The sequence below is a fragment of the Bacillus sp. Leaf49 genome, assembly GCF_001426125.1.
Taxonomy (GTDB): Bacteria; Bacillota; Bacilli; order Bacillales; family Bacillaceae; genus Bacillus; species Bacillus altitudinis.
This window is the reverse complement of the sequence record NZ_LMRK01000007.1, coordinates 1-57,671: the sequence shown is the minus strand read 5'-3', so window position 1 is coordinate 57,671 and position 57,671 is coordinate 1. Positions and strand designations below refer to the sequence as shown.

41 protein-coding genes and 4 pseudogenes (1 of these 45 running past the window's edge) are annotated in these 57,671 nt (G+C 42.0%); 22 read left to right on the top strand and 23 right to left on the bottom strand.

The window, feature by feature from the left end:
* The 3 genes in view from ASG46_RS05680 to ASG46_RS05670 are tightly spaced (at most 13 nt apart) and all read left to right on the top strand, a layout consistent with a single transcriptional unit that may run on beyond the window.
* Nucleotides 1–6,403: the 3' portion of a non-ribosomal peptide synthetase gene (locus ASG46_RS05680; RefSeq protein WP_056703593.1), read on the top strand. It extends 3,740 nt beyond the left edge of the window; the window shows 6,403 of its 10,143 coding nt (coding positions 3,741–10,143); the start codon falls outside the window, past its left edge; it ends in the stop codon at nt 6,401–6,403.
* 13 nt (nt 6,404–6,416) lie between these two features.
* A complete protein-coding gene (locus tag ASG46_RS05675; RefSeq protein ID WP_056703590.1) occupies nt 6,417–14,615 on the top strand; it encodes a non-ribosomal peptide synthetase in 8,199 nt (2,732 codons plus the stop codon).
* 6 nt (nt 14,616–14,621) lie between these two features.
* On the top strand, nt 14,622–15,362 hold the full coding sequence (locus ASG46_RS05670; RefSeq protein WP_035704387.1) for a thioesterase II family protein: 741 nt from the start codon (nt 14,622–14,624) through the stop codon (nt 15,360–15,362).
* A 38-nt stretch (nt 15,363–15,400) separates the two neighbouring features.
* Here ASG46_RS05670 and ASG46_RS05665 read toward each other — a convergent pair whose 3' ends face one another.
* Nucleotides 15,401–16,315 (bottom strand): DMT family transporter, encoded by a 915-nt coding sequence (locus tag ASG46_RS05665; protein ID WP_056703588.1) that lies wholly within the window; start codon nt 16,313–16,315, stop codon nt 15,401–15,403.
* Between the two features lie 131 nt (nt 16,316–16,446).
* Between ASG46_RS05665 and ASG46_RS05660 the strand changes: the two genes are divergently transcribed.
* Complete coding sequence (locus ASG46_RS05660) at nt 16,447–17,784, top strand: aminotransferase-like domain-containing protein (RefSeq protein WP_035704392.1); 1,338 nt, start codon at nt 16,447–16,449, stop codon at nt 17,782–17,784.
* Here ASG46_RS05660 and ASG46_RS05655 read toward each other — a convergent pair.
* Entirely contained in the window at nt 17,771–18,472 is a 702-nt protein-coding gene (locus ASG46_RS05655) for a 4'-phosphopantetheinyl transferase family protein (protein ID WP_035704395.1), read from the bottom strand. The two genes, ASG46_RS05660 and ASG46_RS05655, sit on opposite strands and share 14 nt — an antisense overlap.
* 143 nt (nt 18,473–18,615) lie before the next feature.
* On the opposite strand from ASG46_RS05655, the gene ASG46_RS05650 reads away from it, so the two are divergent.
* A complete protein-coding gene (locus tag ASG46_RS05650; RefSeq protein WP_035704399.1) occupies nt 18,616–19,476 on the top strand; it encodes an effector binding domain-containing protein in 861 nt (286 codons plus the stop codon).
* 25 nt (nt 19,477–19,501) lie between these two features.
* Here the strand turns inward: ASG46_RS05650 and ASG46_RS05645 are convergent, their stop codons facing one another.
* Together ASG46_RS05645 and ASG46_RS05640 are read right to left on the bottom strand one after the other, a co-directional pair.
* The gene (locus ASG46_RS05645; protein WP_024720182.1) at nt 19,502–20,092 is read right to left on the bottom strand and encodes a hypothetical protein; all 591 of its coding nucleotides are present in this window, start codon (nt 20,090–20,092) and stop codon (nt 19,502–19,504) included.
* An 85-nt stretch (nt 20,093–20,177) separates the two neighbouring features.
* Nucleotides 20,178–20,822, bottom strand: a complete 645-nt coding sequence (locus ASG46_RS05640) for a YczE/YyaS/YitT family protein (RefSeq protein ID WP_007498187.1) — start codon at nt 20,820–20,822, stop codon at nt 20,178–20,180.
* 546 nt (nt 20,823–21,368) lie between these two features.
* Here ASG46_RS05640 and ASG46_RS05635 point away from each other — a divergent pair.
* The 5 genes and pseudogenes from ASG46_RS05635 to ASG46_RS05620 form a co-directional block, all read left to right on the top strand.
* Nucleotides 21,369–24,670: pseudogene (locus tag ASG46_RS05635) on the top strand (isopeptide-forming domain-containing fimbrial protein); the annotation flags it as partial.
* Nucleotide 24,671: 1 nt separating this feature from the next.
* Nucleotides 24,672–25,196, top strand: a pseudogene (locus ASG46_RS21265) (isopeptide-forming domain-containing fimbrial protein); the annotation flags it as partial.
* An 83-nt stretch (nt 25,197–25,279) separates the two neighbouring features.
* Nucleotides 25,280–25,618, top strand: a pseudogene (locus tag ASG46_RS21260) (LPXTG cell wall anchor domain-containing protein); the annotation flags it as partial.
* A 6-nt stretch (nt 25,619–25,624) separates the two neighbouring features.
* Nucleotides 25,625–26,185, top strand: a complete 561-nt coding sequence (locus ASG46_RS05625; protein WP_039166256.1) for a class D sortase — start codon at nt 25,625–25,627, stop codon at nt 26,183–26,185.
* A 110-nt stretch (nt 26,186–26,295) separates the two neighbouring features.
* Nucleotides 26,296–26,580, top strand: a complete 285-nt coding sequence (locus ASG46_RS05620) for an AbrB/MazE/SpoVT family DNA-binding domain-containing protein (protein WP_041508244.1) — start codon at nt 26,296–26,298, stop codon at nt 26,578–26,580.
* A 259-nt stretch (nt 26,581–26,839) separates the two neighbouring features.
* Here ASG46_RS05620 and queC read toward each other — a convergent pair whose 3' ends face one another.
* The 18 genes and pseudogenes from queC to tcyA form a co-directional block, all read right to left on the bottom strand.
* A complete protein-coding gene (queC, locus tag ASG46_RS05615; RefSeq protein ID WP_082515459.1) occupies nt 26,840–27,535 on the bottom strand; it encodes a 7-cyano-7-deazaguanine synthase QueC in 696 nt (231 codons plus the stop codon).
* Nucleotide 27,536: 1 nt separating this feature from the next.
* Nucleotides 27,537–28,238 carry a 7-carboxy-7-deazaguanine synthase QueE gene (locus ASG46_RS05610; protein ID WP_056703583.1) on the bottom strand — a complete coding sequence of 234 codons (702 nt, stop codon included), beginning with the start codon at nt 28,236–28,238 and terminating at the stop codon, nt 27,537–27,539.
* A gap of 10 nt (nt 28,239–28,248) precedes the next feature.
* The gene (locus ASG46_RS05605; RefSeq protein WP_056703580.1) at nt 28,249–29,034 is read right to left on the bottom strand and encodes an ABC transporter permease; all 786 of its coding nucleotides are present in this window, start codon (nt 29,032–29,034) and stop codon (nt 28,249–28,251) included.
* 1 nt (nt 29,035) lies between these two features.
* Nucleotides 29,036–29,827, bottom strand: a complete 792-nt coding sequence (locus ASG46_RS05600; protein WP_056703577.1) for an ABC transporter permease — start codon at nt 29,825–29,827, stop codon at nt 29,036–29,038.
* Nucleotides 29,824–30,774: an ABC transporter ATP-binding protein gene (locus ASG46_RS05595; protein ID WP_162242778.1), complete on the bottom strand. Its 951-nt coding sequence runs from the start codon at nt 30,772–30,774 to the stop codon at nt 29,824–29,826. The genes ASG46_RS05600 and ASG46_RS05595 overlap by 4 nt, the downstream gene beginning before the upstream one ends.
* 73 nt (nt 30,775–30,847) lie before the next feature.
* The gene (locus tag ASG46_RS05590; RefSeq protein WP_056703571.1) at nt 30,848–31,492 is read right to left on the bottom strand and encodes a PIG-L deacetylase family protein; all 645 of its coding nucleotides are present in this window, start codon (nt 31,490–31,492) and stop codon (nt 30,848–30,850) included.
* A 16-nt stretch (nt 31,493–31,508) separates the two neighbouring features.
* Nucleotides 31,509–32,282, bottom strand: a complete 774-nt coding sequence (locus ASG46_RS05585) for a class I SAM-dependent methyltransferase (protein ID WP_056703568.1) — start codon at nt 32,280–32,282, stop codon at nt 31,509–31,511.
* On the bottom strand, nt 32,257–33,084 hold the full coding sequence (locus ASG46_RS05580; protein ID WP_056703565.1) for a glycosyltransferase family 2 protein: 828 nt from the start codon (nt 33,082–33,084) through the stop codon (nt 32,257–32,259). The genes ASG46_RS05585 and ASG46_RS05580 overlap by 26 nt, the downstream gene beginning before the upstream one ends.
* Nucleotides 33,050–33,757 carry a DUF5591 domain-containing protein gene (locus ASG46_RS05575; protein WP_056703563.1) on the bottom strand — a complete coding sequence of 236 codons (708 nt, stop codon included), beginning with the start codon at nt 33,755–33,757 and terminating at the stop codon, nt 33,050–33,052. The genes ASG46_RS05580 and ASG46_RS05575 overlap by 35 nt, the downstream gene beginning before the upstream one ends.
* A 16-nt stretch (nt 33,758–33,773) precedes the next feature.
* Nucleotides 33,774–35,423, bottom strand: coding sequence for a carbamoyltransferase family protein (locus tag ASG46_RS05570; RefSeq protein WP_056703558.1), 1,650 nt, complete (start codon nt 35,421–35,423; stop codon nt 33,774–33,776).
* Between the two features lie 12 nt (nt 35,424–35,435).
* Nucleotides 35,436–36,437, bottom strand: coding sequence for a bis-aminopropyl spermidine synthase family protein (locus tag ASG46_RS05565; RefSeq protein ID WP_162242777.1), 1,002 nt, complete (start codon nt 36,435–36,437; stop codon nt 35,436–35,438).
* A 229-nt stretch (nt 36,438–36,666) separates the two neighbouring features.
* Nucleotides 36,667–37,068, bottom strand: coding sequence for a 6-pyruvoyl trahydropterin synthase family protein (locus tag ASG46_RS05560; protein ID WP_056703552.1), 402 nt, complete (start codon nt 37,066–37,068; stop codon nt 36,667–36,669).
* 1,074 nt (nt 37,069–38,142) lie between these two features.
* Entirely contained in the window at nt 38,143–38,535 is a 393-nt protein-coding gene (locus ASG46_RS21600; RefSeq protein WP_412055244.1) for a transposase, read from the bottom strand.
* A gap of 15 nt (nt 38,536–38,550) precedes the next feature.
* Nucleotides 38,551–38,811 carry a transposase gene (locus ASG46_RS21595; protein WP_412055246.1) on the bottom strand — a complete coding sequence of 87 codons (261 nt, stop codon included), beginning with the start codon at nt 38,809–38,811 and terminating at the stop codon, nt 38,551–38,553.
* Nucleotides 38,812–38,911: 100 nt separating this feature from the next.
* A pseudogene (locus ASG46_RS21590) lies at nt 38,912–39,420 on the bottom strand (transposase); the annotation flags it as partial.
* A gap of 98 nt (nt 39,421–39,518) precedes the next feature.
* On the bottom strand, nt 39,519–40,262 hold the full coding sequence (locus ASG46_RS05550; protein ID WP_007498183.1) for an amino acid ABC transporter ATP-binding protein: 744 nt from the start codon (nt 40,260–40,262) through the stop codon (nt 39,519–39,521).
* 12 nt (nt 40,263–40,274) lie between these two features.
* The gene (locus ASG46_RS05545) at nt 40,275–40,967 is read right to left on the bottom strand and encodes an amino acid ABC transporter permease (protein WP_017366604.1); all 693 of its coding nucleotides are present in this window, start codon (nt 40,965–40,967) and stop codon (nt 40,275–40,277) included.
* Nucleotides 40,954–41,769: a cystine ABC transporter substrate-binding lipoprotein TcyA gene (gene tcyA, locus ASG46_RS05540; protein ID WP_007498178.1), complete on the bottom strand. Its 816-nt coding sequence runs from the start codon at nt 41,767–41,769 to the stop codon at nt 40,954–40,956. The genes ASG46_RS05545 and tcyA overlap by 14 nt, the downstream gene beginning before the upstream one ends.
* Before the next feature lie 361 nt (nt 41,770–42,130).
* On the opposite strand from tcyA, the gene ASG46_RS05535 reads away from it, so the two are divergent.
* Both ASG46_RS05535 and ASG46_RS05530 read left to right on the top strand, forming a co-directional pair.
* The gene (locus tag ASG46_RS05535) at nt 42,131–42,751 is read left to right on the top strand and encodes a dienelactone hydrolase family protein (RefSeq protein WP_056703549.1); all 621 of its coding nucleotides are present in this window, start codon (nt 42,131–42,133) and stop codon (nt 42,749–42,751) included.
* A gap of 288 nt (nt 42,752–43,039) precedes the next feature.
* Nucleotides 43,040–44,473, top strand: a complete 1,434-nt coding sequence (locus tag ASG46_RS05530; protein WP_039166248.1) for an amino acid permease — start codon at nt 43,040–43,042, stop codon at nt 44,471–44,473.
* A gap of 44 nt (nt 44,474–44,517) precedes the next feature.
* On the opposite strand, the gene ASG46_RS05525 is transcribed toward ASG46_RS05530, so the two are convergent.
* Nucleotides 44,518–46,011 (bottom strand): peptide MFS transporter, encoded by a 1,494-nt coding sequence (locus ASG46_RS05525; RefSeq protein WP_056703546.1) that lies wholly within the window; start codon nt 46,009–46,011, stop codon nt 44,518–44,520.
* A gap of 264 nt (nt 46,012–46,275) precedes the next feature.
* Between ASG46_RS05525 and ASG46_RS05520 the strand changes: the two genes are divergently transcribed.
* The 10 genes from ASG46_RS05520 to ASG46_RS05475 all read left to right on the top strand — a co-directional run bounded on the left by ASG46_RS05520 (nt 46,276) and on the right by ASG46_RS05475 (nt 57,364).
* Nucleotides 46,276–48,060 carry a right-handed parallel beta-helix repeat-containing protein gene (locus ASG46_RS05520; RefSeq protein WP_056703542.1) on the top strand — a complete coding sequence of 595 codons (1,785 nt, stop codon included), beginning with the start codon at nt 46,276–46,278 and terminating at the stop codon, nt 48,058–48,060.
* A 198-nt stretch (nt 48,061–48,258) separates the two neighbouring features.
* Entirely contained in the window at nt 48,259–49,584 is a 1,326-nt protein-coding gene (locus ASG46_RS05515) for an LLM class flavin-dependent oxidoreductase (RefSeq protein ID WP_056703538.1), read from the top strand.
* 17 nt (nt 49,585–49,601) lie between these two features.
* Nucleotides 49,602–50,105 carry a GNAT family N-acetyltransferase gene (locus ASG46_RS05510; RefSeq protein WP_007498165.1) on the top strand — a complete coding sequence of 168 codons (504 nt, stop codon included), beginning with the start codon at nt 49,602–49,604 and terminating at the stop codon, nt 50,103–50,105.
* A 22-nt stretch (nt 50,106–50,127) separates the two neighbouring features.
* Nucleotides 50,128–50,922: an amino acid ABC transporter substrate-binding protein gene (locus ASG46_RS05505; protein ID WP_008347268.1), complete on the top strand. Its 795-nt coding sequence runs from the start codon at nt 50,128–50,130 to the stop codon at nt 50,920–50,922.
* 24 nt (nt 50,923–50,946) lie between these two features.
* A complete protein-coding gene (locus tag ASG46_RS05500) occupies nt 50,947–51,621 on the top strand; it encodes an amino acid ABC transporter permease (protein ID WP_007498163.1) in 675 nt (224 codons plus the stop codon).
* A 12-nt stretch (nt 51,622–51,633) separates the two neighbouring features.
* Nucleotides 51,634–52,380 carry an amino acid ABC transporter ATP-binding protein gene (locus ASG46_RS05495; protein ID WP_007498162.1) on the top strand — a complete coding sequence of 249 codons (747 nt, stop codon included), beginning with the start codon at nt 51,634–51,636 and terminating at the stop codon, nt 52,378–52,380.
* Between the two features lie 33 nt (nt 52,381–52,413).
* Complete coding sequence (locus tag ASG46_RS05490) at nt 52,414–53,571, top strand: amidohydrolase (protein WP_056703535.1); 1,158 nt, start codon at nt 52,414–52,416, stop codon at nt 53,569–53,571.
* Nucleotides 53,562–54,896 carry an MmgE/PrpD family protein gene (locus tag ASG46_RS05485; protein ID WP_056703532.1) on the top strand — a complete coding sequence of 445 codons (1,335 nt, stop codon included), beginning with the start codon at nt 53,562–53,564 and terminating at the stop codon, nt 54,894–54,896. Before ASG46_RS05490 ends, ASG46_RS05485 begins: the two co-directional genes overlap by 10 nt.
* A 355-nt stretch (nt 54,897–55,251) precedes the next feature.
* The gene (locus ASG46_RS05480; protein ID WP_017358523.1) at nt 55,252–55,947 is read left to right on the top strand and encodes a response regulator transcription factor; all 696 of its coding nucleotides are present in this window, start codon (nt 55,252–55,254) and stop codon (nt 55,945–55,947) included.
* Nucleotides 55,937–57,364 (top strand): sensor histidine kinase, encoded by a 1,428-nt coding sequence (locus ASG46_RS05475; RefSeq protein ID WP_007498154.1) that lies wholly within the window; start codon nt 55,937–55,939, stop codon nt 57,362–57,364. Before ASG46_RS05480 ends, ASG46_RS05475 begins: the two co-directional genes overlap by 11 nt.
* The last annotated feature ends 307 nt before the right edge of the window (nt 57,365–57,671 follow it).

Here is a 57,671-nt window from a genome sequence, read left to right as displayed (position 1 = left end):
GTCAGAGCTGCTCGGTGTCTCAGATGTCAACTGCGGCGATCATTTCTTTTTACTAGGAGGCCATTCGCTGAAAGCGACGCAAATGCTGTCTGCGGTTAGACAAAAAACAGGGTTTGACGTGCCGCTTGCTGTGTTGTTTGAACATACGAGACTCGGAGAATTAGCGGATTGGATCGATTCAAATGCCAAAGCAGATGAAGTGATTCCGATGAGAAAAATGGAAAAGGGTCAGGAAATTCCGATGTCTTATGCCCAGCAAAGACAGTGGTTCCTCTATCAATTAGAGCCGGATTTGCCATTATACAATAATACGATTTCGTTTCGGATGAATGGGCCTTTAGATATCAAGGTGCTTCAGGAAAGTCTGCATCATATGGTGGAAAGACATGAATCGCTCAGAACGTCCTTTACGATGAGCGGGGATGAACCGGTACAGGTCATTCATGAACAGATGGCCCTTCCAGAGCTTGAGGTGATGGACCTTTCAGGCATAGCGTCACAGGAAGAGAAAGAACAAAAAGCGGCTGAATGGGCGAAAGAAGAGGCATCCACACCTTTTCAATTAGAACACGAAGCGCTCTTTCGAGTGAAGCTGATTCGACTTTCACCCGCAGAGCATATCTTGCTGATGTCCATTCACCACATCGTGTCAGATGGCTGGTCGATCGGCATTGTTGCAAGAGAATTATCCGAGTGGTATACAGCGGCGATCGAAGGGCGGGAGCCTCACTTGCCGGCACTGCCTATTCAATATGCGGATTACGCACTGTGGCAGAAGGAGTATTTGACAGGAGAGCCACTAGATAAGCAGCTTGCCTATTGGAAGGAGCAATTTGCGGCACCTGTTGAAGATTTGGTATTGCCATATGATCATCCGCGGCCGGCCGTTCAATCCTACGAAGGGAAGACGAAAACATATCAACTGTCGAAGTCACTGTCTAAAAAGATTGAGGCGCTATCTAAGAAAACAGACAGCACACTGTATATGATCTTGCTGTCGGCTTTCTCTACGCTATTACATCGATTGTCTTCACAGGACGAGTTTGTCATTGGCTCGGTCATTGCTGGGAGAAATCGAACGGAAATGGAGCATTTAATCGGATTTTTCGTGAATACATTGGCGCTTCGGATCGACCATAGCGGGAATCCAGCCTTTACGGAATTATTAGAGCGAGTGAAGGAGACAACCGTCGGTGCTTATGCACATCAGGATGTGCCGTTTGAGATGGTGGTCGATGAATTGAATATTGTCCGTGATGCCAGTAAGCAGCCGCTGTTTCAGGTCATGTTTGTTCTGCAAAACTTACCGCTTGAAGCATCTCCAATGGGGGAGGCGACGTCGGTTTTAGCCATTGAAGATAATGATACAGCGAAATTTGATCTCTCCCTGTTTGTGTTTGAAGGAGCTGAAGGGCTTCAGTTAAAACTTGAGTATCATGCGGATTTATTTTCTGATGACACGATGGAGCGATTCCTTGCATACTACGAGCACCTGCTTGAAGGAATTTGTGAAAATCCAGCGCAGCCGATCAGACAAGTGAATTTCCTGCCAGAGAAAGAAAAGCATCAATTGCTCTATGAATGGAGCGGAAAGACTGATCAACCAAAAGGTCCGCTACTCATGACGGAACGATTTGAAGCGCAAGTGAAAAAGACACCTCATGCAGTGGCGCTTGAGTTTCAAGGAGATGAGTGGACGTACCAAGAGTTACATGAGAAAGTCGATCGTCTAGCAGCCTATTTGCAGCAGCGAGGCGTGACGCCGCATGAACCAGTTGGACTGCTCATCGACAGATCGCCTGAAATGATTCTTGGGGTGCTGGCCATTGTGAAAGCAGGCGGGGCTTATGTGCCAATTGATCCTGAATATCCAGATGCCCGCATTGACTATATGCTGAGAGATACAGGGATTCAGCTTTTACTGACAAAAAATGAATGGCTGAAAAAAGTATCCATCCATCAAACGGAACTTATTTGTCTTGATCAAGGGTATGAAGAATTTTTACCAGAAGCAGAGGTCATGCCCGCTGCACTAAGACCTGATGGACTTGCTTATATCAATTACACATCGGGGTCAACTGGACAGCCAAAAGGAGTACTGATCCCGCATCAAGCGGTCGTCCGGCTTGTGTGTGAAACAGACTATGTCACCCTTGATGAACAAACGCGCATTTTACAAATCGCTAGCTTCTCTTTTGATGCATTTACGTATGAAATATGGGGAGCCCTTTTAAACGGGGGAAGGCTCATACTGACGGATCGAAATACCATTTTATCAATGGATACATTAGCGGAAGCACTAAAAACTCATCAGATTACAACAGGGTTCTTGACTGTGCCGCTGTTCAACCGTTTAACAGAAGAGCATCCAGAAGCTTTATCTGGACTTCATGCATTATTGGTCGGCGGAGATGCCTTATCAGCCGCTCATATCCGAAAAGCACTACCGTATTTGCCTGAAGGGCTTTTAAATGGATATGGACCAACAGAGAATACGACGTTCTCCTGTGTGCATCACATTCGAGCACTAGAAGAAGATCAGGCGACGGTCCCGATTGGACAGCCTATTGCTTATTCACAAGCTTATGTATTAGATGACCAAATGCAGCCAGTTCCGCAAGGCGTCATCGGCGAAATTTATGTTGGCGGCACAGGGCTAGCACTTGGTTACCTTGGAGATGAAGAAAAAACAGCATCATCATTTATCCCGCATCCTTTCCAAGAAGGAGCGCGTTTATATAAAACAGGCGATATGGGCCGCTGGCTGTCAAATGGCATCATTGACTGTCTTGGAAGAATCGATCATCAAGTGAAAATTCGTGGACACCGCGTGGAATGCGGAGAAATTGAAGCCGCTATGCTGACATTTGATGACATCACAGAATGTGCCGTTATCCCGCATCAGCACGAGAGTGGTCATAAGCGATTGATCGGTTATTTTGTCCAAAAAGGCGGCATGACCACGCAAGACATTCGCCATAACTTAAAAGACATTCTGCCAGATTATATGGTGCCAAGCCTATTAATAGAGCTGGATGAATTACCGCTCACGCCAAATGGCAAGGTAGACCAAAAGCGTCTTCCACCGCCAGAGTGGAGACAAGAAGAAGTAGAAACAGCCATTGACAAAGCAGCTACTGAGGAAGAACGTGTGTTAGAAAAAGTGTGGTCTCAGCTGCTAGGCGTTCCTTCTATTGGCGTCCATGATAACTACTTTGAGCTTGGCGGAGATTCCATTATTGTCATACAAATGGTGGCACGCTTAGCACAGGAAGGCTACGTCATCCAGCCGAGAGATGTATTTGAAAAACAGACCATCTCACAACTCGCACAAGCGATGAGAAAGTCAGAGGTCTCTACGGTCTATGATCAATCACCTGTGACAGGAGAGGTTCGTCTTCTCCCGATTCAATCTTGGTTCTTTGAGCAATCGATGACCAATCAAGATTATTGGAATCTCTCGGCGCATATTGAAATGAAGCGATCTGTTCCACATGAACAGTTAACACAGGTTCTTTCAAAACTGGTCGATCATCACGATATGCTGAGAGCTATATATACAAAAGAGGCAGATGGCACATGGATTCAAACCATTCGTGAGCCTGGCATCACACCTTGTGTCACATTCTTTGATGTGACGGATGTATCTCAGGAGGAAGCACGGGAACAAATCCGCTTGGAGACAAGTGCCTGTCAAGGAACATTGTCATTAGAGCGAGGAGAAGTGATCAAAGCGATTCTTTTCCATACAGGTAAAGACACGTCTGAGCTCTTTATTGCTGCACACCATCTCGTCATGGATGGCATATCATGGCGCATGATACAAGAAGATGTACTAAATGGATTGAAACAGCTTGCTACGGGGCAGGACATCCTATTTGCGAAAAAAACCGCCTCCTATAAGCAGTGGGCAGATGCCTTATATGAATATGCACAAACCGATCAATTACAAGCGCAGGCCTCTTTTTGGCAAAAAATCAAGGATCAAGAGGAAGAAGGTTCTCCTTTCCAACTGCCTGCGCTTTCTAATATAGAAGAACATGCAGAGATCCTGTCGGTTCAGCTCACAAAGGAACAAACAGATAGGTTACTTAGACAGGCCTCACAAGCATACCGAACAGAGATTAACGATTTACTGTTAGCAGGACTCACGCAAGCCATTGGAAAGCCAATGCTCATTACCTTAGAAGGGCACGGACGCGAGGATTTATTTGAACAGATGGATTTGTCACGGACAGTCGGCTGGTTTACAAGCTCTTATCCTATTTTTATTCCTTTTATACAAACCGATGTTGCAAGACAAATCAAAGACGTCAAAGAAACCTTACGAGCTGTGCCGCAAAAGGGAATCGGCTACGGTTTGCTTCAATACATGACAGAATCTCGTTTACTCAAAACGGTAACGCCGCAGATGAGCTTTAATTACCTCGGTCAGTTAGATCAGGCAGATGGCGAAGCCAAGCTGTATATAGCAGACGAGCGAAATGGACATGTTCACGATCCGAAAGCAGAAAGACAGCATTTGATCGATGTGTATGGATATGTGACAGATGGTCAGTTGCAGATGAACTTTATGATCAATCGTGAACTGCTACAAGATCAAGAGGTGCGGTTGTTACCTGAACGTTTTAAAGAAAAAATGGAGATCATCTTGACGCATTGTGTTGAAACGAGCGGCGGCTTTACACCATCTGATTTTCCGATGGTTCAGCTCACGCAAAAGCAAATAGATGAACTTCCAGACAATGTAGTCGATGTGTATCCGCTGTCTCCAATGCAGCAAGGAATGCTGTTTCATGCACTGCTAGATCAAGACTCACAAGCTTATTTTGGTCAGGTGCATATGACGCTCCAAGGCTTAACAAACGGCGATGCCTATGAACAAGCTTGGAATCTTCTTGTAGAACGTCATTCGATTTTGAGAACAAAATTCGCTTGGGAAGGGCTGAAGGAGCCTGTTCAGTTCATTCAATCAGAAGGAAGCATCCATCTCACTCAGCACGATGTGCGCCACCTGAGTGATGCGAAGCAAGAAGAGACAATCGAACACTTTTTAATATCTGATCGTTCAAAGGATTTCCATTTAGACCATATAGATGAACCGCTAATTCGGATTGCTTTATTCCGTTGTGATGAGGAAAGATGCACGTTTGTCTTTAGTTTTCATCACATTTTAATCGATGGCTGGAGTTTGTTCAGTTTTATTCAGGAATCCTTTGCGCTGTATCGCTCTCTTGTGGACGACCGAGAGATCAGTCTTTCTACAGTCCGTCCATATAAAGATTTTATCGAATGGCTGCAAAAGCAGGATCAAGAGAAGGCGCAAGAATTCTGGCAGCGTTATATGTCAGGCGTAGAGGAAGCGACACCGCTTCCAGGAGACGGCGAAAAACATGCTTTAGACCAAGAAGTAAGCATGGCGCAGTCCAGCGTCAAATTGACGCCAGAGATGCAGCAGAAGCTGGAGAAGATGACTGGCAAGCAGAAGGTCACGATGAGCACACTGATTCAATCAGCGTGGGGACTGCTCTTGCACCTTCATTCGGGCGCAGAGGATGTCATATTTGGGGTGACCGTATCTGGCCGGCCAGCCGACTTACCAGAAGTGGAAAGCATGACAGGGCTCTTTATTAACACATTGCCGCTTCGTTTACCGATCCATTCGGACTGGACGATTGCACGATTGCTCGCCCATACACAGGAAACCGTTTTTCAGATGAGAGAATACGAGTATACCGTACTGCCAGATATTCAGCAGATGACGGAAATTCCAAATGGAGAGGCATTGTTTCACAGCATTGTCGTGTTTGAAAACTATCCGATTGAGTCCATTGAGCCGTATGGCGTACGCATTTTAGACATCGCCAGTCATGAAGAAACAAATTATGACTTAACCCTTGTCGCAGTGCCGGGAGATACGCTGGAGCTTCGGATCACATACAACTTAAATCAATATACAGAAAAGCAAATACAAACGCTGATGCAGCAGCTGATTCACACACTTGAAGCCATGACAGAACAAGTGGATACGGCGCTATCTTCCTTCACAATTGTGACAAATGAGGAAAAAGAGCGGATGATCAGTGATTGGGCGAAAAACGCACATGTCAGCGTGCTATACCCAGACCAAGAAGAAATATATGCAGGCGTACATGATTCTACCTATGAAACGGAAATATATGTCCTGAATGAAGAACATCAGCTCATGCCGGTTGGATTTCCTGGAGATATTTTTATCGGCGCAAAAGAGATCAAAGCACTTTTTGGAGAGCTAGCCGATTGGATGGAGGCGCATAAAATTCCGCATCCATTCAAACATCAAACAGGCGAATACCTTTATCCGACAGGGGATGTCGGCGTTTGGTCGGAAGAAAGCAAGATTCAGATTTTGGATTGGATGTAGGAGGAGAAGAAGAATGCTAGTTAGTAGACGAAAAGGAAATGCAGCAAATCATATTGTCAGGATCAATGGAAAACGAATCGATCTCAAAGCATTAGAGAAAGTCTTCATGCTTCACTTTCCACTAAAGGAATGTGCGCTCATCCCGAAGAAAAATCAAGAAGGAGGCCTATCGCTTGTGCTGTTTGCACAGGCGAAGGACCCTTCGTTGACAAGAGAGGATTTGATGAGAGGCCCGCTTCATCCTGATGAAGTGCCAGCCGCACTCGTCCTCGTCCCTTCCTTGCCGCGAAAAGAAAATGGAGCGGTCGATACCGAGGCGCTGCTTGCCATTGATGTACTAGATGAAGAGGAACGGAGAAAGATAGAAGAGCGCACGAAAGCCATAGATGGAGTAGAGGAAGCAGCCGTTTTGATAGAGAGTCAGACAGAAAAACAAACACCCTATCATTTAGATGACCTCTTCCCAGATAGACAGCGTACAAATGGAAACGAATCGTTTTCAAAAGATGAAGTCAGCCAAACCATACAATCCTCCGTACAAGAAAAACCACCAGCTCTTGTTTATGGAGGTGATGTGATCAGAAAACCAGGTACACCAGTCACATTGACAGAGGTACTGATCCGAGCCGCCTTTATGTCACCAAATCGCGGAGTCACGTATCTCAAAGAAGGCGGTCATGAGGTGATCCAGACTTACCCGGAATTACTCACAGGAGCGGAACGTGTCCTATCTGGATTAAGGGCAGCCGGACTTTCAAACGGCGATCAAGTGCTGCTTCAATTGAAGGACCATCAAGATTTTATCACGGTATTCTGGGGCTGTATTCTCGGTGGAATCATTCCAACCCCAGTCTCTGTACCGCCTGTGTATGATGAAATGAATCAAGGTGTGAACAAGCTCAAGGGCGTGTTTCAGCTGCAAAATGAGCCATTCATTATTACAAACGAAGCGAGTGCTGAGGACATTGCAGGACTGCGTGAAACATTTGAATCAAAAGCGATTCCGATTTTAACAATCGAAACATTACTTGCCTGTGATCCAGATGAACAGCATTATGAGCCAGAGCCGGATGAGCCTGTGCTTCAGCTGCTGTCCTCAGGAAGTACGGGTGTGCCAAAGTGTATCCGGCACAACCATCAAAGCATTTTATCTAGAATCATTTCCTTTGAGCAGGCAAATGGTTTCACGCATGAGGATGTATCAATGAACTGGATGCCGCTTGATCATGTAGGGGGCATTGTCATGTTTCATGTCCATGATGTCTACCTCGGCTGCCAGCAAATTAGTCCATCCATTGATCAATTTATCGAACGGCCGATGGTGTGGCTGGATTGGATAGAAAGATACGGTGTCACAAGGACGTGGGCGCCAAACTTTGCCTTTGCGATGATGAATGAATATGAAGACGACATTCGCAAAGGGAGCTGGGATCTCTCCACCTTGACCTATATCATGAACGCCGCCGAAGCAGTTGTTCCTAAAGTGACGCAGCGTTTCATGCACATCATGGGTGAGCACGGATTAAGCCGCCATGCGATGGTGCCGGCTTATGGCATGTCAGAAACATCATCAGCCATTGTCCAGTCAAAAGAATTCATGCGTCATGATGATCAGGGTGGACAACTGACTATTGATCAGACCTCATTAACAAGTGAGATTCAATATGTGACGCACGATCATCCGCACAAGATGACCTTTACAGAAGTTGGTGCACCCATCCCTTCTGTATGGATTCGGATTGTTGATGAGCATCACCAAGTGTTGCCAGAAGATCAAGTCGGCCGCTTGCAGGTGAAGAGTCCAACGATTATGATGGGCTACTATCAAAATGAGGAAGCCAATGAAGAAGTATTTGCGGAAAACGGCTGGTTTCATACAGGAGATTTAGGATTTATTCATGAAGGGCGCCTAGTCCTCACAGGGCGGGAAAAGGATATCATCGTCATCAATGGAGCGAACTATTTGAATTACGAAATTGAAGCCGTTGTGGAAGAGGTTGAGGGGGTTGAAGTCACCTTTGCCGCTGCGTACGGCATTTACAATCCCGAATCAAGTAATGACACACTCGCCGTCTTTTTTGTCACGCAGAAGGATTCGATAGAGGATCAAATCACAATGATTCAGCAGATTAGAGAGAGCATCATTCGCAAAATGGGAATCGAACCTGACCATATCATTCCGGTGAAAAAAGACCAATTTCCGAAAACAGAAAGCGGAAAAATCCAACGTGCCCAACTAGGTGCGGCACTGAAAGATGGGGTGTTTCATGACATTGAACGTGCACTTGATCTTGCTTCAGAAAATGAACAGACCCTCCCAGATTGGTTCTTTAAACGTATTTGGGTAAAAGAGAATATCGGTCCATCTCAGCCAGTATCCACTGATCATGTACTCGTATTTGAGGATGAAAAAGGGCTGTATCCATCGCTTTATGCCCAATTTGAACAAATGAACCTGCCTTATGTTTCTGTGAAAAAGGGTCATGAATTTTTACGCCTGTCAAAAGGGATGTATCAGATGAACCCTCGAATCAAGGGGGATTACGTCAGGCTTGTGGCGGCGCTTGAAGCCGATGAATTAAAAATTGACCGTATGCTCCACTTGTGGAATGTATCAGACAGGGAGATGATTGCCAGCCCTGCGCAGTTCAAAGAACTGAATGCAAGCACTAGCCAATCCATTTTGTATTTGTATCAAGCATTGAGACAAGAAAATAAAGAGCCGATGCGTCTCGTTGTTGTCACAAAAGGTGGTCAATTTGTAAAACCGCAAGATGAGCTTCATGTGGAGAAAACGTCTCTTGCCGGATTATTAAAAACCATCCCGCAAGAATGGGAAGGGGCAGAAGTGTCTCACCTTGATATTGAAGCGGAGAATGTGGAACAGGATGCCAAGCATATTGCGGACGAACTAGGTGCGATTCATTTGAAAGCAGAAGTGTCTTACCGGCATGGCCAGCGCCTCGTACCAAAGCTGGAAAAAGTGAATATGATGACGGCACCTCAGACAGAAGGGTTTTTAGAATATGAAGGCTTGTACTTGCTGACTGGCGGGCTTGGCGGTATTGGATTTGAACTGTCTAAGCAAATGCTCCAATTTGGCTTGAAGCTCGTGTTAATTGGACGGACATCCCTTGAAGAAGACAGAGAAAAAGAGGCGTCATTCTCACAGCTTAAAGGTCTGGGAGACGTCCTTTATGTACAAGCCGATGTGACGAATTTATGTGACGTCGAGCGGGCGATTTATGAAGCAGAAAAACATTTCGGACAGTCGATCCGAGGAGCGCTTCATTTAGCCGGTGCTGGCAATGTATCTGAGCACTTTCAGCATGTGGATACGTACACACTGGCTCATACAACAGAAGAAGATTTCGTCAAAGAACTTTCAGGGAAGGCAGATGGTGCTTGGGTGCTGCAGGAAGCTTTCAAGCATGATCCGTCAGTTCCACTCGTCTTTTTTGGATCAGTAAATGGCTTTTTTGGCGGCACCACATTTGGCGCATATTCTGCGGCGAACAGCTTTTTAGATGGACTCGCACATGCCCTTACCTATCATGAGGGAAGAAGAGCGATTTCGTTGAATTTCAGCATGTGGGATAATCTTGGTTTGTCTAAGGGACATACTGGGGCCGCGCTAACCGTTCGCAAGGGCTTTCAATTGATTGGAAAAAAACAAGGACTCCATTCATTATGTCTAGGTGTTCGGCTGAATGAAGCGCATCTATTTATTGGCCTAGATGGGGCGAATCAAGAAATCGCTGAACATCTTCAACCAGCACCAATCCCGCATTTTGAAAAGAAACTGTACTATACGGTGCAATCAGGCAAAGAAGTGGATGCTGACAAGATCACAGACATCATAGAGGGGAAATGGGACATCAGGCAAGTGGAAGATATACCGAAAAAACAAGATGGCTCTATTAATCATGAAGCCCTCAAACAGTTCCATCACAAACATGCACAGCCGTTTGAAAAGCAATTGCCAGAAACGAAGACAGAGCAGGTGCTTGCGGCCATATGGGAGGATATTTTAGAAGTCGATCGTGTGTACAAAGAGGATCAATTCTTTGACCTTGGTGGACATTCATTAAAGGCCACTCAAACGATTTCTCGTATTAATCATGAGTTTTCAATAAAGGCACCGCTAAAAATATTATTTGAAAGCAAGAATCTGGCACACTTGGCACAAATGGTCGATGACATCAATGGAGCACCAGCCATTCAGGAAGCCAGCATTCCAAAGCTGGAAAAACGAACAAGCTATGAGCTGTCACACGCTCAAAAGCGAATTTGGTTCTTATCTACATTAGAAAAGAGCCATCATTACAATATATTAGGTGCTTGGAAGCTGATGGGCCAATTACACATCCAAACGTTAACAAAGGCGATCGGTCTCTTAACAAAACGTCATGAAGCACTGCGCGCAACATTTCAAACCATTGGCGGCAAGCCGGTTCAAGTCATCCGTGAAGATCTTCCGCCATCAGTAACCGTTGCGAATTTCTCATTATTTAATGAAAAAACAAGAGCGAGAAGATTGGAACAGCTGATTCAGCAAGAGGCGAACCGCATCTATGACTTAGAACGGGGACCGCTTGCACAATGGACAATTGTTGATATGGGGAAAGAGGAATATTACTTGCTTTGTGCGCAGCATCATATCATTTCCGATGCATGGTCGCTCAGCCTGCTTATTCAAGAATTAGAAGTCGTGTATGGTGCGCTATTATCAGAGAAAACGCCTGAGTTACCTGCACTTGAGATTGAATGGACCGATTATGTTCATTGGGAGAATGAGCAATTAAAGAACCACCAGGAGGCTCAGAGCTATTGGCTAGAAACGTTACAAGGAGAGTTGCCGGTATTAGAGCTCCCGTTTGACCGTCCTCGTCCGCCGGTTCAAACATTTAATGGAGCTACAGAGCAAATCGTGATAGATGAACCGCTTGTTCGTCGTTTACATGCCTTGTCGAGGCAGCAGGGGACAACACTATTTATGACGATGCTGTCAGCCTATTATGTCCTGCTTCACAAGTTGTCTGGACAAACAGATGTCATTGTTGGATCGCCGATCGCTGGGCGTGATGTCGAACAATCAGAGAAGCTCGTCGGCATGTTTGTCAATACATTGGCGCTGAGACAGGACGTTTCAACAGCCGATACCTTTGCCGATTTACTGGCAAAGGTGAAAGAAATGACGTTAAAAGCTTTTGAGCATCAGCATTATCCATTCGACAAGCTTGTGGATGAACTTTCAATGGATAGAGACCTAAGTCGTTCACCGATCTTCCAAGTCGCCATGGGGTATGTCACTGATTCGCTGGATATCAACCTAAAAGGACTGACATCGGAACAAGTGATGGTCCATCATACCGTCTCTAAATTTGATCTCACCTTGCATGTATTTGAGCAGGAGGACAAGCTGTCTATCCATGTGGAATATAATACGGATTTATTTGAGCAAGAAACGATCCACCGGTTGATGAATTATTATCTCAATTTGTTAGATGGCATGACGGCTCAGCCTGAACGGACATTTGCTGACTTTTGCGTCATGGACAAAGCAGAACAGAATGCCATGATCATAGGAAAAAATCAAACTGACACGCCTTATCCAAAGCGTACGCTGCAAGAATTATTTGAAGAACAAGTGCAGCGTGATCCGCACCGGATTGCTGTATCTTATATGGAAGAGCATATGACGTATCAAGATTTAGACGAGAAGGCGACAAAACTGGCTGCCTATTTACAGTTAAAGGGCGTTGGACCAGGTTCACTTGTCCCGATGCTGTTTGATCGTTCGTTTGACATGATGGTCTCAGTTTTAGGGATCGTCAAGTCGGGTGCTGCTTATGTACCGATGTCACCTGAGTATCCAGATGCTCGCATCGGTCTGATCGTTCGCGATACACAAAGCGATATCATTTTAACCCAGTCGCATCTAATCAATCGTTTAGACGATCTGAGCGGCACAAAGATTGAAATGGACAAGCCGTTACCAGAAACAGGCGCAGTGTATCAAAGGGAAAAATCGATTGTAGGAGAAGGCCAGATTGCCTATGTGAACTACACTTCAGGCTCAACAGGCACACCAAAAGGCGTGATGCTTCCTCATGCAGGAGTGGTCCGCTTAGTGAAAGAAACAAACTATATTGAGCTTGGTTCAGAAGATAAAATGCTTCAGCTGTCTAATTATGCATTTGATGCCTTTACCTTTGAATTATGGGGAATGCTGCTAAGTGGCGGTCAGCTGGTTCTGATCCCGAAATATGCTGCTCTGAATATGGACGAATTAACTCGTTTAATCAAAACGCATCAAGTCACAGCCAACTGTTTGCCAACTGCATTATTCAACCGGCTGATTGAGCATGATCCAAAAAGTGTGGCTGGATACCGTACATTACTTGTTGGCGGAGAAGCCATGTCTAGTGAGCATGCACGAAAGGCATTGCCACATATGAAGGGTGTGCTGATCAATGCTTACGGTCCAACAGAAAACACAACATTAGCGACCACTTATCAAGTCACACACGTACCGGAGGATGCAAGATCAGTGCCAATCGGTGTGCCAGTCGCCAACTCAACGGTTGTCATACTTGATGATCATCTCAATCCAGTACCAACAGGCGTCAAAGGAGAAATCTATATCGGCGGAACAGGGCTGGCAAAAGGATATCTGCATGACCCAGAGCGCACGAAGGAGCGGTTTATTGACAATCCATTCCCGGCATTAAAAGGGGACAAACTGTATCGTTCCGGTGACCTAGGGAAATGGCGGTCTGATGGCAGTATTGAATACCTTGGCCGAAAAGACAACTTGGTCAAAATTAGAGGCTACCGAATTGAATGTGGAGAAATCGAGACAGCCCTGCTCAAACACCCACAAGTAAAAGAATGTACCGTCATTGCTAAAACGTACGGCAGCTCAAAACGGCTGGCAGCCTACCTTGTCACAGATGGGGGAGAGCCTGTTCCCGGATGGAAAGCATTTTTACAGGAAAGCCTGCCAGGCTATATGATTCCAAGTTACTTTATCGTACTTGACGCAATTCCCGTCACAACGAATGGGAAGGTCGATCAAAAAGCTTTGCCGGAGCCGACAGACGCAGTCTCTTCCTCACATGAAGACGATCAACCGGTAACAGAAACACAGCAGCTGATTGTGACAGCTTTCAGTGAAGTGCTTGGTGTCAAACGAGTAGGAATTCATGATTCATTCTTTGATTTAGGTGGAGATTCCATTATGAGTATTCAAGCCGTTGCCAAATTAAAAGAAAAAGGTGTCCGTGTTGATCCGAAATGGATTTTTATGCACCCAGCGCCAGCACAGTTAGCGGCATATTTGGACACAGTACCAGAAATAGGCGAGCCTGTCGAAAGAGCGCCGAAAGACTATGTAATCGAGTTGAAAAAAGGGGATCCGGCTGAACCGAGAATTTTCTTTGCACCGCCTGCTGGTGGAACGGTGATGGGGTATATCGATGTGGCCAAGCTCATGACACATGAAGGAGCTGTTTACGCCTTGCAGTCTCCAGGCTTATATGAGGATGAAGAACCACAATTCCTTCATTATACAGAGCTTGTCACCATTTTTATTGAAGCCATTGAGACATTCTATCGACCAGGCATTGATTATTTGGCAGGGCATTCTATGGGCGGACATCTTGCTTACGGAATGAATCAGAGACTCTGTCATGCAGGAAAAGCGCCAAAAGGATTGATCATTTTAGATACGGTTCCGGTATTAAGAGATGAGGCAGATCAAGCGCTTCATGCCGATATGAACGAAGAAGAAGTGAAAATGCTCGCCCTCGTCCTAGGTATGGGGAACCTCGTCGGCATCAAACCAGAAGCATTACAAGGGCTCAGCTTCCAAGAAGTGAAGCAGAAAATCCTCAAAGAAGCAGAAAAGGATGAAGTCGTTCATCAATTTATGAATGATCACTATTTAGATAAATACTTGCAAATGCAGACTCATAATACCATCATGTCACAAGCCATTGAATTAGAAAAAGACCCATTCTCTGTGCCGTTTTATATTATACAAAGCAGCGATCACGCCACAGATTTCCAGAAGAAATTTGCCGATTGGGAAGCTTACACGAGAGAAACGTGCTCGTATTATCAAATAAAAGGCGACCATGTGACCATGATGAAAAGACCGCAGGCAGATCAACTTGCGCAGATTCTTGAAACGATCGTAAAGGGGTAAGGACGTATGAACCAATTATTTAAAACCTTTGAAAAAAAATCAGATCTCATTCAGCTTATTTGTTTTCCTTTTGCAGGCGGATATTCCGCCTCTTACCGTCCGCTCTTTGAACAGCTGAAGGACACGGCCGAAGTGACAGCAGCAGAACCTCCGGGTCATGGAACGAACCTCATGCCGCTTGAAACAAGCATTGACCGGCTGGCTGAATTGTATAAAGAAGGGCTGACAGGCAAATTAAACCGTCCATTTATTTTGTTCGGACATTCCATGGGTGGACTTGTGGTGTACAGGCTGACTCAGCTGTTAGAAAAGGAAGGCATCGATCCGGCAGCGGTTGTCATTTCTGCCATTCAGCCGCCGCAAACAAAAAGACAAAGATTGACCCATTTATCGAATGAAGCATTTGTTCAGCATATCGCTGAAATGGGCGGGATTCCAAAAGAATTGTTAGAGAACAAGCCAATGATGGATTACTTTACACCATCCTTACGTGCCGACTATCAAGCATTAGAATCCTTCCAGCACACAGACAAAACAATCATTAAATCACCCGTTTATTTATTGAACGGAAAGCAAGATAAGAAATGCATGGAAGACGCAGACGGCTGGCTAACATGGGCAAACGCCATCGAACGTACTGATTTCGAAGGAGGGCACATGTATATCAACACACACCTCGAGCAGTTCGCAGAACATATGAGGCATGTCATTGAGCAGACAACAAAAAGGCAATTCATCAGCCAATAAAAGAAAACAACGGCCCCGTCAAACGAGGGCCGTTTTCTTTATGAATTCCCCTTCCTCACCACATTCCCGCCAATCACTCCGCCAATGACGAGCACAGCTCCGATGAGGTGAACCATATCAATCGTTTCATGTAAAATAAGCACGCCAGCGGCAATGGTAATGAAAGCAGAAAGATTGTTAAAGATACTCACCTTTGCTGCTTCAAGGTGGGAAAGAGCATAGTTTGATAAATACGCTGTGAGCAGTGATGAGAGAATGCCTAAAAACAGCATAGACCATACAAAGGATGGCTGCGTAAACGGACTGAAAAACTGCGGTAGTGTAGTATTTACCGAGTGCCGAATGAGAGCAGCGGCATTAAAGAAGACAAATCCAAAGAAGGTCATCACAAAAGTCAGTTCAATGGCATGGAACCGCCGTGTCATCACCCTGGCAAATACGCTATAGGCACTGGATGATAAGGCTGAAAGTAAGATCAGCACATAACCAATGAGATGAGAATGTTTCACATCAATTCCCTTCACCACAAAGAGGAGCATCACCCCGGACACAGAAAGAATGGTAAACAGCACCTGGATCGAGGTAGGACGTTCCTTTAAACACCATGCTGCAAGCACCATTGTCAAAATAGGGATGGTCGCCTGAATAATGCCGGCCTCTGATGAAGAGGTGAACATCAGCCCCCACACTTGAAATGCAAAAAACAACACAGGATAAAGCAAGGAAAATGGCACAATGTAAATGAGATCACGCCATTGAATGGAAAAACGGTACTTTTTTCGTAAAAATGGAAATAACAAAAGAGCGGCTGCGAAAGAAACGGTAAATCGGTGTGCCAATACATCAATCGGATTCGCTGATGCTAAGGCTACTTTGACAAACAAGAATGAAAAACCAATAATACAGGCGTATGAGATCGAAGCAGCATACGCTTTTTGTTTTGACATATCCATCAGATTTCTCCTTACACGAGCATGCATGCTTCAGTTGAATTGACCGGTTCTGTCTTTTTATCGTAAACGGATCAAGTAAAGTGTACAATAAGAGTTATTGATATCTGTACCGGTACAAGGAGGGTAGTACTGTGAGGAAATATGATCAGCTTGTGTTGAATATAAAAAACAAAATCGAGAGCAGTGAATACAATGCTGGAATGAAAATCCCATCCATTCGTCACTTAGCGGCTCAATATGCTGTGAGCAAAAGCACTGTCATAAAAGCACTAGACACGTTAGAGCGTGAACACTTGCTGTACTCTGTAGAAAGAAGTGGCTATTTTGTCGTGAAAACCAATCAGTCAGCCGTTAAGAAGGGCAGCACATGGATTGATTTTGCTTCCTCTGCGCCTGATCCCATTGTGTTTCCATATGTCGATTTTCAGCACTGCATCAATCAAGCGATTGATCTGTATCAAAATGATTTATTTATCTATGGCACCACCAATGGATTACCATCTTTACTGCCAATCATTTCAAAGCGTTTATCGGATTATCAAGTGTTTGCCTCTCCAGAACAGATCGTTATGACCTCTGGTATTCAGCTGGCTTTATCGATTTTAAGCACCATCCCGTTTCCAAATGGAAAACAGACCATATTGGTCGAACAGCCAGGCTATCACCTATTCCTCCAATACTTAGAGAAAAACCAGCTGCCTGTCCGGGGGATTCAGCGTACGGAAAAAGGACTCGATCTTCAGGAATTGGAGCGTATCTTCCGAGAGGAGGATATTCGCTTTTTCTATACGATGCCAAGGTTTCAAAACCCGCTTGGAACGAGTCTGTCGAAACAAGAAAAAATAGCGATTGCAGCCCTTGCCGAAGCATATGATGTCTACATCGTTGAAGACGATTATTTGGCTGATTTAGAATTCGATACAAAAAGAGACCCGATCTATTCATATGATCAGGCGGGGAAGGTCATTTATTTAAAAAGCTTCTCAAAAATCATTTTTCCGGGGCTTAGAACAGGTGCTGTCGTCTTACCAAACGAGCTGATTGGCCCCTTTAGTGAACATAAACGGCTGATTGATATCGACAGCTCGATGCTCTCACAGGCTGCTTTAGAAATTTATTTGAAAAGCGGGATGTTTGAGCGTCATAGAGAAAGGATGCAGGCGACCTATAGAGCTCGATCCAAACAACTTGTAGCCTGTTTGAAAAATGATCAAGGCGCTTATGCGCTGGGAGAAGAGGAGCCAGCTACTCATACCCACGTTCGTGTCGACCGGTCCATTCCGATGAATCAGCTCATTCAGCAGCTAAAAAAGGCTTCTGTGATGGTTCAGCCGATCGACCGCCATTTCATTTCTACTTATCAAAAGGAGCCTATACTTCAGCTGAACATTTGGCATGTAAAAGAAGAGGAAATCGCACGAGGCGTCGATTTGCTAAAGTCATCACTTCAACAAATCACACGTTATTAAGGCGAGATAGCATGTTCTCACAAGTGAGTATATCGACGTGCTCAGCCGCAGCAGGTTTTCTTGTACAAACCGCCATTTGGTAGGCAGGATCAAGCGAATATGTTTGGACAACGCAAGGGGCTTCGTGATCAGGTAATCTCAAAGTAGCCTGTCCATCCTCTGACAAGCGAGCGGTAAAGGATGAAAGACCATAGGATATTCCCTTCCCTGTCAGCTTGATAAAAGCCTCCTTCATGGACCATAAATGAAAGAAATAGGCTTCCTGCCGTTCTGCCGGCTGTGAGAGTAAATCTTGATATTCGTCAGCTGAAAAAAATCGTTTGGCAATGGCTAAATCAATCGGTTTAATCTCTTCAATATCAATGCCAACAGGCGCATCATCTACTGCGCCCACGACCCAATCACCAGAGTGAGAAAGATTAAAATGAAAAGAAGGAATTTGCCGGACAACAGGCTTTCCATTCCCTTCTGTTTCAAAAATGATCTGTTCCATAGGCAGTGCGTACATCTCATGAATGATGTGACGAATCAGTACCTCACCTAAAAGCGTTCTTCTTGCATCGATCAAAAAACGAAAGCGCTCAGCGGCGGCGCGTTTTTCAAGTGATACAAAAGGCTTCAGCTGTTCTATTTGTTTTCGTGCATTTCTATCATCTAAAGGTTGTAATTGAATAGCGAAAATCTTCATAACGGACCTCAATTTTTTACATTTATTGTACCATTGGATGAACCCATGCAAAAGAGAAACAGACATCCTGTTCAATGAAAGCACAAAATGACAGGAAGGTGCGGGCGGTTCTCGATATAGTGGAAGAGGAAGGAGAGGGAAAAATGATTCACTTGATCATGGATAGTATCAATTATATGGAAGAGAGGCTGGATCAGCCTTTGCAGATCGAAGAAGTGGCAGAGGAAGCCTGTATGTCTAAATTTCATTATCAGCGGCTATTCCATATGCTGACGGGAATTGCAGTAGCAGAATATATTCGCAAAAGACGATTAACCCTTGCGGCAGAAGAATTCATGACCAAGCAAGTGAAAGTTATTGATGCGGCGGTGAAGTATGGCTATGAAACCCCAGAGTCGTTTGCGAAAGCCTTCAAGCGGCATCACGGATATACACCGGCAGCAGTGAAAACAGGCGAGTATACAGTGAAAGCCTACCCCCGTCTCTCCTTCGAACTTCAAATAAAAGGAGTCGAACCGATGCATTATCGAATTGTGGAAAAGGATTCATTTTCAATCATGGGCAGAAGACTAAAGACAACAACAAAGAATAGCCAAAACAAACAGGATATTCCCGCCTTTTGGAAGCGTGTCAATCAAGAAGGATGGACGGATTCACTGGCTCATGCAGCTGGAGAACTCGGATATATCGGTGTATGTGCGCATTTTGATGAAACGCTTGAAACATTTGACTATATCATTGGGATTGAGCAAGGTGAGGAAGAACCAGATTCGACCATGACAGTCGAGCAGATTCCGGCCAGTACGTGGGCTGTATTTCAGGCAAAGGGGCCTGTCGAAACCGCTGTGCATTCAACATGGACACGTATTTTCACAGAATGGTTTCCTGCCTCAGGATATGAGCATGCTGGGGGAATGGAGATGGAAACGTACCCTTTAGATGGAGAGATACATTCTCCAGATCATGTGACATTGATTTGGATTCCAATCCGTAAACAATCATAAAAAAGGCAGCGTATCTCGCTGCTTTTTATCCTTGTTTGAAGACGTGAACACCGTTTGGATCGGTCGTATTCATCCCATGAGAATCCATCATCTTCACTTCAAGTAAAGAGAGACGTTCTCCCTTTTTCCAATGAATAGGTTGTGTCAAACCGTCCAGCAACTGATCGACCGCAGGTGTATGAGTCAAATCAGGCACTGCGATCGTCATCTCGGCAATTGCTTCTTCACCAGTTTCAATCACATCTGTCCGCCGCTGCAATTCAAGCCTTAAGCGCATTGGTGTAGAAAGAAACGTTCTTCGCTCCCCGGTCTGGATTGCCCAGTTTCTCTTTTGCGCTTGTACCAGCAACTGATCATATTCATCATCAGTCACTAGAAAGCCGATGTGATCAAAAAGGACTTTTTTACTATAACCAAATGTGATATTGATCTGTCCCTTTCTCATCTCAATGATTCGGAAAGAGGGCTTCTTCTCTCTAAAATCATCCCATGTCTGCGGAGGAGGAAAGGAACCTTCCTTTGCGAAACGACCCTTTACTTCAAAGCCTAATGAAGTGTACGCCTGCTCCGTCTCCTCAACAAATGGTGTCCAGTAATGATAATGGAAAAGCTGCATCAGAGGATCATCTCCTGTTTTAAGAATATTGCGTCTATTTAGTTTAGCACAAAACAAGCCATTCTTTTAGTAGAATGGCTTGTTCTTATCGTGTAAGGGTTTGAACAGGTTTCTCCGCTGTTTTTGTAATGAGCAGCTGCAAGAGCCGTGTCGATTGTGGCAATGAAAAGCGAAGGACGAGTCCAGTAAAGATGGCCGTCAGAATCGTTCCAATGCCAATCGGGCCGCCGAGCATCCATGCAAATAGAAGCACGGTTAACTCAATACCATTTCGAACCCACTGTACGTTCAGCCCTGTTTTTGCTGAGATGAGCAGCATTAATGAATCTCTTGGCCCGGCGCCAAGATTAGCTGAGACATAAATGCCAACGCCATACCCAGACACAATCACGCCCGTAATAAATACATATAAAGCAGGTAAATACCCATGTGGTGCAGGTAATACTGCATTAAAGAAATCAATAAACACGCCAATCAGCACCATATTGAGAAGGGCGCCGATCTTTGGAAAAGATTTCGTGAAAACAGATGTCAGTGTCACAATGAGTGCACCAATAATGATCGACCATTGTCCAATGGTTAAACCAAAATGCTGAAACAGTCCATAATGAAAAGCGTCCCACGGACCAATGCCAAGGATCTTTCCCTTCACTGTCAGCGATAGTCCAAAAGCAAGTACAATCAATCCAACAAAATAAAAAAACCAACGTAAAAGATGTTCCCGCTTCAAAAGCTTTCCCTTCTTTCTTAAACACTCGATTTCAATCGTAACATACTCGCACGCCCCTTTAAATGGCTTTGCTCAATTGTAATCGCTTACTCGATAAAAAGAATTTTTTCCATAAAAAGAGCAGAAAACATCAAATTTTGGAGCAAGACTTTTGCCTTGTTTTTTTTAACAAAGTGAACCAATAATTAACAATTTTTATGAAAATAAGAAAAAAATTCAATGTAAAATGACAAAAAAACAACATTTATCCAATTAAAGAATATTCAAGATAAATTAGAATAGATTGTATGTAAATTGCGCCGTTAGGCCTGTTTTTATTGATAGATAAAATATTTAATACACGATAAAAAAACTTGTTTTATTGGAAAAAACATAGATGGATCAGATGTCGAAAGCTGTATATGACAAAAGGGCTATTTTTGTCGAAAATAGTCTTTTAGTCATGTTGAGGGTTCTGAAATGTTACTGATATTCTTTACCAAAGTGTGGGAGGTGAACTGGTACATACCATTATGATTTAGAGCAGGGAAAAGGGGATGTCAAAAAATGAACATATTAAAAAGAACGAGTCAATTATTTCTAATATTGGTGCTGATTGCTGGGAATTTATTAACAGTTTCGCCACCTGTTACGAAAGCCGCTGGGACAGTGGTTGTCAATAACGCAGATTCCTACATGATTGGAAATGGGAAGTTAGTTCTTTATCAGCTTGATGGGCAAAATCCAACAAACGTAAAGGCTAGTGTACAGGTGAAGGGAATTAATTCGACTGTAGTGAACGGTGTTGCTGTGAATGATCAAGAAAACACTGTGTATGCAACTACGACAGCAAGTGGAGAGCCAGTTCTTTATAAAATAAATGCGACCACTGGACAAGCAGAGCGTGTAGGTGTTTTAGGCGGAAGAGCGCCTAATGCCGTTGTTTATAACGGTAAATATATTCATTCGTATGCGGTTGATGGAGAACCCTACCTTGCAACGTACGACTTAGCAACTGGTCAAAAAACGGCCAAGAAAATTGTCGGTTATGACGTTGGCCCTGGCATTGGCGGAGACATTGGCGGAGACCTTGTCGTCGATAAGGATGGCTATCTTTGGTTCGCATCTAATACCAGTGGGTCCATTGCGCAAATGAATCCTGAAACAGCTGAAGTCATTCGAGTGATTCCAATCACAAATGCAGATGGTAAACCGATTGAGGGAGGAGTACGAGGAATTAGCTTTTTGCCAAATGGACAAATGCTATTACAATCAGGAAAAGATGACTCTATTGGTCATTCTACTCTTTTTACACTTGATGCGAAAACATTAAGTACAACATATATGGGCACTGTAGGTGATTCATTATCTTACGACTTAGCTTCAAGGGTGAAGCCTGAATTCGATCCATATCCTCCTAACCTTGAATCAGAAAAATCTGTTGCTTTACAGAAAAAAGCAGAAGGCAACACAGATGAAAAGCATCCAGAAGTAGGCGACACTTTGCTTTATACAATTAGAGCAAAAAATACGGTGCAATTCGGCATTCTTAAAAATCTGATCATATCAGATAACCTTCCGAGCAGCTTAACCTATGTTTCTGGATCTCTTAAGGTAGATGGCACAAGCGTAACAGATGCAAAGGATCAAGACAAAGGTGATTTTACAAACGGTACTGTGACAGGTCAAATAGGTGATGTGAAAGATACCGATTGGCACACCGTGACATTTGAAGCGAAAGTAGCAAAAGGGCAAGCGGGTAAAGATATTCAAAATACAGCGAATGTCAAAGGGGAAAACACACCGCCAGACAATCCAACAACAAACATAGAAATTTATCCTCGTGATCCGAAGCTTGAATCAGAAAAATCAGCGGTCTTACAGAAAAAAGCAGATGGGAATACAGATGAGAAACACCCAGAAGTAGGGGACACATTGCTGTATACCATTCAAGCCCGTAACGCTATTGAAGATAGTGTAATAGAAGACCTTGTGATTTCTGACAAGTTACCTCAAGGATTATCTTATGTACCAAATTCACTTCAGGTAGATGGAAATCCGGTCACAGATGTAAAAGATGACGACAACGGTGATATGACAGATGGAACTGTCACTGGAACGTTCGGTGAAGTGAAAGATACGAAATGGCATACCGTGACGTTTGAAGTCACAGTTGAAAAAGGCCAGGCAGGCAAAGATATTCAAAATACAGCGAGTGTCACAACCGGCAACACACCGCCAGACGAGCCGACAACGAATGTAGAGATCTATCCTCGTGACCCAAAGCTGACTTCTGAAAAATCAGCGGTCTTGCAGAAAAAAGCAGATGGCAATACAGATGAGAAGCATCCAGAGGTCGGTGATACACTTCTTTATACGATTAAAACAAAGAATACGATAGAAGACAGTCTCGTTGAAAATTTAGTGATCTCAGACGAACTGCCGGAAGGATTAGCGTATGTGCCGGATTCACTTCAAGTGGATGGAGAGGCAGTCACTGACGCAAAGGATGACGATAACGGAGACTTCACAGATGGTACCATATCAGGACAATTTGGTGACATTCAAGATACAGATTGGCATACTGTGACATTTGAAGTGACGGTTGAAAAAGGACAATCTGGCAAAGACATTCAAAATACAGCGAGTGTCACAGGTGAAAACACACCACCAGACGATCCGACAACAAAAACAGAAATCTATCCTCGTGATCCAAAGCTAGAATCAGAAAAATCAGCGGTCTTGCAGAAAAAAGCTGAAGGTAACAAAGATGAGAAGCATCCAGAAGTAGGAGATACCCTGCTTTATACAATTAAAACAAAGAACACGATAGAAGACAGCCTTGTGGAAAATCTAGTGATCTCAGATCAATTACCAAAAGGGCTGACGTATGTCGCTGGGTCTCTTGAAATTGATGGAGAATCTGTCACAGATGTGAAAGACGACGATAGCGGAGACTACACAGATGGAAAGGTCACAGGTTATTTTGGTGATGTGAAGGACACGGACTGGCATACCGTGACGTTTGAAGTGACAGTTGAAAAGGGACAGGCTGGTCAAGACATTCAAAACACTGCCGAAGTAACAGGTGAAAACACACCGCCAGATGATCCAACAACGAAAACAGAAATTTATCCTCGTGAACCAAAACTAGCATCAGAAAAGACAGCGAGCATTCAGAAAAAAGCAGAAGGGAACACAGATGAAAAAACACCACAGGTAGGCGATACCCTTCTGTATACGATCAAAACAAAGAATCTTGAAGAGGACAGCATCGTCGAAAATCTCGTGATTTCAGATCAACTGCCAGAAGGTCTTGAATATGTCGAAGGATCATTAAAAGTAGATGACCAAGCCGTCACAGATGCAAAAGATGACGATAACGGAGATTACACAAAAGGCACAGTGACCGGACAATTTGGTGATATCAAAGACACGGACTGGCATACTGTGACGTTTGAGGCGAAAGTAGCCAAAGGACAAGCAGGTAAAAGCATTCAAAACACAGCGAAAGTAACAGGCGAAAACACGCCGCCAGATGAGCCGACAACCGAAACAAACATTGATCCAAGAGATCCAAAGCTTGAATCAGAAAAAACATCTGAGATTGCTCAAAAAGCAGAAGGCAATACAAATGAAAAACAAGTTCAGGTAGGCGACACCCTTCTTTACACCATCAAAACAAAAAATAGTGTAGAAGACAGTGTCATCAAAGATCTAGTCATCGCAGATCAACTGCCAGAAGGTCTTGAATATGTCGAAGGGTCATTAAAAGTAGATGACCAAGCCGTCACAGATGCAAAAGATGACGACAACGGAGACTACACAAAAGGCACAGTGACCGGTCAATTTGGCGATATCAAAGATACNAAAAGTAGATGACCAAGCCGTCACAGATGCAAAAGATGACGACAACGGAGACTACACAAAAGGCACAGTGACCGGTCAATTTGGCGATATCAAAGATACAGACTGGCATACCGTGACGTTTGAAGCGAAAGTAGCAAAAGGCCAAGCGGATAAAACCATTCAAAACACAGCGAAAGTAACAGGCGAAAACACACCGCCAGATGAGCCGACAACCGAAACGAACATTGATCCAAGAGATCCAAAGCTTGAATCAGAAAAAACATCTGAGATCTCTCAAAAAGCAGAAGGCAATACAAATGAAAAAGAAGTACAAGTAGGCGACACTCTCCTTTACACCATCAAAACAAAAAATAGTGTAGAAGACAGTATCATCAAAGATTTAGTGATCGCAGATCAACTGCCAGAAGGTCTTGAATATGTCGAAGGATCATTAAAAGTAGATGACCAAGCCGTCACAGATGCAAAAGATGACGACAACGGAGACTACACAAAAGGCACAGTGACCGGTCAATTTGGCGATATCAANATCATTAAAAGTAGATGACCAAGCCGTCACAGATGCAAAAGATGACGACAACGGAGACTACACAAAAGGCACAGTGACCGGTCAATTTGGCGATATCAAAGATACGGACTGGCATACGGTGACTTTTGAAGCGAAGGTCGCGAAAGGAACTGAAGGTAAAACCATTCAAAATATCGCAGTTGTGAAGGGTGATAATGTTGACGAACCAGACAAACCTGAAAACTCAACAACGGTAGTACCGCCGCATGTGCCAGAGGTGCCAGCAAATCCAGAGCAGCCTTCTCATTCAGAACCGGATACACCTGGTCATCATCTTCCGAACACTGCAACAGAGATGTACAACCTTTTACTAGCAGGATTTGCACTTGTACTAATAGGTGCATCCCTTATTGTATGGAAAAGAAGAAAAAGAAACGGATAATCGTCCATGTTTCAAAAAATCATCTCAGCTCTATTGATTACAGCAGGTATTTGTCTTGTGATTGTAGGATATATGAAAATCGTTGATGGACAAAGACAAGTAGATCAATCATTCCAGTCAGCGCAAGCAGCCATCCAGCAAAAGGGGAAAATGGATTCCTCTTTTGTGCCGGAGGCTGGTGAAACCATTGGGCTCTTGCACATTCCAAAGTTAAACGCTGAGTTACCAATTGTAGAAGGAACAGCGGCGGAGGATTTGGCAAAGGGAGTGGGTCATTATCACGAGAGCTATTTTCCTAACGAACAGGGACAAATTGTTTTATCTGGGCATCGTGATACTGTGTTTAGACGAACAGGAGAACTTGTGAAAGGGGATCAACTTGTCATAGAGCTTTCATACGGTCGGTTTACCTATGAAATTGAGAAAACAAAGATTGTGAAAAAAGATGATCAAAGTATTATTACACTACAACAGGAAAAGGAAGAACTTGTCCTCACCACATGTTATCCTTTTTCTTTCATTGGGCCTGCGCCAAACAGATATATTATATATGGGAAGCGTGTTTAGCCACTGGATCAGCCTGCAGCTCATTCTTTTCATTAACCGATTAGAGCGCTTAATCCCTTGATAAACAGGGAATCTTCTATATCATATCTAGAGATGCAGGGGGGGTCAATTTGTTAAATAAAGAAGATGTAAAGTATATAGATAACGTTGGAAGAATTGTCCTGCCGACAGATATAAGAAAACGGTTGAAAATTCATCCACAAGATTTTATTGAAATCTATCAAGAAGAAAGTCACATTGTGATAAAGCCTTATTGGCAGGATAAACCTTGTATCGTTACAGGGCAAGTCACCTGTTCCAATAAGGCGCTGTCAGGCGGTGTAGTTGTCAGCCCAGAGGGAGCGAGACTGCTCCTGCAAGATTTACTAGCGCTGCGGCTGCAAAAAGAGATATAAAAAAAGGCTGTCGAGAAAATCTTGACAGCCTTTTTCTTAAATTTTCCAGGTTCTCATTTATAATAGGAAAAAGTCTAGTACAGGAAGGTGATTTTCTCATGTTCCACATTAGAAATTATCCTCAGCACGAAGCAGAATTTGTATTGTTAGATCAATTGGATCAAAGAGGATCACCTGATTCGTAAAATTGATCAGTACATTGATTTATTATTTACTTAAATGATAAGGTTATCTTTGGTGTCTACCGATTTTCCGTTTTTTAAATCATTTGAATATTTTTATAAGTAATAGGATCTTTATAACCAGCCTCTTTAAAACCTTTTAACCTTAATGTGCAACTGTCACATTCACCACAGGCATACTCTTCTCCGTTGTAGCAGGAGGTAGTAAGCTCGTAAGGCACATTCAACTTAAGTCCCAGCGTTATTGTATCCGCTTTACTTAAATTGATAAGAGGAGTATAAATGTTTGTTTTTTCCCCTTCGATATTTCTTTTGGTCGCAAGACGGACCGTATTGTTTAAGCTTTCAATAAACTCTGGACGGCAATCTGGATACCCACTGTAGTCGACTCTACTTACTCCAGTGAAAATAGCTTCTGCTTTAATCACTTCCGCATAAGCTGATGCACAGGAGAGAAAAATTAAATTCCTAGCCGGTACATATGTTATCGGGATGTTATTTTGATTCACTTTTTTCGGTACATCTATATTTTCATCGGTTAATGCGCTGCCTCCTAAATTTTTTAAAAAATCAATATTTACAATTTTATGCTCTTGTACTTGATAATGCTCTGCAATTTTTTTAGCTTGTTCCACTTCTCTGGAATGTCTCTGCCCATAGTAAAACGTGAGGGCATGCAACTTGTATCCTTCATTCTCTGCAATTCCCATGCAGGTGGCACTGTCTAATCCACCGCTTAAAACAACGACTGCTTTCTTATCATTCTTTTTAATATTAAACACCCCTTTCTTTCGGATCCCAAATGATTTTGTGAATCTGAAGATTAACTTGAATATCTTTCCGCCGGCTGTTTAGAACTTTTTTGACTAGATTCGCTGGCTTCATCGTCTCCCAAACCGGACTCATTAATAGCCGGCCCTTTTTATGATGCTTGTCAATAACATCCATGGCGATTTGAAAATCGTTTTCAGATCCTATAACAAATTTGATTTCATCATTTTCATCTAATAAATCAAAGTTTTCATAGATCATTTTTTCCATTTCTCCACTTTCTGGTAGTTTAAAATCCATTATAAATCGAACTTTATTGGACATTTCAGGGGATTGACGCCTCATGTTTATAAAAGTCTTTAAATGAATAGCACCATTTGTTTCAATATGAATATCTTTAATTACATCGATTTTAGCCAGCCTCTGAATTAAAGCTAAAGATTTTTCCCCATGGATTAAGGGCTCTCCCCCGGTTAAACAAACATAATGGTTTGCCAAACGGGACACCTTCTGTGCGATCTCTTCTATTGTAGCTTCAAACTCGGGTTTGCTGGGGGCATAGCTGTATTTTGTATCGCACCACACACAACGCAGATTACAATGAAACAGCCTTATAAATGTCGTCTGTTTTCCCACAGCAGATCCTTCACCCTCTATTGTTTCGAAAATTTCGACCATTGGTAATACTGTTGTATCTGCATTCATTTTACGCTCATCACCCTCCCGCGCTCTGATAATGTTTCAGAGAGAATTTCCAAAATATCGCGCTACATACTAGAAAACCAATAACATATAAGAAATACTGATAAACGTTTGTTTCATTAGACACATCAAGAAGGCGTTCCACCGGTACATTTGCGACGATCACTATAGGAAAAATAAAAACAAAAATTATTCTGCCAATCCCTTTAAAAAAAGACGTCGGATATCTAAATAGCGTCATTGCCCCTAAAAACAATTCGTGCAGACCGTCAACTTTCGTAATCCAAATCGATAATGTCATAGTGATAAACCAGAGTGCGTAAGCCAGCACTACTCCGGTTAAAATAAGGAACAAATATTCAAATATTTGGTTTATTTGTAAGGCGACATGTAGATTGATCAATGCATATATAACAAGCAAAATTGCTGGAATTAAATTCCCGAAATTCCCCATATCTAATTTCCGCAAAGAAATAATAAACTGGCTGTTTACGGGCTTTAATAAAAGAAGATCCAAGGTTCCTTTATTAACCAATGATGGGATATAGGGAAGGTTATTGATAAACAATACAAAAATTAAGGATTTTAATATCTCGCTTGTTCCGATTAGTAAATAAATGTCATATATACTCCATCCATTGACGTTTTCCACATAACCAAAGAGTGTATTGAAAAAAATTAGTGTAATGACAAACCATATGAGACTGTCAATAATATTCATAAAGAAGTTGGTTCTGTACATCATTAAATTAATGCTATTGATTTTAACAATGTGGAGAAAAAGAGTGATGTATCTCATTTCATGCACCAACCGATTCATATTTTGACATCGCACGTTTCCACGCATACTTCGAAAAAGCAGAAAGTATGCCGATCCATATAAGTTGAATAAATAAGCCGTAAAAGATTTCTCCCATTCCCAAACGGCCAAGATATATGTTTACAGGAAAATCAATCAAATAGGCAAATGGGAGATTTTTAACGATATGAAAAAATGGGTCCGGCAAAAGCTTTAATGGAAATAGCGTACCTGATAGCAGTTCAAGCAAAATATCTACTGTAAAAAAGAACGAAGCTATCTCAACAAAATAAAAAGAAAATAGAGAAACAAGAAAATACAAATTATAATACAAAATCATCGCCAAGATGGCAGCTGCAATCAGACCTGCTAAATCATGAAAATCAGGAAATAAAAAATATTCTCTATTGCAAAAAGAAATAATTCCTATTGGAATAATAACAAGCGTTAATTGGACCAGCTTATTTCCGGTATTTTTTGAAAACCAGAATCCCCAGTATGAAATAGGTTTTGTTAAATATTTTGAAAGTTCACCGCTGCTCACCTCATCTTGAATTGACCAGTGGAAAGAAGGAAGCAATAAGATCTCGAGAATCTTTGCTATAATTAAATATGTAATCATTGATTCAATTGTGTAGCCTTCAATGATTTGTTTTTGATCGTAGACATTCTGCCATAAATAAATGACTGCAATAAGTGGAAGCAGGCTAAATGCCATATACAGCAGGGTGTTGAGTCGATACTGAAAAGCCGTCTGTATGGCCATGAGCCCCGGCTTAATATATTTTCTCAATTTTTTTCAACTCCGACATGCTCTGATTGTTTATAAATCTCCTCTAATAAAGATTGGATTTCTGTATGCTTCTCCTCAAAATGAATAATATCGTAATTATTGATAATATCCCTCAAAGCCTGACTGAATGTATTTCTACTAATTTTCAAAAGAACAGTATGATCCAGTTCTTCGATGATTTCACCATATTGCTTCAAAAGCGAAAGGTTTTCCATTTCTGATAGGGTGATCGACAACAACTTGTATTCATCATCGTTTAAACCTGGCAAACCTTTAAAGCTCCCATTATAATAAAGCGCTCCATCTCGCAAAATCATAATTTGCTCACAAAGCTCCTCGATATCCTGTAAATAATGGCTCGTTAAGATAACTGTCACTTCCCGTTCCCGGCAGTATGACTTCAAGAATCGTCTAATATTTTTTTGAGCAATAAAATCTAAGCCAATTGTTGGCTCATCCAAAAATAAAATCTCAGGAGAGTGAAGTAGCGCGGCTACCAATTCACATTTCATTCTTTCGCCAAGAGAAAGATTTCGAACGGGAGATCTCACAACATGCTTCACATGCAAAGCGGTTGTCAGTCGCTCTATATGATCCTCAAACTCAGCTTGGGCAATCTGATATATTTCTTTATGGAGCAAAAATGTTTCGTATGGTGTAAGATCCCACCACAATTGATTTTTTTGTCCTAATACAACCCCTATTTTCTTTAAAAACGCCGGTTCTTTTTTATGCGGCGTAAATGAATCGACCGTTATCCTCCCTGAAGTCGGTGTAATCAAACCCGTCATCAGCTTAATTAAAGTTGACTTGCCTGCCCCATTTGCACCGATAAGACCAATAATTTTTCCTTTTGGAATTGAAAAAGAAACATTGTTTATAGCATGAATGACTTCTTTTTCTCTATGAAATAGACTCTTAACGGAATTCCAAAATCCTTCATCCATTGAAGCTCTGCTGAATGAACGTGATACATTTTCGACCTGTATGAACATAACCAAATCCTTCCGTTGATAAGTTTTAAAATTTGAAAATTTCTGCGAACTCAGTGCCGACCTGCATACCTCTATATGCATTTAACCCTTTAACCCCATTTTCCAATTGGAGGATGGCTCCTTGAGATTTATATGCGCTTAAAGCCTCCATTTTTTGGTCTATCACACTACTGATATCACTGACTAATTGATAAGTGGTTAACGGAGTCCAAATCTCATACTGCAAACATCTTTTGATCTTGTTTTTGTTTCGCAGAAAATTAGAGCGGTTTAAAAATAATGCCTCACTGGTAATTTCATGAACAATTCGATGGTCACGGTCAGCTTCTTCCGAGTGAGGATAGTATACATAATCAGGCCGATAATCATCTATATGCATCAGCACTCTTTCAACAAGATCTCTTCTATAGGTGAGCGCCCGGTCTTTTTCTTTTAAAAAATGAATATCTTGTGTGCCGATGATTGCGCAAGCTCTTTTGCATTCGTTTTCACGTATTTGAATATTTTGTTCAATGCTGCCATCGATTCCGGAAAGTTCGCCCTTTGTGACGATAATAATTCTCGCCTGATCCCCGCGTTTAATCGCTTTGGCAATTGTTCCCCCGCATCCGATCATTTCATCGTCATGATGTGGCGCGATGACTAAATGTTTTCTGTTATTTGTGTGCATTCACTTTCTCCTTTCTTTAAGAAAGCTTTGTGATGTAGATCATAAACTCGCTGCCTCGCTTGAAAGGTTCTCTATTGTAATCCCCATAAAAGTCTAAAACAGTAAAACCTCTGGATTTTAGAAGATAAAACAGTTCTGTCGGTAGTGAATATCTAGTTAAAAACTTGAATTCGTATTTCTCCGTTGCTTTATCACCTTGATGTATTTCAAATAAACAATAAGTTGATACAATTTGTTTATAATGGTCTATTCGAAATATACTTTGGGATTTAATATATTGATGATCTTTGGAGGGATTAGCTGTGTTTCCAAAATCTTTTTGCCTCTTGTCGTAAGGACAGACTTGCGGCGGCGATATGATGTCAAAAATAAACTTGCCTTCAGGTTTTAGCAGTTGCTTAATTTTTTTTAGCGCTTCGACCTGATCTTTTGGGGTCAAAAGATACTCAAAAACACCACCGCTCATAAAAATATAATCAAATTGGCTATCACAATGGAAATTTTTTATATCGGCCTTCTCAAAATGTATACGTTCTAATGTTTTCTGGTCAGATGTAGCAAGTTTCCTTTTTGCATTTTCAACCATCCCTGCGGAAATATCGATAGCATGAACGGTTGCACCGTTTTGGGCTAATTGAAAGGCCAGTCGGCCAGATCCGCATCCGATGTCAAGAATTGTGATACCTTCCTTTACAAAGCTGCTGTAGAAATCAAATAGTCCGTCCGGTTCAGGAATTAATTTATCATAAACGCTAGAGATATTGTCATACTGTTGTATTTGCTGAACCACTCTTTTTTACACCTCTTTCAAATGATTTGCTTTCCTTTTTAAACCCCATGAAAAATGCAATCTGCCATAAAGAAAGATAAATAGCTACACCCGTACCAAACCTATTTTTCAAAGGAGTCCAACTTTTTAGCATGCTTTTCAACAGGTTGCTAGGAGGAGAATACCATTCTTTATTCGATTTAACCCCCCTTGCTTGTCCCCTTCCATAGTTGTAAGAGCTTTTCAAATCGCCTAACAGCGTCAGGGCAGGATGGATGACTTGGGCACTATCATCGTATCCGATGCTGAGATCAGCCCTCCTCACTCTTGCATCAAAATCATAATCTTCTGTCCAGTTTATTTGATCGTCAAAATAATAGTTGTCTATTTGATCTAAAATATTCTTTCTAAATGCTAAAGGGGGGGAATACGCATTTTTTTTAGTAGTATGAATATGTCTGGAAGTTGCAATTATTTTTTCTGTTTTTGACCGGTAGGCAAAAAGAACCCTTCCTTTAGCTAACGGATGTTTATACAACATGTTGTATAACTTATCTATACAGCCTTTTCTAAAAATACAATCTGAATCCATTAGCAGAACATTATTTTTGCTTGAAGACTTGATTCCTTCGTTATAAGCCTTTGCAAGATTTGGAAAGGGAAGATAGACCATTATTGCATTGTGTTTTTTGGCGATATTTTCAACTTGTTTGGTTGCGCCGTTGAGTACGACTATAATTTCTGCCTCTATGTCTATGCTTTTTAAACAATCGTCAAGTCTAGGGTCATTATAAGCTGGTATTACGATTGACAGATCTATCAATGCTACTCACCTTTTTTAAAGTATTTTCCAAATCATTCAACACAGGATCTAAAATATAAAACTCTCCCCAATCCTTTAAGTTAGTCAAGACGCCTTTTGAACTTCTGAATGTCTCCAAACCAGGTGTATGAAAATATGTGAGGTCTATTGTTTTGCAAAAATCATGAATGTCAGTCACAATTGAATCCTTTATTGGCATGCAATAGTGTACAACTGCTTTATAATGTTGCTGCTTGGAGGTTAAATAATTCTTTATTCGATTTAAAAGTGAATCTTGATATAATTTTTTCATTCTTAAAGCTTCTTCTTCGGATATATCCTCTGTTTGTATCCAATCGTATGCGCAAAATGCCGGATTCATTTGATATTCATAAGGGATAACGCCTGCATTAGACAATATGATGGGGTGTATCCTTTCAAATTTATTTGTTATCTTTCTTATTTTTTTTCCAATATAAGAAAAGTCATATGGTTTTGCCCATGTGCAGACTTGGAATAAAATGATGTCTTTTCCGGCTGGCGGAAGGTACTCATCACTACAAAAGAATTTTTGCCATTGTTCAAATTCTTCGTGAAAGATATGGTCGCTGGTCGCCCCTCTCTTAAAGAAGGTTTCCCCCTTATAGATGTTTTTCAGTTTGTATTCCGGAAAGTTTGGATAGGTAGAACTCATGAACACTCACCTCATCTTATTTTTTGATTAAAAAATGATTTAAGAATAGAAAATCTAGCTCAGAACAAAAAAATGAACGAATTGCATCCTTCGGTGAACAAACGATCGGCTCATTTCCAATATTAAAAGACGTATTTAAAACAGCTGGTATTCCGGTTTCTTCATAAAAACATTGAATAAGCTCCCAATAAGGTGAATTCACCTCTCTATCTACGATTTGAGGCCTTGTGGAACCATCGATATGAGTTACTGCCTGAAGCAACTCTAGCGAGGATTTATGTATTGTTGCGTTTAAAAGCATATAAGGAGATGCCGTTACCTCGTTTATCGCCATCGTCTGATTCTCTGCATTAATGCTAGGTGCAAGTGGGCGCCATTGTTCCCTTTCTTTTATATAATTTACCCTTTGAAGCATTGTTTTGCTTTGCGGATTGGCCAGAATGCTTCGGTTTCCTAAAGCTCTTGGTCCGAATTCCATTCTTCCGGAAAATCTAGCTCCGACACTTCCTTTTTTTAAAAGCTCGACTGCAGCTTCGTTTATGCCATTCTCAAAAAACTCATATTTAATTTTGTATTGTTCTAGCAAATCTTTAATTTCTCTATCACTAAAGGCCGGTCCTGAATAGACATGGTCTTTCGAAAGCTTTACATCAAAACCCAGTTCTTTAGACAGCATTGCTCCTGCCCCTAATGATACTCCTGCATCAGATGCAGCGGGCTGTATAAAAATATCTTTAACTTCTTCTAAGTCAAGCAGTTTCCTATTGCTTACACAGTTAAGCCCGACGCCGCCGGAGATGCATAATCGAGAGCAGCCGGTAATCTCTATCGCCCTCTTGGCAAGGTAGATCAAATTCTCTTCCAATGCTTTTTGTCCAAAAGCTGCCACATGATTATAAGATAATGCATCAAGTTGATCGTATAGTTTAGCCCCTTTGTGGTCGTAGACATAATGTGCTGAATTTCTCTTTTCACCGAATTTTTTATAAAAGTAACGTACCCAATCTGTTAAAATTTGATTATAAGTTCTTCTATATCCATCATGTTTGTTGACAATTAACGGGACGTTCCCTTCCCATACTCCATAAGATGACAAGCCCATTGTTTTTCCTTCTCTAAATCTGCCCAGACCAATATATTTTGATAACCCCTCATAAAAGATTCCCAAGGAACATTCCAAAGGGTAAACTTCAAGATAATCGATATGCCCTTTTTCTCCTTTAGCGATTGTGATGGACTCTTCCTCGCCCGAACCGTCTACTACAAGTATTGCTGCGTCATCAAATCCGGAACTATAGTATGCGCCAGCAGCGTGGGCTTGATGGTGGGGATACATTTGTAGTGTTGGGTCTTTTTTTCTCGGAAACATATTTTTAGGGAAAACACAATGCAAGATATCTTTAGTTGTCAGCCTTTGTTTGTCGCCATACTCAATTTCAAGTTTTTCCACATCCCAGCCTAATGCTATATAGTCGACTTCATCTGCTGTAATACCTGCTTCGTGCAAGCAATAAGAAATAGAATGAACGGGCACTGTGTCAAACGCTTTTTTTCTTCTTATAAATCGTTCTTCTTCAGCGGCAGCGAGCAATTTTCCTTGATAAAATAAACTTGCACTCGTATCGTGCACACCTTTATCCCAACCATTTATACCTAGCACGTACATTAAAACACCTCATCATATTTTTCTTCTAATCTCCAAAAATTCTTGCGGAAGAAAAATTGATCTAACCGCTTTTCTGATGAAAACATATAGATCTGTATGAATATATAAATCTTTTATTGCGCTGTACTCAAGGTTTAATTTTCCTATTTCATCATTTAATTTTTCCTTATTTAAAAAAGGTTCTTCTTCCACTTGATAGCTACTAAAATTTTTATGTTTTTCCTCCAAGTAAAAGCCCATCTCGTGGAGATGTTTGAATAGAAGATACTCTCTTTGTCCGAGACGATCCGCACTAATATTCAGATAAATCAAATCCCCTGGTTCGCCTTTCAATACTTCTTGTGCCCTCTGTAACCATAAATCTATGCCTTGCCCATGATCGAGGGGATCACAATGGAATACGTCGTATTTCTTTTTAAGCCTGTCAGGGGCTTCATATGTGACATCAAATTCAAATGTTTCAATTTGCAACCCTTCCCGTCTGTTGATGGATTCTATAAAAGACACGAGATCGCTGTCTATATCACCTACAGATATGTTAAATGCGTTGCCACTGATTTGGGCAAGAGCAAGGCTTGTTAAATCATCATCGCCGCAAAAAAATACATCTTTCCACGGAGGCACTTTCTCAAAAATTATATTTGCACGCTTAACCGAAGTGGTCCATGTTGCTTGAAACTGCCCATGTTCTTTTTTGTTTCTTATCCGTTCCGGAAAAACCGCAGTTGCGAGATCACCAGCAACCTCAAAGTTCATCAGATCATTTGAAAATTCGATTTCGCCAATTTTGCTTATTTTACATAGTTGGTGATTCCTTAAAACGTAGAGGAGATTTATGGCAATGTGCATCGTTCCGGTTATATTGATGACGTCTTGAATTTTTTTTGCCTTATTTATGCATTGCCACACATACTTTTCAAACTGTGTGAAGCTGATACCGCTCCATAAGTTCCATATGCCAATTATTTTTTCAGCTTGCTTATGTTTAAGAAGATGTCCGATTTCTGTTTCCATATCTATCTTTAAAAAATCTTCATAGCATTTTTTTAAAATGTCTATAAGATCACACCCTATCATTATCAGGATCTACAAAACGATTTGTTTTGTAGATCCTATTTTTTGTTATATCGTCTTAGCGTTGGTTAAAAAAAGTTCTTTTTCTTCAAGCTCCAATTCGTCAGTCAAGAGCAAATCTTCAGAAATTTGATCTTCCTCTTTTTTCACGATTTCTTTTTCCACAGGATCACCTCCTTTCAAGTTTTTCGTATCTCGCACTGGCTTCATTGGTTTCTTGAACTTCAATCCATTTAATATGCGGCTGATTCCTCTTTGCGTTGCATAATGATTCTATTATCTCGAAAAAAACCTGAGCGACCCTTTCGGTGCTCGGCTCATATCCTCCTTTTATTTTGTTAAATTCGTCAAAATCATTTAGCACATAATGATCATACTTTTTCTCTAAATGGTGCTTCACTTCACGAAAATCTATTAACATATCTTTTTCGTCTAATGCTGAACCGGTAATGCAAAAGGTAACCTTGTAGTTATGGCCATGAAGCCTTGCGCATTTTCCCGCACCTGTGACTTTATGGGCGCAAGAAATCCAGAAATGTTTAGTTAATGTATAGATATATTGATTACTCATGGATTTAACCCCTTTTTTATACTATGTTTATACAATTTAATTTTCGGATTAAGAAGCAATTTAAATTTTCCATTTATGCATATAAGTATTGCAAAATTCGGATAATTAATTATAGGTTTCACGTAAGATATTTGTTAAGGAAACAATAAGGTGTTTATCATGATGAAAAATAACTGTGCATTTCAAAGAGGATAGAATTTATTGGTTTAGTTTAAATTCTAGGCTTGAAGGATTAAGTTAAGCGCCGTTTGAATGACAAATACATGTGTTAGAATGTTCTTTTAAAAACTGGCTTTGCTACATGAATTGTAAATATAGATATATATTTGTTTGCTGGCGTTTCATTTAGTTTTAAACGAATTAACATTTGTTTAAAACGAGGTATATCAAAATTGTCATTTTTACTCTTTAATTCAACTAATTATCCATTGATGTAATAAAATGTATATAAATGCAATATAACACCGTCGTTTTGTCGAAGTAAGGTGAAAATTGTCGTTTTTCCTTAAAAATTAATGAATTTGAAATATTGCTGCTTTTAAGAGTAATTCTACTCATAAAAAATGTGTTCCTTAGATTTTGATACTGAAAGGAAAGATTCAATATTTAAGGGCTGTACCTATTAAAATTTATAAAATATAAAATATACAGTAAGAAATAAACTATCGTTTTATCAAGTTTTAAGGGAAATCAATCAGTAATTTTTTAATTTGAAAATACTTTTACAGTTTTTTTTGTTTAGTTAATAAAAATTGTATGGGAGAGAAGTCATCCAATTTTTTAGATGAAATGGTTAATAAAAAATTATCGTAAGATTGAATAATTATTTTGGCCATGATAACTTTATGGGTCCATGCAGATTTGCTAGCTTGATGCGTAAAATCAAAAAAACTGTTCTCACATGATGAGAACAGTCAGACCGTAGACAAACCCCACCTTTACTTCAAGTAAAAGTGGGGTTTTCACTTATTTCGATAAAATCTATCTGATGTCTTACGCTGGACATGGTTCTTTCCATGTCCAGTTTGCTAATTTTTTAAGATTCATGGTAGCGAAAGTAAGCATCGCTTGCATTCAAACTTTTTTTAGTCCATGAAGTTTCGTCCAACGCATACCATGCTTTTCTTTTGCATCCGCAAAGGCGTCTTCTATTGTTTCTTTCCGTTTTGCATAGATGTCCATATTCATTTGTGTGAGTCTCAGATGGTCTGCTTCATCTAGATAGTCCTGCCAAATATGCTGATGAATTTGTTTGGTATGATTTTGACTTTGTGTACAGTTCTCTAGAAATGAGCAGGATTTACATACCTCTGAATCGGACGTATATTGCTTATAGCCTTCTCTAGTTGTTGTACGATAAGAAAGAATTTGCCCGTTTGGGCAAATGTAACAATCAAAATGTGCATCATACACATATTCATTCTTTTTCAAGTAACCAGCTTTTGTTCTCGGACGAGTGTAAGGCATGACAGGTCTTATCTCTTATCCATTAAAAACTTGGCGATGTAAGGATGTTTTATATCCAGCATCTACTGCAACTACATTTGGTTTTCCGACTTTCTTTGTCACCTTTGATACGAGTGAATCTAACCTACGACTATCATGAACATTTCCACCAGTGACCAGTGATCCTAAAATAAATCCTTTTGAATCACAAGCTGTATGAAATGAATAAGCAAATAACTTTTCACGTTCATCCTTTACATAGTAGCCACTCTCTGGTTCAGTTGTACTGACCTTGATTTCTTTTTCCTTTTCTTTATTCTGTAGGGGAAGGGCTTTTTTCCATGTTCTTCACAATCAATATTGATCTCCTCATGAAGCTGATTTTGATAACTTCTGTTTCTACTCGAACGATTTTCTTTTCAAGTTTTTTCTTATTAGCGTTCGCTTTTACATGGGTTGAGCAATGAAGGCGATAGAAGGGTCAACGAGACATTTTTTCATCGCTTCTCTTAAGATTCGGTAAAAAATTTGTTCAAATAAATCTGTATCGTGGAAGCGTTTCACGTAGCTCTTAGCGAAGGTAGAAAAGTGCTGAATTTTCTCCGAAAATCCATATCCAATAAACCAACGATAAGCCACATTGGTTTCAATTTCTTTAATGGTTTGACGCATGGAGCGAATGCCGAATAGATATTGAATCAAAACCATTTTAATGAGAACAAAGGGATCCACACTTGGTTTACCGTTAACAGAACTATAATGATCTTTGACGAGATCATAAATTAAATCAAAATCGATCGCTTGATCAATTTTTCGTACAAGATGATCTTTAGGTACTAATTCATCTAAAGCCACTACTTCTAGTTGATTTCTTCTTTCTTCTTCATGTTTCCATAACATGTTCATCCCCCACAGAATTGTGTTATTACCCTTATTATATAAAAAAGCTTGTAGACTTTGTCTACAAGCTGACTGTTCTCACATGATGAGAACAGCCTTTTTGATCATACTGGATTCAAAATCCGATTTAAGAATTGTTTTGTTCGTTCTTCTTTTGGTCGTTTGAAGATTTCTTCAGGAGGACCTTGTTCGACGATGACGCCGCCATCAATAAAAATCACTTCGTCCGCCACTTCTTGGGCAAACTTGATTTCATGTGTGACAACCGCCATCGTCCAGCCTTCTTTCGCTAAATCTTTCATGACCTTTAAGACTTCTCCGACAAGCTCAGGATCAAGCGCAGAGGTTGGTTCATCAAAAAGCATAAGCTCTGGCTGAATGGCAAGTGCACGGGCAATGCCGACACGCTGCTTTTGACCGCCTGACAGCTGGAAGGGATACAAATCTTTTTTATCCTCAAGTCCTACCTTTTGCAGAAGCTGAATCGCTTCTTTTCGCACCGCTTCTTTCGGACGGCGCTGGACTTGGACTGGACCTTCCATCACATTCTCAAGAACAGTGCGATGTGGGAACAGATGATAATCTTGAAACACCATGCCTGACTTCCGGCGAAGCTTGAGCAAATCAGCTTGTTTATTTTTTTTAGAAAAATCAATCGAGAAATCATCGAAGGTAAAGGAGCCGGCATTTGGAATTTCAAGTGCATTTAAACAGCGAAGCATCGTTGTTTTTCCTGAACCTGATGGACCAAGAATCGCCACAACCTGCCCTTTGTTGATCGTAAAATCAATCGACTTTAAAATCTCATTTTCACCAAAGGATTTGTTTAAGCCTTTGACTGTTAGCATGTCGTTCCCTCCTTACCTTGCGACATATCGATCAAGTCGTTTTTCAATTTGGTGTTGAACGAGCGATAGAATGAAGCAGAATACCCAATAGATCAGGGCTGCTTCCATATAAATAAATAAAATTTGATCCAAGTTCGCCGCAGCAATTTCTTGTGATTTACGGAACATCTCTGCCACGAGGATTTGGGAGGCAAGCGATGTATCTTTCACCAAACTGATGAATGAATTAGACAGCGGCGGAATCGATACACGCACTGCCTGCGGTAAAATCACGCGGACGAGCGTTTTGCGATGGGTCATCCCAATCGAATACCCCGCTTCCCATTGTCCTTTTGGAACAGATAGGACGGATGCACGAATAATTTCCGAAGCATACGCACCTACGTTTAAAGAAAAAGCGATGATAGCACTTGGATATGGATCAAGTGTGATATTAAATGTCGGAAAGAAATAGAAAATAATAAACAATTGCACAAAAAGCGGCGTTCCGCGAACAGCCGACACATAGATAGAAAAAATCCATCTGAGCGCTTTGATTTTAGACATTCTAGCAAGAGCTGTCACAAGCGCAATAAAAAGACCAATGATAAAAGCAATGATGGCGAGGGGAATTGTATAATAAATTCCCTGCATCACCATTGGCCAAAAAGATTGCTGAAGAAGATCCCAAGGAATGACGACTCCTAGGGTATTACTTTGTAACATCTTCACCAAACCATTTCTTAGAAATCTTAGCGAGTGTACCGTCTTTCTTCATTTCTTTTAGTGCGCCATTCACTTTGTCAACGACTTCGCCGCTGCCTTTTCTGAAGGCAAAATACGTTTCTTGTGGATCTCCTGTTTCAAATGCAACTTTTAGGTTTTTGTTACCGCTTGTTTTCAAGTAATTCAAGACAGCTAATTTATCATTGAACGTCAAATCAGCACGCCCTTGCTGAATCAATTGAATGGATTGTGCAAGACCTTCAACCCCTTCAATTTTAGCGCCAGCATCTGTAGCTAATTTATTGTAGTTACTTGTTAATGATTGTGCTGCTTTTTTGCCTTTCACATCAGAAAGTTTCTTGATGTCATTGTTATCTGATTTTGTCACAACAATGGCTTGAGACGTTGTGTATTTATCAGAGAAATCATATTGATTTTCACGTCCAGTTTTACCAACTTGGTTCGCTACCACATCAAAACGTTTAGAATTCAGACCAGCAAACATGCTGTCCCATTGTGTTTCTTTGAATTCTGGTTTTAAGTCAAGACGTTTTGCGACTTCTGTGATGACCTCGACATCATAGCCAGTTAATTTATCTGTTTTTTTGTCATGGAAGGTGAAAGGAGCATATGTACCTTCTGTACCGATGGTTAATACGCCTTTATCCTGAATGGACTTCCAAAGGTCACCTGATTCCTTAGACCCAGATTGTTTATTTGCGCTGTCGTTTGCAGCTGATCCACATGCTGTGATCAATGCAACACAAGCGCCTAAAATAATGGCAAAGAACATTTTTTTCATTTTATTCCCCACTTTTCTTGTTGGTATTTACAACATATGATCTTACAGAGAAGCAACCTAAAAGTAAAGCATTTGAAACTAGCTTGAGCGAATCTCACCAACTTTATGCCCTGAACTGGTTGAACGGATAAACGATAGAACTATACCCAAAACAAAAGGTGGATAAAACCAAACGCATTCTCAAACGATGATGAAGAGAGTTCGATTGATGAGAATGTGAGATAGACTACTTAATGGTAAAATATGCTATGATTTTCACATCAAAAGAAGTTTATGTGGGTGTTGATCAGTCGACTTAAATGACTTTTTAAAGTACACGATTCTCCAGTGAACAAACGGAATAAAAGGGAAGTGTGATCATTTGCATACATCGAAACAAAAACCTGTCATGATTTTAGTACACGAAATATACGGAATAAATGATCATATGAAGAGTATGATCGATCATTTTGACAAAGCTGGTTTTGAGGTTTATTGTCCTCATTTATTAGGACAGGCTAAACACTTCCCTTATGCCAGTGAGAATGAGGCATATGAATACTTTATGAATAAAGTTGGTTTTGATGAATCGGTAAAGGTCGTATTGAATGTGGCAAAAGAGTTAAAAACGAAAAATGCAGAGAGAGACATATGTCTGATAGGTTTTAGTGTGGGGGCAACAATTGCTTGGCAATGCAGCAAATATGATCAGTTGTTTACCGGAGTCATTGGATTTTATGGTTCACGGATAAGAGATTTTCTCGATATGACGCCTGCCTGCAATACGCTGTTATTTTTCCCGGAAGTTGAAGTATCTTTTAACCCTCGGGAAGTTGCGAATGTTTTGGAAAAAAAGGAAAAGCTTTGCGTGAAAATAGTAAAGGGGCAGCATGGGTTGGCCAATCCAGATTCTACGACTTTTCACGCTGAATCTAAAAATCGCTGCTTTCAAGATATAGATGGTTTTATTAAAGAGTGTCTACAAAAGGAAAATGACTCATGACTGTTTGAAATGAGACTCGAATAGAGGGAAATGAAACCAGTGTGTCATGTAAGTTTGCATGCTGGTTTTTTCGTGCAATTCTTTTGGATATAAGGCATCCTATCAAATGATCAGAATGACCGTATAGTTGTGCGAACATTACTAAAATAAAGACTTTGTAACAGTGACGATAGAAGGAAGCATATTTATTATAAAAGATGTATAATTAGTAGGTTGTTTTGAAAATGGAATAATCACATGGAGACATGTTTTGATAACAGAACATCTTAGAAGAAGGAGGGCATCATTGTGGATGTTGGACAAAATCAGCCCGAACAATTGAAAAGGGCGATGACCTCCCGCCATTTATTTATGATTTCTCTTGGCGGTGTCATTGGGACAGGCTTTTTCCTTGGAACAGGCTATACGATTGGACAAGCAGGGCCAGTTGGAGCTGTTCTTTCCTATATAGTGGGCGGATTGATTATGTATTTAACCATGCTGTGTCTTGGAGAGCTGTCAGTCGCGCTTCCTGTGTCGGGGTCGTTTCATACGTATGCGACGAAATTTGTGAGTCCTGCAGCAGGATTTGCTGTTGGCTGGATTTATTGGCTTGGCTGGGCAGCTACTGTGGCGCTGGAATTTTTATCAGCAGGGCAGCTGATGAGACGCTGGCTTCCACAAGTGGATGTGTGGATTTGGTGTCTCATATTTGGGCTGTGTTTGTTCTTATTAAATGCCAGGTCAGCGAAAGCGTTCGGGGAGTCGGAGTTTTTCTTTTCAACCATTAAGATTGTTGCCATCTTACTATTTATTGGCGTAGGCGGAGCGGCGATGTTTGGTTTTATTCAAACGACGAGCGGGGAACCAGCTCCTTACTTTAGTCATTTTGTGAGTGACGGTCTGTTTCCGAATGGCTTGCTGGCCGTTGTCGTCACGATGATCACGGTGAATTTTTCGTTTCAAGGGACGGAGCTGATCGGGATTGCGGCAGGAGAAAGTGAAAATCCGGAGAAAACCGTACCTCGCTCTATTCATCAGACGGTTTGGCGCACCCTTGTCTTTTTCGTTTTATCTATTTTTGTCTTAGCGGGTATGGTGCCTTGGAAAGAAGCGAGTGTGCTGCAAAGCCCATTTGTCACTGTGTTTGAGAGAACGGGCATTCCTTATGCGGCAGATATCATGAACTTTGTCATTATCATTGCTTTATTATCTGTGGCGAACTCTGGCCTATATGCCTCTACGAGAATGCTGTACTCTTTGTCGAAGGAAGGAATGGCAGGGAGGGCGTTTAGACGAGTCAATCAGCGGGGCATCCCGATGAATGCCTTACTGCTCACTTTCCTGTTTACAGGTATTTCGTTATTATCAGGATTCTTTGCAGAGAAAACCGTTTTTGCTTGGATCGTGTCAATTGCGGGCATGAGTGCCCAAACAGGCTGGATTACGATTACATTATCACAGCTGCTTTTCCGCAGAAGATATTTGAAAGCAGGCGGAAAGCTGGAAAACCTAAAATTTAAAACCCCTCTTTATCCGGCACTGCCGATTATTGCGATCACGCTGAACTCGATTGTGCTAATCAGTCTTGCCTTTGATGCGGAGCAGCGGATTGGGCTGTATGTCGGCGTACCGCTCATGATCATTGGATATGTTGTCTATCACCGCTATGTGAAAAAACATCAGGTGAAAAGTGAACCGCTCCAGCTGCAAATCCACGGAGATGATGAGATTCGGTTTTAATTCAAAAAAAGAAGCCTTCCCATTTGGGAGGCTTCTTTTTCAAATTAATGCACGCCTTTCATCGCTTTCTTAATCACCGGTGTAAGCAGAAGCATAACGCCACATAAAACGATAGCGAGCATGCCGATGATCCCGAAATAGACGGTTTCTGGCACTTTATCAAACAGCTTGACCACTTGCGCATTAATCGCCTGTGCCATTGCATTTGAAAGGAACCAAAGGCTCATCGTTTGCGCTGAGAAGGCAGCAGGTGCCAGTTTTGTTGTCGCTGACAGCCCAACTGGTGATAAGCAAAGTTCTCCGATGACGACAAGGAAGAAGCTGAGAACGAGCCATAATGGACTAACAAGTGTATTCGGACCAGACATGTAGGCAGGAATGATCATGATGATAAAGGATAATCCTGCGAACAGAAGGCCAAGTGAGAATTTAATCGGGGTAGACGGCTGTTTCTTACCGAGTCTGACCCATAACCAAGCAAATACTGGTGACAAGAGCACAATAAAGATTGGGTTCAATGATTGGAACCAAGAAGAGGCTAATGTCATGCCAAGGAAATTCAAGTTTGTTCGCTGATCTGCATATGTGGCTAAGATATTTGAGCCTTGTTCTTGAATGGCCCAGAACATCACCGCAGCTAGGAACAATGGAATATAAGCGAGTACCCTCGACTGCTCCACTGCACTCGTTTTTTGACTAAAATACATCACAATAAAATAAACAATTGGAATTAGCACACCAAGGACACTGACAAACCAAGTGAATAGATTAATCGTGAGCGCTCCTGTTTGAATGCCGATGACAGCAAAAACAGCAAGTACAATCAAGATCAATGTACCGAAAATTTTGAAGTTCTTGCGTTCAGTAGCTGATAGCGGATTTGTGACATAAGTGCCAGCAAGTCCAAGATTCGGCTTTTTCGTGATGACAAACGTAATCAGTCCAACAAGCATACCAACGGCAGCGAGTGAGAAACCAAGGTGGAAATTCACTTTTTGACCGAGTGTTCCGACAATTAATGGGGCAATAAAACCACCCATATTGATCCCCATATAGAAAATACTGAATCCAGAATCCCTGCGAGGGTCTGTTTTTGTATACAGGTCACCGACTATGTTTGATACGTTCGGCTTTAGGAGACCTGTCCCAATAATAATCAGCCCCATACTAATAAAGAGCGCTGTTGCTCCGCTAGGTAGTGCCAAAATGACATGACCAAGCATAATGAATACCCCGCCATAAAAGACCGTACTGGACGAACCAAATACCCGGTCGGCGAGCCATCCGCCAATAATACCTGACATGTAGACAAGCGCACCATAGACAGACATGATCGAATTAGCGGTTGTCTGGTCGAAACCAAGACCGCCTTTTGTCACCTCTGTGTACATATAATAAATAAGCAGTGCACGCATGCCATAATAAGAAAAACGCTCCCAAAATTCAGTGAAAAACAGTGTGTAAAGTCCTTTAGGATGTCCAAAAAACCCTTTTTGAGGAACACTTTTAACAATTTTATCGTGGTCAATTGTAGACATGGCATAGATCCTTTCTTAAAAAAAGAGATATGAGAAAAATGATATTCTTGTATAGTTCTTGTGTCAATATAAAACTATTCTAAAACAGGAAAATGTTAGTTTAATAGGCGTAAAGACTCAAAAAAAATGAAAAATTCGCTCAAGTGAAAATCATCGGAAAGTTATTCCAGAAGAATTTATATAAAATTTGAAATATCGTACAAGCAAACCTTTCCCACATGCATAGGATGACAAGAGGACATGTGTAAAAAGGAGGGGTTTTCATTGGGGGATGTAAATGAATCTGATCTGAAGAAACCCGTTGTCAATGTATTAGACTTTGGCGTGATTGCTGACGGGAAAACGGACTGTACAGCGAAACTGAACGAATGCCTGGAATGGACAAAAGCACAGGGTTACTCCCATGTCTGGTTGCCGAGTGGAACGTATCTAATAGATGCGGTGTACAGGGGGGATCAATTTTTTCCTTTTCGTAATGCCGGCATACGAGTGCCAAGTCATATTTGTATTGAGATGGCATCAGATGCCGTTATCAAAGTGAAACCAAATGATTCGTGGGGATATGCAGCCTTTTATATAGGAGAGGTAGAGCATGTGACCATTCGGGGCGGGCGGATTGAAGGCGACCGTGATGAACATGTGTACAAGGTACTCCCGCCAGAAAGAAAAACACATGAATGGGGCTTCGGGGTGTGTATTGAAGGTGCTTCCCATGTGAATATCGATCGTGTTCAAATCAACAATTGTACGGGAGACGGCATCATTGTCAGTCCGCACGGTTTATTGACCCATATCGAATCGTACTCGCCAGCTTCGTCTATTCATATTTCTGTCTGCACCATCACTGACTCAAGGCGAAACAATATTTCTATTACAGGCTGTGATGGTGTCATTGTGGAAGACTGTTTGCTTGAAAGGGCAGGGGTAAACGGGGTCGAGCCAAAAATGGGCATTGATATTGAAGGATACGGAGAAAATGCGACCAACTTGGAGGAACCGCTGAATATTCAAATTCGAAACAACATAGTCAGAGGCGGCGCAGCCAGCTCTATCTATAATTTCAATGGCTATGGTGTGATCATTGAAGGCAATCAAACGGACAGCAGTATCTCCTATGGCTTCGCCACTGAAATGATCATTGCGAATAATTTGATTCGTGCAGTGGGAGGGGGCGTGACAAAAGCAGGGATTACGAGCTTAGGCGTGCCGCTTGATCAATCGGAAAACAATGTGATCATTATTGGCAATATGATTGAAGGATTTGAAAAGGGGATTGATGTGAGGGGAGACAGCGTGCACATCACAGGTAATAAAATCAGTCTTTTTGAAGATGCGGCTGTGTCTGTCTATATGGCCAATCGTATTTTAATAGAAGGAAACCATATTGAGTCAGGGACAAACACACGGCTTAGAAGTACATCGCTGCGTATTTATCAATCAGACAGCATTGTCTTTTCAAACAATACCGTCTACTCTGTCATCGATGCGGCGATGGTCAGAGGAACGAATATCTTAATTCAACATAATCAATTCAAGGAATTCAGCCGAGGGATATGGGTGCAGGAAGGAGAAGCGGGGATCAACGGCAATCACTTTATTCAAGAAGGACATTCACAGCTCGCATCTTCGTATACGATCAGCGTGACAGGAAATGCAAAGGCTTTCATATGGCAGAATCGTTTTAAGCACTATCAAAGCTACGCCGTCTACAGCAATACGACCGCTCCTTTAGAGATTAAAGACAATTCCTTTGAAGAAACGTCCTTATATGTGGTGATGTATATTAAAAATGGCTCACCTCAAATTGGAGATAACCGCTTTTATTTAAATCGTTCGATCGGACAGCCGACAGCCGTTTTTCTTGATGAGGTTGTCTCAGCACGTGTGCTGCGGAATAACATCATTAATCTCTCTCCTCAAAAAGCGATTGCCGTCCGCACCATATCTTCCACTCATTCGGTGATTGCCCATAACGTACTGGAGCGCAGTCAACTGATGACGCACTCCACGGACCGGCTCATCGGAAATATTGAAATTGATCCGCCGTAAACGCCTGTAAAACCCTTTTTTTGGAGGTTCAGAAGGCGGTTGACAATCATGTAAAAAGGGCATATAGTAATAATTATTTTTCATTTTTCACAACATTTGCCCTTTTTTTATGGATAAAACCGATTAATTCAATCAGAAAAATGTATCTTGTAAAATAATCACTTGATACAAGGAAGATATAGAAAGGATGAAGAACAAGTGTCACAGCCGAAACGGAAGCTCAAGCTAGGCGTATTCATCGCAGGAACTGGACATCATGTCGCCTCTTGGAGACATCCGAAAGCAGTACCAGACGCAGCCATGAATCTTGATTACTTTAAACAATTAGCGAAAAAGGCCGAGGAAGGGAAGCTGGATTTGCTCTTTTTAGCCGACAGCTTATCAATTAATCATACATCTCATCCAAATGTATTAACGAGATTTGAACCGCTCACCCTGCTTTCTTCGATTGCAGAGTCTACCTCAACAATTGGTTTAGCAGCAACAGCATCAACTACATACAGTGAGCCATTCCATATTGCGAGACAGTTTGCCTCACTCGATCATTTATCAGGCGGACGAGCAGCATGGAATGTGGTCACGTCTTCTATTGAAGAAACAGCGAAAAATTTTAGCGGAGAAGAGCATTTAGCGCACCACAAACGATACGAACGAGCTGAAGAATTCGTCGATGTCGTCAAAGGTCTGTGGGATTCTTGGGAAGAGGACGCACTTATCAGAAACCAAGAAACAGGAGAATTCTTTGAGTCTAGTAAGCTTCATGAGCTGCAGCACAAAGGTGAATTCTTCTCCGTACGGGGTCCGCTTAACGTATCACGCACCCCTCAAGGACAGCCGGTGATCATTCAAGCAGGGTCTTCTGAAGATGGTCAAAAGCTTGCGGCTAAAACGGCTGAGCTCATTTTCACGGCACAAAACGATCTCGACAAAGCGAAGGAATTTTACCAAAGCTTGAAGGGAAAAGTAGAGGCTGCTGGACGAGCGAGAGAAGATGTCAGCATCATGCCGGGCATCTTCCCAATCATTGCCGATACAGTAGAAGAGGCAAAAGCGAAGTATGAAGAATTACAAGAGCTGATTGTTCCAGAGGTCGGCCTTAGCATTTTACAAAACTACTTAGGGGGTATTGATCTTTCGCAGTATCCACTAGACGGACCGCTTCCAGAGATTGATCCAAGCGCGTCAAATGCCGTGAAAAGCCGCTTTGACCTTGTGATGAATATGGCGAGAAAGGACAACCTGACTATTCGCCAGCTTTACCAATCTGTTGCAGGGTCCCGTGGGCACCATATCTTCATTGGAACACCAGAGCAACTAGCAGATGTGATGGAGACATGGCTCGTTGAGGAAGCAGCCGACGGTTTTAACGTGATGCCGCCATTATTGCCAGAAGGACTTGATGCCTTCGTAGATCGCGTCGTTCCGATCCTTCAGGAAAGAGGCCTGTTCAAAACAGAATACACAGGACAAACTTTACGAGAAAATCTCGGATTAAAACAGCCAAAAAATCACTACACGACATAAAGGTGAGGTGACTAACGTTGGGATATACGTTTCGTCTGGCAACTGAGGATGATATAGAAGCGTTGCTTGAACTGACAACAAGAGCCTATGAACCGATTCGTGAGCTCGGCATTCAGTTCCAAGCAGCACATGCAGATATCGCCCTCGTTCAGAAAAATGTACAAAAGAACCTTTGCTATGTAATGGAAGAAAACGGAGAGCTTCTCTCCACCTTATCACTCCGTATGCCTTGGGGAGAACAGCCAGGACCATTCGGCGTTCCGCATATATGGTGGTTTGCTTCAGAACCAGCGGCAAAAAAAGGCACAGGCTCAGCCTTGCTTGAGTGGGTTGAAACGGAAGTGCTAAGGGACACACTAAAGGTACCATATGTCTCTCTCGGTACAGCTGATAAGCATCCGTGGCTCATGGACATGTATGAGCGTAAAGGCTATGTCAGAGCAGGTGAAAAGGATCTAGGCAAAGGCCATATCACCATTTATTTTAAAAAACAATTACGATCAGATATTACACAACCATAAGAGGAAAGAAGGGTGTACGAACATGAAAAACAAAAAGTGGCTAGTTGTTTTATTTGCGGCAATGCTTGCGGTGTTAGCGGCATGCGGCGGGGGCAATCAGAGTGAAGGCAAAGATGAGAAAGTGCTTAAAGTGGGCGCTACAGGCCAAAGCTATCCATTTGCTTATAAAGAAAACGGCAAACTAGTAGGATTTGATGTCGAGGTCACAGAAGCCATTGCGAAAAAGCTAGGCTACAAACTAGACTGGCAGCTGAGTGAATTCAGCGGACTGATGGGCCAGCTGACATCTGGGAAGCTGGATACCGTATCAAACCAAGTTGCGATTACAGATGAGCGTAAACAAACGTTCAACTTTACAGATACGTATGCATACGCAGGAACACAAATCATTGTCAAGAAGGACAACAAGGACATTAAAGGACTTGACGACTTAAAAGGAAAAACGGTGGCGGCTGTTCTTGGCTCAAACCATGCCAAAAACCTAGAGAGCAAAGACCCAGACAAGAAAATCAACATCAAAACATATGAAACACAAGACGGTGTCTTAAATGAAGTTGCAAATGGCCGTGTAGATGCTTACGTCAACGGACGCAGTGTCTTGTTAGCTCAAATTGAAAAAACAGGACTTCCACTCAAAATCGTCGGCAACCCAATCGTATATGAAGAAGTCGGCTACCCATTTGCCAAAGATGAAAAGCACGACAAGCTAAGAGAAGAATTCAATAAAGCGATCAAAGAATTAAGAGAAGACGGAACACTGAAGAAATTGTCTGAGAAATATTTCAAAGACGATGTCACAGTGCCGATTAAAAAATAACAACAGCGGCGGTGAAAAGCAGACATGAATCACATTGATTGGCAGTATATGGTGACGGTTTTTCCAACCTTGATTCAATACTTGCCGATAACGATCTTCATGGCGATTGTCTCCATGGTATTTGCCATTATCATTGGTGTGGTATTCGCGCTTATAACGAAAAACCGGATACCTGTCTTATACCAATTTGCCAAGCTGTATATTTCTTTTTTCAGAGCGGTTCCAACTTTGGTTCAGCTCTTTCTCATTTATTTTGGTCTTCCGCAGCTATTCCCTGCGATGACCTCAATGGATGCTCTAACAGCGGTCATTATCGGTTTAAGTATTAAAAACTCAGCGTACTTAGCAGAAATTTTTAGAGCGGCTCTTAATTCAGTGGATGAAGGGCAGCTTGAGGCCTGTTTATCTGTCGGCATGACAAGATGGCAGTCTTACGTCAGAATTATTTTCCCGCAGGCCGTCAGAAATGCCATTCCAGCGACGGGGAATACCTTTATTGGTCTTTTAAAAGAAACATCGCTTGCCTTTACCATTGGGGTGGCAGAAATGTTTGCGCAAGGGAAAATGATTGCATCGGCCAACTATAAGTACTTTGAAACGTATTTAGCGGTTGGCATTGTGTATTGGGTGCTCACCATCATTTATAGTTTCCTGCAAGACCTATTTGAACGAAAAATCAGCAAACCTTACCGGAATTAAGGAGGTGTGGACATGATCAAGCTCACCAATTTGAAAAAATCATTCGGCGACCTTGTCGTCTTAGACGGAATTAATCTTGACGTGCAAAAAGGGCAGGTTGTGGCCATTATCGGACCTTCTGGCTCCGGTAAATCAACATTGCTGCGCTGTCTAAATCTATTAGAAACGCCAGATGAAGGTACGATTGAAATTGGCGATGCGAAGCTGAATGCGTCTAAATATACACGTAAAGAAGCCCATCACCTGCGTCAGCAAACGGCTATGGTGTTTCAAAACTATAATTTATTCAAAAACAAAACAGCCTTGCAAAACATTACAGAGTCACTGCTTGTGACGAAAAAAATGACCAAACAGCAGGCAAATGAAATCGGTATGAAGCTATTGAAACAAGTAGGGCTAGAACAAAAAGCGGACAGCTACCCGGTCACACTATCCGGCGGTCAGCAGCAGCGGATTGGCATTGCCCGTGCGTTAGCGGTCGATCCACATGCGATTCTGCTGGATGAACCAACATCAGCACTCGATCCAGAACTTGTCTCAGGTGTGCTTCAAGTCATTAAATCCATTGCCATTCAAGAAACGACGATGATCATCGTGACACATGAAATGGCGTTTGCAAGAGAAGTAGCAGATCATGTGATTTTTATGGCAGATGGTCATATCATTGAGCAGGGAACGCCAACCGAACTATTTGACGAAACGAAGAATGAACGAACAAAACGATTTATCCAAAAAGAAGCAGCGGCTGAAGAAGCATAAGCTGCTTTTTACTCTTTAGAGGGGTGAGTATCAGTGAAATCATTAGGAAATGAAGCTTTAAACAAACGTTTAATTAACATACGCCGAGCGCTTCATGAGCATCCAGAGCTGGCATTTGAAGAATATGAAACGACAAAAAAACTACGAGGCTGGTTAGAAGAGGAAGGGATCACTGTACTCGATTTTCCAGATCTTCAAACAGGGGTCGTTTGTGAAATCAAAGGAGAACAAGAGGGACCAACGATTGCTCTGAGAGCCGATATTGACGCACTTCCAATTGAAGAAGCATCTGGCGAACCATTTTCTTCAAAGATACAGGGGAAAATGCATGCATGTGGTCATGATTTCCATACCGCTTCGATTTTTGGTGCGGCCGTCCTATTAAACGAACGGAAACATGAGCTCAAGGGAACAGTCCGCATTTTGTTCCAGCCGGCTGAGGAAGTGGCGCAAGGAGCGAAACACGTCATAGAGGCAGGCGTCTTAAATGGAGTGGATGCGATATTTGGTATGCACAATAAACCTAACCTGCCAGTTGGCACCATCGGGATAAGAGAAAAAGCATTAATGGCGAGCGTCGATCGCTTTGAAATTGACATTCAAGGAACGGGTGGTCATGCTGGAATTCCAAATCACACAATTGATCCGATTGCCATCAGCGGTCAGATCACAAGCGCCCTACAGCAAATTGTCAGCCGCCGCATTAGTTCTTTGCATCATGCGGTTGTCAGCATCACACGTATTCAAGGTGGCACATCATGGAATGTGATACCTGATCGCGTCGAGATGGAAGGGACCGTTCGGACGTTTGAACCTGAAGTGAGAGCGATGATTCCAGATCTCATGAAACAAATCGTGAGCGGTATCGCAGAAGGGTTTGGCGCAAAGGCAGATGTGAAATGGCATCCGTATTTGCCCTCTGTGATGAATGACGAGCGTTTGACAAAGGTTGTGGAAGAAACAGCAGGAGCACTTGATCTCGCAGTAGTGGAGGCAGAGCAGTCACCAGGCGGAGAAGACTTTGCCCTTTACCAAGAACGCATTCCAGGCTTTTTCGTCTGGATGGGGACGAGCGGTACCGAGGAATGGCATCACCCTGCCTTTACGTTAAATGAAGAGGCAATCCCAGTCGCTGCTGCTTTCTTCTCCGAGCTTGCGGTTCGGGCGTTGGAGTCAAGAACATGGAACTAACGAAACAGCTCGCAGAGGAAGTGCTCTCTGCTGATCCGTTGCAAGATCAACAGGCCATTCAAATGGCTCGAAACGGTTTGTTAGACGCTGCGGCAGCAGCGCTTGCTGCAAAAGAGGATGAAGGGATTCAGAAGCTCATGGCGCTCGTGGAACAAGAAGGCGGCGCGGCTCAAATTCCCGTCATTGGACAAGGGAAGAAGGTCAGCCGCCAAGCAGCAGCCATGCTAAATGGCTACTTGATTCACGCCCTTGATTATGATGATGTGCATTCAGATGTGAGAGGACATCCAAGTGCGGTGATCATTCCGGCCTTGCTTTCCCAGCTGACAGACGGTGAGGCATATGGTGATCGATTTTTAGCAGCCTACATTACTGGCGTCGAAGTGATGGCAAGGCTAGGTGAATCCATCGGTAAGTCGCATTATGAGCGGGGCTGGCATAATACCGGAACGCTCGGAGCCATTGCAGCGGTCTGTGCGATTGGTTATTTGAAACAAGTTTCACAGAAAGAGCTGGCGAAAGCGATCGGCTTTGCTGGTGCGCAATCAGCTGGAATGCGAAAGCAGTTTGGGACTGATATGAAACCATTACAAGCTGGACTCGCCGCTCAAACCGCCGTATGGTCCATGGGTTTAGCTTGCTCAGGTTTTGGCGGGAGTGAATCGCTTCTAGATGGGGAGCTGGGCTTCTTTTCTCTCTATGGGGATCAGAAACTGGCGGAAAGACGTCTGCTAGAGGACTATGGCACTGCGTGGCGTATCGTGTCGCCAGGTCTATGGTTTAAAGTGTATCCGTTCTGTTCAGCGGCGCATCATGCAGCCGATGCGATCGAGTCATTAGTACAAGAACACTCTTCCTTACAGGAGAAGATCGTACAGGTCGACGTCATGTTTCCGCCTGGCGGAGATGCCGCACTTACGGAGCGGACACCTTTGACGGGAGAAGAGGGACGATTTAGTGTCGAGTATGTCATCGCACTAGCAGTGTTTGGACAACCTTTATCACTGGATGCTTTTACGAAAAAAACCATTTCACCAGAGCTGCGGGTATGGATGAAGCGGGTAAATAGAGTGTATGTTCAAACGATAGAGCCCCATCCAGACGCAGTGCCAAAAGGACGATTTACGATTGTAAAGCTCACCTTATCTGACGGCACCACCATCAGCAAACGAGTCGATATTCCTCGGGGAGCACCAGGCTGTGCGTTATCGACAGAAGACATCATACAAAAGTTAAGCAGCGTCACCAGCACATCACAGGCAAAGCAGCTTTTACAGGCGGTTGAAGAGGGGAAAGACGCTGCTTACTTGCAACTGCTGGCATGACAAGGAAAAGGGCTCATCAATCAGATGAGCTCAGCGTGTAGACAAACCCTCGCATAGTACTCGTCCTTCCTAGACTGCAAAGGTTTTCTATCACGCTGAAAAGAAGACAAAGGGCTAAAATCAAGTTCATTTTAGCCCTTTGTCAACAATTTGGGCTCATCAATAAGATGAGCTTTTTTTCATAACAAAAATCAATGAGGTTCACCTCGACACCCAGCTCCATCAAAAAGTATGAATAAAAGATGACCAAAGCATGATAAGTTCATGAAATCGTATCAATCCAATTGAGATTTGAGAAGGAACATGTAAAATAAAGCTACATAAAGAAAAACAAAGGCAACAGCGGAGGCTGATGATGAAAATATTAATGATTGAAGATAACCAGAGTGTTTGTACAATGACGGATATGTTTTTTCAACGAGAAGGATTTCAAGCGGAATTCGTCCATGATGGATTAGAAGGATTGAATCGATTTAAGCAAGAGGAGGATTGGGATCTGCTCATCTTAGATGTCATGCTTCCTTCAATGGATGGTCTGACCATTTGTCAAAAAGTACGCCAGATCAGTGATGTTCCAATTATTATGCTGACAGCAAAGGAAACGGAATCTGATCAGGTGCTGGGCTTCGATCTTGGGGCTGATGATTATGTGACAAAACCCTTTAGTCCGCTCACCTTAATGGCAAGAATCAAAGCAGTGAAACGACGTTTTGCTCAAACAACATCTACTCAAGAAGGAGCGAAAGAGGGTGAACGGCTAGAGACCGAACATTTTCAGTTAGATAAAAAAACGAGAGAAGTGTTTCTAGAGGGGAAACGGATCGAAAATTTAACACCAAAGGAATACGATCTGCTGTGCTTTTTTATACAGCATCCTCGGCAAGTATTTTCACGAGAACAATTGCTTGAGCAAATTTGGGGATACCAATTTTATGGTGATGAACGAACGGTTGATGTTCATATTAAACGGTTGCGCCAAAAAATCGGAGACGGGCCTAAGCCCTTTCTGTATACGGTATGGGGCGTAGGGTATAAGTTCGATGAAGATTAAATATTTTTACCAGTTGCTGATTAGTCACCTTGGGTTATTGCTCATTGCCATCATTATTATCAGCACCTTGATGTCTCATTTTGTGAAAGATATTGCTTATCAAAATAGGGTAGACGAAATGAGTTCGTATGGGAATGAAATTTTGGAGAATTTTAAACAATTGTCGAAAGCCGAGATGAACTTCCGTTTGCGTCCATTTGAAGACATTCTCTCGACGAGACAAATCCGTTTTTTCGTCTTTGATGAAAAAGGGACTGTGCTATCTCAGCAGCAAGAGATGCCGCCGCATGAAGCGTTACTCACAAAAGATTTGTGGGCCAAGCTCGCAAAAGGAGAAGAAATTATTGTCAAGCGAAGTGATTCACGCCGGCTTGATCAAGAAGCATCACTTGTGGCACTTCCTGTCATGGAAGACGGAAAGCTGAAGGGCGGGGTGGTGCTCATAGCTCCTATTCAAGGAGCAGAAGAGCTGATTGCTCAAATGAATCGGTATTTATATATCATCGTGTTTGTGGCATTGACGATTACCTTTATTCTCAGTCTGTTTCTGTCGAAGTTCCATGTGAATCGTATCAAAAAACTGAGAGAGGCAACTGAGAAAATTGCGCATGGTGACTACAACATTCATCTTGAAAACAAACACCTTGATGAAATTGGTACACTAGGTGAGGATTTTAATATGATGGCCAATCGTCTTCAACGGTCAAGAGAGGAAATTGACCGGCTCGAAAAGCGTAGGCGACAATTCATCGCAGATGTGTCTCACGAATTGAAAACACCGCTGACGACCATTCGAGGGTTGGTCGAATGGCTGAATACTGCGGATGTACCGGCAGAAGAGAAAGAGAAATGCTATGCGCTCATCACTGATGAGACAAAACGAATGCTGCGTCTCGTCAATGAAAATATGGATTATGAGAAAATCAGGTCGAATCAAATCACCCTTCAAAAATTTCACTATCCACTCATTGATACGTTTGAAGTGATTAAGGAGCAGCTGAGCCGAATGGCTGAAGAGAAAAACAATCAGCTCATGGTAGAGGTTCACCCTGAACAAAAGGTATACGCAGATTATGACCGGCTCATTCAAATTCTCGTCAACATCACAAAGAACGCCATTCAATTTACAGAAGGCGGCCGCATTTCTTTGAGAGGGAAAGAAGAGAATGGGGAAACGATCATTGAAGTAGAAGACACGGGAATCGGCATTGCACCTGAAGAAGTCAAACACATTTGGGAACGTTTTTATAAAGCGGATATTTCGAGAACGAATACACCATATGGAGAATACGGACTTGGCCTGTCGATTGTCAAGCAGCTTGTGGACTTGCATGACGGACAGATTGATTTAAAAAGCGAAAAACATAAGGGAACAACATTTATCATTCGTTTACCGCTACCACAAGAAAAGGGCTAAACTCCGTTTAGCCTCAGCGTGTAGACAAACCCTCGCATTCGGTGTCAGTCCTGCGTGCCGGTGCTCACGAATGTGAAATTCGCTCCGCGCCGGTACTCGTCTTTCCTAGGGCTGCAAAGGTTTTCTATCACGCTGAAAAGAAGAAAAAGGGCTAAACTCGGTTTAGCCCTCAGGCTGTCGAGAAAATCTCGACAGCTTTATTTTTTCCCTTAAATTTTCCACTATCCCATTTTATAATAGAGAAAAGCATACTAAAGGAAGGTGTTTTTCTCATGTTCCACACTAGAAATTCTTCTCAGCACGAAGC

What these genes read in the sequence shown, in the direction of transcription:
- ASG46_RS05675 (WP_056703590.1), top strand. Translation starts at nt 6,417, where the DNA reads ATGCTAGTTAGTAGACGAAAAGGAAATGCAGCAAATCATATTGTCAGG.
- ASG46_RS05670 (WP_035704387.1), top strand. Translation starts at nt 14,622, where the DNA reads ATGAACCAATTATTTAAAACCTTTGAAAAAAAATCAGATCTCATTCAG.
- ASG46_RS05665 (WP_056703588.1), bottom strand. Translation starts at nt 16,315, where the DNA reads ATGGATATGTCAAAACAAAAAGCGTATGCTGCTTCGATCTCATACGCC.
- ASG46_RS05655 (WP_035704395.1), bottom strand. Translation starts at nt 18,472, where the DNA reads ATGAAGATTTTCGCTATTCAATTACAACCTTTAGATGATAGAAATGCA.
- ASG46_RS05650 (WP_035704399.1), top strand. Translation starts at nt 18,616, where the DNA reads ATGATTCACTTGATCATGGATAGTATCAATTATATGGAAGAGAGGCTG.
- ASG46_RS05645 (WP_024720182.1), bottom strand. Translation starts at nt 20,092, where the DNA reads ATGCAGCTTTTCCATTATCATTACTGGACACCATTTGTTGAGGAGACG.
- ASG46_RS05625 (WP_039166256.1), top strand. Translation starts at nt 25,625, where the DNA reads ATGTTTCAAAAAATCATCTCAGCTCTATTGATTACAGCAGGTATTTGT.
- ASG46_RS05610 (WP_056703583.1), bottom strand. Translation starts at nt 28,238, where the DNA reads ATGAATGCAGATACAACAGTATTACCAATGGTCGAAATTTTCGAAACA.
- ASG46_RS05605 (WP_056703580.1), bottom strand. Translation starts at nt 29,034, where the DNA reads ATGAGATACATCACTCTTTTTCTCCACATTGTTAAAATCAATAGCATT.
- ASG46_RS05595 (WP_162242778.1), bottom strand. Translation starts at nt 30,774, where the DNA reads ATGGATGAAGGATTTTGGAATTCCGTTAAGAGTCTATTTCATAGAGAA.
- ASG46_RS05590 (WP_056703571.1), bottom strand. Translation starts at nt 31,492, where the DNA reads ATGCACACAAATAACAGAAAACATTTAGTCATCGCGCCACATCATGAC.
- ASG46_RS05575 (WP_056703563.1), bottom strand. Translation starts at nt 33,757, where the DNA reads ATGAGTTCTACCTATCCAAACTTTCCGGAATACAAACTGAAAAACATC.
- ASG46_RS05570 (WP_056703558.1), bottom strand. Translation starts at nt 35,423, where the DNA reads ATGTACGTGCTAGGTATAAATGGTTGGGATAAAGGTGTGCACGATACG.
- ASG46_RS05565 (WP_162242777.1), bottom strand. Translation starts at nt 36,437, where the DNA reads ATGGAAACAGAAATCGGACATCTTCTTAAACATAAGCAAGCTGAAAAA.
- ASG46_RS05560 (WP_056703552.1), bottom strand. Translation starts at nt 37,068, where the DNA reads ATGAGTAATCAATATATCTATACATTAACTAAACATTTCTGGATTTCT.
- ASG46_RS21600 (WP_412055244.1), bottom strand. Translation starts at nt 38,535, where the DNA reads ATGCCTTACACTCGTCCGAGAACAAAAGCTGGTTACTTGAAAAAGAAT.
- ASG46_RS05550 (WP_007498183.1), bottom strand. Translation starts at nt 40,262, where the DNA reads ATGCTAACAGTCAAAGGCTTAAACAAATCCTTTGGTGAAAATGAGATT.
- ASG46_RS05545 (WP_017366604.1), bottom strand. Translation starts at nt 40,967, where the DNA reads ATGTTACAAAGTAATACCCTAGGAGTCGTCATTCCTTGGGATCTTCTT.
- tcyA (WP_007498178.1), bottom strand. Translation starts at nt 41,769, where the DNA reads ATGAAAAAAATGTTCTTTGCCATTATTTTAGGCGCTTGTGTTGCATTG.
- ASG46_RS05525 (WP_056703546.1), bottom strand. Translation starts at nt 46,011, where the DNA reads ATGTCTACAATTGACCACGATAAAATTGTTAAAAGTGTTCCTCAAAAA.
- ASG46_RS05505 (WP_008347268.1), top strand. Translation starts at nt 50,128, where the DNA reads ATGAAAAACAAAAAGTGGCTAGTTGTTTTATTTGCGGCAATGCTTGCG.
- ASG46_RS05500 (WP_007498163.1), top strand. Translation starts at nt 50,947, where the DNA reads ATGAATCACATTGATTGGCAGTATATGGTGACGGTTTTTCCAACCTTG.
- ASG46_RS05495 (WP_007498162.1), top strand. Translation starts at nt 51,634, where the DNA reads ATGATCAAGCTCACCAATTTGAAAAAATCATTCGGCGACCTTGTCGTC.
- ASG46_RS05485 (WP_056703532.1), top strand. Translation starts at nt 53,562, where the DNA reads ATGGAACTAACGAAACAGCTCGCAGAGGAAGTGCTCTCTGCTGATCCG.
- ASG46_RS05480 (WP_017358523.1), top strand. Translation starts at nt 55,252, where the DNA reads ATGAAAATATTAATGATTGAAGATAACCAGAGTGTTTGTACAATGACG.
- ASG46_RS05475 (WP_007498154.1), top strand. Translation starts at nt 55,937, where the DNA reads ATGAAGATTAAATATTTTTACCAGTTGCTGATTAGTCACCTTGGGTTA.